We start from the raw sequence: 57671 nt of genomic DNA on the forward strand, positions 1-57671 counted from the left end.
CGGCAACCCGGCAACCCGGCAACCCGGCAACCCGGCAACCCGGCAACCCGGCAACCCGGCAACGAACGATTACTCGGCGGCCGTCTCAGCGCAAGCCCGCGAACAGGTCGTCCTCCAAGCCGGGGCCGGTCTCGACCGGGCCGTTTGTGCGGGCCCGGTGGTAGTCCTCCCAGGGCCAGGCCTTCCGCTCGATCTCGCGCGAGTGCGCGAAGAACGGGTGCGCCGGATCCATCTGCGTGGCGTGCGCGCGCAACGCCGCGTCCCGGGTCGCGAAGTGTTCTTCGCAGCGGATGCGGGTGGTCACGGTGAGCACATCGGTCGGCGGCAGTTCTTCCAAAACCGGCCCCATCAACGACTCTTCCCCCGCGGCAAGGGTCGCCTCGTGCAAGGCTTCGAACCACGAGCGGCTGAGGGTGGCCAGGTAGTAGAGCTTGCGTGGGCTGCCGTCGTCGGATTCGTCGAATGCCGCGCTCGTCACCTCGTGGGTGCGGATGTGGTCGGGGTGTGGATAACCGCCGGTCTCGTCATAAGTGACCACCACCTGTGGACGAAATTCTCGCATCAGCTCCAGCAGCGGTTTCTTCGCTTCCGCCAAGGGAATCCGCGCGAAGCTTCCGGCCGGGGACGGTTGCGCCAAACCCGAGTCCACGTGACCGAGGAACGTCTGGCGGATGCCGAGAATCCTTGCCGCTTCGGCCATTTCGCGACGGCGGATAGCGGGCAGCTCCCGCCGGACGTCCGCACGGTCCAAAGTTGGGTTCAGCACATCGCCGCGCTCGCCACCAGTACAGGTGGCGACCAGAACGTCAACGCCTTCGGCTGCGTAGCGGGCCAGGGTCGCGGCGCCTTTGCTTGATTCGTCGTCGGGGTGGGCGTGCACGGCCAGGAGGCGGAGCGTCATTTTCGGGTTCCTTTCGGGAAGAAGAGGGCGGGAATGAAGCTCAGCAGGGAAAGGCCCAGTGCCCAGGCGAACGTGGTGCCGAACGCGGCCGCACCCGGCGGCTGCGCGTGCAGGATCGCCACCAGCAACGCCGTGCCCAGCGAGCCGCCGATGCGGTTGACGACGTTGACCGCGCTCGCCGCACGCGGGATCTGGCTGCGTTCCAGCGAGGTGTAGAGCATCGTCATGCCGGGTGTGGTCGTTGCGCCTAGGCCGAACCCGCGGATCAGCAGCGAAACTGTCAACAGGATCGGGCTGGGCGAATCTCCGAGTTGGGTGAAGGCGATCGTGCCGACGAGCGACAGCGCGATGCCGGTGAGCATGACTGTTCGCGGCCCGAAGCGATCCAGCAGCATTCCGCCCGCGAGGAGGACGACGGCGGAGCCCAGGGCCTGTGGAGCGAGCAGGAGCCCGGCGGCGAGTGCGGACGTGTGCTGGATCTGCTGGTAATAAAGCGGAAGCAACAGCATCGAGCTGTACAGCGACGCGCCCAGCAAGAAGGTGCTCGCGCTCGCGACGGTGAAAGCCTTGTGCGCGAACAACTTCAGGTCGAGCAGCGGCGCTTGCGCACGACGGGCGTGCCCGGCGTACGCGAGCAGCAGCACGGCACCGGCGATGGCGAACCCGGTGGAGCCTTCGCCTAATCCGTAGCCGAGTGCGCCGAGTCCTGGCGGGAGAAGCAGGAGGCCGCGGACGTCGAGCGGATCGCGCGTGTCAGCTGGTTCCTCGCGCGGCAGCACCCGTACGGCGAGCAGCAAAGTGGCGACGCCGAACGGCACGATCCCGAAGAACAGCCAGCGCCAGCCGAGGTCCTGGACGAGCGCGCCGCCAAGCATCGGTCCGAGCACCGGCGCGACGGTCGCGGGCAGGGTGACGACGCCGATCATCCGGCCCAGCCGAGGACCGGCCGCCTGCGCGAAAATCGCCTGGCCGACCGGTTGCATGAGCCCGCCGCCGAGTCCGTGCAGCACGCGGAACGCGATCAACGCCGGGGCCGACCAAGCGAACCCGCACAGCAGCGTCCCCGCCGTGAACAGCCCGACGGCCGCGATCCACACCTGACGCCCGCCGAACCGGTCGGAGAGCCAGCCGGACAGCGGGATGGTGAACGACGCGGCCAGCAGGTACGCACTGGCCACCCACTGCACGGTCGGCAGCGAACTGTCCAGGCCCCGCGCCATCACGCCGATCCCGACCGACACGATCGTCGCGTCGAGGATCGACAGCACCGCGCCCAGGATCAGCACCCCGCCGAGCCGGCGAAGCGCGGAATCCGAGACCGGATTCGCTGGCAGCCGCGTGGTCATCAAAGCACCCCCTTCATTAGGTCGGACCTGAGATTAGGTCGAACCTAGTTATTGGGTCAAGCACAAATTTAGGTCGGACCTAGTACACTGGCCGAGGTGAGCCTCAGGGAGCAGAAGAAGCTGGAGACGCGGCAGACCATCTCCGCGGTGGCGACGCGGCTGTTCATCCGGCGCGGATTCGACCAGGTGACGATCGCCGAGGTCGCGGAGGCGGCGCGGGTCGCCAAGATGACCGTGACGAACCACTTCAGCCGGAAGGAAGACCTCGTCTTCGACATCCGGAACGACTTCGTGGACTGGCCGGCGAACCTGGTCCGGGCCGCCCCGGAGACGCCGGCGCTGGTCGCCGTGCGGGACGGGTGTTTCGCGGAACTGGACAAGGCGAGCCCGCTGCTCGGGTTCGCGGACGTGTCCTTCGTACGGATGGTGCGGCAGAGCGAACGCCTCACGTCCGCGCTCCGCGACATGCACGTCGACCGGGAAATCCAGCTTGTCGCGGCGCTGCTGGACCGGCATCCGGACCGGGAAATGCTGTCGCGGGCCGCCGGGGCGCACCTGACGTCAGTCCTGCGGCTGCTTCTCGACGACGTCTGGCACCTGACCTGGCAGGACGTCCAGCGGGAGGCCTTGGTGGAGCAGGTCCGGGATTCCGCGGCGGTCGCGTTCGGCCAGCTGGAACCGGCGCTCGGCGACCTCTAACGCGCGGCACCCACCGGACGCGCGGTCCGCAGCTCCGGCTCCGGCGCGCCCTCGATCTTGAGCACGCGGAAGTCGCGCAGCCGGTCCGGAGCGATCGGCATCAGCAGATGCGAGAAGCGCCGGATCACCAGCGCGGTGACGACCGCGAGCGCGGCCGCGGTCAGGTCGGTGAGCGCGACCAGCAAGACGCTGTCCGCCATCGCCTGCACACCCGGCCGCATCCGCCAGATGATCGTGACGATCAGGAGGACCCAGTTCGCCACCCACGCACCCCACCAGCCGAGCACGAGCCGCGACGGCTTCGGCCGCTGGTCACGGGGACGGCGGAGCACGGCGTGCTCCAGTTCGCTGACCACCGACAACGCGAGCGGCAGGTTCGCGATCGGCACCAGCACGCCCACGAGCACCTGCCAAACCGGCCGCGGCGGCGCTTCCCCGGCCTCGTCGGCGGCGGCCTGCCGGGCGACCAGCAGCCACCAGAGCGACAGCCCCGCGGGCAGCAGCGAAAAGATCGTGGTGAGCAGCCCGGCGAGCATGACGAAAGCGTCGGAGAACCCGACGACGCTCGTGTTCAGCGCGGAATCACGGCTCTCCACAAGGAGCGCGTACCGCCAGATCTCCGCCGCCGCCGCGGCCACGGCGAGGACGGCGAACGTCCAGAGGATCGTGGTGAGGCTTCGCGCGAGCACCGGAATCCGATCGATCGGCCGGATCTCGCCGGACGCGGTGCCGGGCACATTCGTCGGGCGGCGCCAGGTCAGGTTCGGGAAGCCCCAGCGCGGCGGCACCGGATAGGACGGCGGGCCGGAGTAGGGCGTCGCGGGCACCGCGCGACGGCGACGGACGGCACTCGGCGGCGGGGTGGCGACCCAGCGCAGCTTGGCCGCTCGCTTCGGCTGGCTCGGCGGCGCTTGGTGCGTAGCCGGCCGGTGGATTGCGCCTTGCGGAGCGGCGGTGAACGGCCGCGCGTACGCCGGATGCTGTGGGTACGCCTGCGCTGGGTACTGCGGCTGGTACGGATTGGCGTGCTGCTGGCCAGGCTGCGCGGGCCCGGCTTGCGGCGCTGCCCAATGGCCGGGGTACGGCTGCGCACCGGGCTGCGGCGACGGTCCCGGCTGGCCAAAGCCTGTTGGACCGACATTCCCGCCGCCAGGCTGGGTTGGATACGGCGGCTGGCCCGGAGGCTGCTGCGGAGCCCAGCCAGGGCCGCCCGCCCCGGCATGGCCCGCGGCAGCACCGGGAACGGCTCCCGGAGAACCCGTCCCGGACCCGCCTTGACCAGCTCCAGCCCCCTCGCCCTGCCCAGCCTCGCCCGGCCGGGAAGCGTCGTCCCGGCCGAAGCCAGGCACGAACGACGCCGGATCCGCGGATTCCGGCGGCTCGGGACCAGACTGGGCAGGCATCCGTCAGAGAACCTCGGGTTCCGCGCCGGGGTTTTCGCTCACCATGCGACGGCCCTCGCGGGCCCAGGCGCCCATTCCGCCCGCGACGTTGACCGCGTCCCAGCCGCTCGCGTTGAGCCAGGCCGCGGCGCGCGCCGAGCGGCCGCCGGAGCGGCAGATCACGTAGACCGGGCTGTCCTCGGGGAATTCCGCGAGTTCGTCGACCCGCGCGGGCAGTTCGCCGAGCGGGATGTGCACCGCGGCGGGGGCGTGCCCGGCGGCCCATTCGTCGTCCTCGCGAACGTCGAGCAGGGCGACGTCCGCGGGAAGGTCGCGGACTTCAGCGGTCGGAATTTCAGCAGGGCTCACCACAGGTTCCATGCTCCCATGTCAGGACGTTGTACGCGTGTGAGGAACGCTAACCGCTAAGCCTTGCGGTGGCGTCCCCGGCCGGTCCGCAGCTTGTCGTCGGCCTGGCCGAAGCGGGCGACCGCGCGGTCGCGCATCAGGCCGAGCGGGTCGGGGGCGTGCAGGCGCAGCATGATGTCGTTCACCAGTTCCGGGCGGCCGGACCGGGTCAGCCGGCTCACCACGTAGGTCGCCAGGAACGCCGAGGGCACCGAGATCAGCGCGGGCTGCACGGTGTACCACGGCATCTTGTCTCCGGTGTACTCGCAGACGATGTTGTACGCCAGCGCGCCCAGCACCATCCCGCCGCCGACGATCATCCCGGCCAGCGCGCCCGGCCAGCTGAGCTTGCGCCACCAGATGCCGAGCAGCAGCAGCGGGCTGAACGTGGACGCGGCGAGCGCGAACGTCATCCCGATCGACAGCGAAATGTCCTCGGTGCGGAAGATCAGCGTGAGCACCATCGGGCACACCGCGACCAGCAGCGTCGCGACCCGGAAGTCTCGGACGCGGCCGGGCAGCAGGTCTGTCGACACGACCCCGGCCACGCTCACCAGCAGTCCCGAGCAGCTCGACAGGAACGCCGCGAACGCGCCCGCCGCCGTCACCGCGGCGAGGATTTGCCCCGGCCAGCCGGGCAGCACCGCGGTCGGCAGCAGCAGCACGGCCGCGTCGGTGTTTCCGGTGAGCAGCAGTTGCGGCACGTACATCCGCGAGAGCGCGCCCAGCATCGTCGGGAAGAGATAGAACAGCCCGAGCAGCAGCAGGACGTGCACGGTGGTGCGGCGCGCGGCCTTGCCGTCCGGGTTGGTGTAGAAGCGCACCAGCACGTGCGGCAGGCCCATGGTGCCGAGGAACAGCGCGAAAATCAGCGAGTACGTCTGCAGCAGGTCGGTGATGCCGCCCGACGCCGGATGCAGCCACGCGTCATTCGACGTCGGCGCGTCGCTCACGATCGGCACCGGCGTGCCCGCGGCGAATTCCAGCGTCGTTCCCGAGGAAACCTTGTGCGGCACGAGCGGCGACCAGCGCGCCATCCCAGCCGCGGGACCGTCGTCGATGTGGCCGTGTGCGTAGAAGAACGTCTCGGTGGTGACCTTGACGGTCACGTCGGTTTGCACCGTCACCTTGGTGTCCGACGGGAACACCGGTGGCGCGGGCGCACCGAGCGCGCGCACGCCGCCCGGGCCGCCGCCGGCGAAGAAAACCATGCACAGCACGAAAGTCGGCACGGCGATCGCGAACAGCTTGAGCCAGTACTGGAACGCCTGGACCACGGTGATCGCGCGCATCCCGCCGGCCATCACGTTGACCGCGACCAGGACGATGACGAGCAGCGCACCCGCCCACGCCGGCACCGGAACGATCTGCGCGAGCGTCAATCCGGCGGCCTGCAGCTGCGGAACCATGTAAAGGATCCCGATGAACACCGCGCCCGCGGTCGCGAACCGGCGCAGGCCGCGCGAACCGAGCCGGGCCTCCACGAAGTCCGGCAGCGTGTAGGCCCCGGACCGGCGCAGCGGCGCGGCGACGAACAACATCAACGCGAGATACCCGGCGGTGAAGCCGATCGGGTACCAGGTCGCGTCGGCGCCCTGCTTGAGCACCATGCCCGCGACCCCGAGGAACGACGCCGCGGAGAGGTACTCGCCGGAGATCGCCGCGGCGTTGCGGCTGGAGCGCACGGTTCGGCGGGCGACGAGGAAGTCGTGCGTGCTGGTGGCTCCGCGCGACGAACGGAAGCCAAGGTAGTAAGTCGCGAAGGCGACCAGCGCGAGGCCGGTCAACGTCCACGGGGTCAGCTGCACGGCGTGAATCCTCGCACGACCGCGCGCTTCCGGGACGCGCCGCCACCAGGGAGCGCATCCCCCGCGCGGGTCAGTTCTCGATCATGTCGACGAAGTCGCGTTCGTGCCGCTCGGCGAGCCGGTTGTACCAGAGGCCGACGGCGAAGAGGAACGGGAACGGAAGCAGGCCGAGCACGAGCCACGGGATCGGGATGCCGATCACGGTGAACCGCGCGACCGCTGGGAGGAAGTAGAACAACGCGGGCAGCACCCCGAGCACCGCCAGCACGAGCACCGCCAGCAGCACCGACGTGCGCAGCTGCACCTTCACCAGGTCGCGGACCAGCAGTTTTCCCCAGCTGGTCTGTTCCTCCAGTTCGATCCGCGCGCGCATCCGCCCCGACGACTGCCGCGAATCCGCGAGCACCACGCGTTCCCGCTTCGGCCGCACGTGCGCGGGTTCGCTGGAGCGAGGAGCCGGTTCGGGGGCGGGTGGCACCGGTTCGACCACCGCGCGGTCCTCCGGCCGCACGCCCAGCGTCGGGTCCGGTTTGCGGACGCCGTTCGAGAGCCGGTGGTAGGGGTCTTCGGGCGAGGACATCGACGGTTAGCCGCCCCGGCCGGAGCCGACGATGCGGTCCTTCAGCGCCCGGGTGTGCCGCCGGCTGACCGGCAGCACCTTCTCCTCGTTGCCGATCACGACCTGGTAGCCGCCCTGGCCCATCCGCATTTCGGTGATCAGCGGCAGCGCGACCAGGAACGAGCGGTGGATCCGCACGAATCCGGCCTTCTCCCAGCGTTCCTCCAGCTGGGCGAGCGGGATCCGGACGAGGTGGCTGCCCTCGGTGGTGAACAGCCGCGCGTAGTCGCCCTGGGCCTCGACCCAGCGCACCGACGAGCGCGGGATCAGCTTCGTGGTGCCGGCGAGTTCGACCGGGATGACCTCGTCGTCGTTCTTCACCGGCTCGGCGCCGCCCTGGCCGGCCGGCGGTCCGGCGACCGTGGCCAGCTTCTCGCGCACCCGCGAGACCGACCGGTCGAGCCGGTCCTGCTGGAACGGCTTCAGGACGTAGTCGACCGCGCCGAGGTCGAACGCGTTCACCGCTTCCTCGGCGTGCCCGGTGACGAACACCAGTACCGGCGACGGGTTCATCGCCGCGATCACGCGCGACATCTCCATGCCGGACAGGCCGGGCATGTCGATGTCGGCGAACACGGCGTCGACCGTCGGCAGGCCGTTGGCCCGCCGGGCAGCCAGTTCCGGGTCGTCGTGCGAGAACAGCCGCAGCGCGTCGGAGGCGTCCGAGGCCTGGAAAACGCGGTGGATGTGCGGGTTGTTCTGGAGTCCGTGGCTGAGTTCGTCCAGCCCGGCCAGCTCGTCGTCCACGGCGAGGACGATGAGTTTCCGGGTGTCGTCGTGAGCACTCACAGTGAGACGCATCCTGCCGATTGCGAGGTGCATTGTCCAGACCCCATCGGAGAGTGCACCTTGTGAGTGGCGTACCGGAGTCGCCACTCACGATGCCTCAGAGCCCGAAGCGCGCCCAAGCCGCCTTCGTGGTCACCGCGTCCAGCAGCGCGCTCGCCGCCGCGGGCGCCCCGATGCCGAGCCGCGCCAGCAGCGGTTTCTTCGGCTCCGCCACGGAAATCTCGGCGTCCGGATACCGCTTGCGGACGATCTCGCGCAGCGATCCGAGCCCGTCGACGAGCCCCAGTTCGACCGCCTTGTGCCCGAGCCAGACGTCTCCGGTGAACAGATCGGTGGAATCGGTCAGCCGGTCGCCGCGGCGCTCTTTGACCCATTCGACGAACAGTTCGTGCAGCTGGCCGTGCATGTTTTTCAGCCACTCGACGTCCTCGGGCTTCTCCGGGCTGAACGGGTCGAGCCGCGATTTGTTCTCTCCCGCGGTGTGCAGCCTGCGCTCGATGCCGAAGCGTTCGAGAAGGCCGGTGAACCCGAACCCGCCGCTGATGACGCCGATCGAGCCGACCATGGACGTCCGGTGCGCGTAGATCTCGTCGGCCGCGCAGGCCAGCCAGTACCCGCCGGACGCCGCGACGTCCTCGGCGAAGGCCAGCACCGGGACACCCTTCTCGTCGGCCAGCTGCCGGATCCGCTCCGCGACGAGGCCGGACTGTGTCGGCGCGCCGCCGGGCGAGTTGATCTGCAGCGCGACGGCCTTGAGCCGGTCGTGCGCGAACGCCCTGGTGAGCGCGGATTCGACGGCACTGAGGTTGATCGCGCCGCGAGCCAGCGGCGACGGCGTCGGCGTGATCACGCCGTGCAGCTTCACGACGGCGACCACGTCTTTGCGGTCGCCCCGGTCGCCGAGCACGGGAAGGCGGGAAGTCAGCTTGTCGGTCACGCTCATCTGCCCAGGCTAACCAGTTCAGTGCGCGGGCAGCATGCCCGAACGCGAGCCGTGCACCCCGTTGGGTTCCGGTTCGGGTTCGACCGGCGCCGGCGGCTGCTGCGGAACGTCGGCCGAGTAGTCCGGCATGTTCGGCCGCACGCCGAGCTTGAACTTCGGCACCCGCAGCGCGACCTTCATTCCCGCACCCGGCGCGGTTTCGACAGTGAGCGCGTAATCCTCGCCGAACACCTGCCGCATCCGCTGGTTGATGTTGCCGAGCCCGACGTGCGCGCCAGTGCGGTGCGCGTTGCGCAGGTCGGTGAGCTGACGCGGGTCCATGCCGATGCCGTCGTCCTCGACCGTGATCAAGGCTTCGTGCCCGTCGTCGCGCGCGATCACCGTGACGCAGCCGCCGCTCGGCTTGCTGGCGAGACCGTGTTTGACGGCGTTCTCGACGAGCGGCTGAATGATCAGGAACGGCACCACGACACTGAGCACCTCGGGCGCGATCTTCATCCGCACCTCGAGCCGCCCGCCGAACCGAGCGTTTTCGATGGTCAGGTAACGGTCGATGTTGCGCAGTTCTTCGGCGAGCGTGGTGTACATGCCGGACGTGCGGAACGAATAGCGCGTGAAGTCCGCGAAGTCCTGCAGCAGTTCGCGCGCTTCCTCCGGGTCGGTGCGAATGAGCGCGGAGATCGTGTTGAGCGCGTTGTAGACGAAGTGCGGCGAGATCTGCGCGCGCAGCGCCTTGATTTCCGCCTGCTGCAACTGGTTCCGGGATTCTTCGAGCCGCGCGAGTTCGAACTGCGTGCACACGAACTGGCCCACGGCCTCGGCCATCTGCACCAGCTTGCCGCGCGTGCGCCCGACCACGATCAGCGTCGCCTCGGCCTCGCCCTCAACGAGAATCGGCACGATCGCGGCGGTCTTCATCTTGCAAGTGCCCCGGTGATTGCAAGGCATCTTGTTGTGGTCGGCGACGGCGCGGCGATGCTTGCGCAACGCGGTCCCGATGTCGTCGACGACGTCCAGGTAATGATCGGTGGCCTCGCCCGCCCAGGACAACAGCGTGCCTTCACTGTCCGTGATGCCGACGGCGAGACAGTCGAGCACCTCGAGCAGCTCCGCCGTCATCCGGTTGGCGGCCTCCTCGTCGAGCCCCGCCCGCAAGTTGGGCGTGGCCTTGGACATCCGGTGGACGGCCTGGAGCACGGCGTCCTGGATGACCCCCTTGGGCCGGCGCGCCCGGAAGGCGAGGACCAGCACCACGATCACCAGGATGCCGACCAGGGCCCACGGGACGACCAGCGCGTAGGGGAAGTCGGACACGACGTCCATGCTCTGCGCTCGACCGACCGGGTGCAAGGTCTGCTTCCCACTTTCTGTCCATTAGCGACGACCGAGGGTGGGCAAACCCTACCGTCACTCCCGGTGAGCGTGAGAATCTTGCGCCATTCGGGTGGCTGCGGTGGCTGTGGGTCGCCGAAGAGTGGGATGAAGGGACCCTTCATTACTACGGAACGTTATGGGGTGACGGGACCCTTCATTGCTTGCTAGTGCGGATGGTGGTTCTTGCGCCTGCCCCTTGGCAGCGGCACCGAGATTGAGGGACCCTCACGGCCGGAGATTCGCCCAGGTTCCCCTCACGACGAGCCATCGGCCCGAGCCACCGACCCGCCGCAACCGACCGAGCGCGAAGTTCGGCGCGCCGCCGCATCCGATGTGTGGTTCGGTGCATCCCCCGAGCCAACGCGGCAGTCGCTGCCCGCCCGCACCCAACGCGAGATCCGACACCCCACGCATGCTGCGCGGCATTCGGCGCATTCCTCGCATGCAGCGCGGCATTCGACACCCTCACGCACTCAGCGCGAGTTTCGGACGCCTCACGCACTCAGCGCGGAGTTCGACGCGCCCCACACCCAGCGGCGCTCTCTGCACCCCCACGCACTCAACGCGGCGTTCAGTGCATCCCACGTAACCAATGCGGCATCCGGCGCATCCCCGCACCCAACGCGACGTTCGCTGCGTCCCAAGCGGCGTTCGCCGCACCCCACCCACGAAATGCGAGATCCGACGCCCTCTCGCACTCGGCGCGGTATTCGGCACATCCCACGCACCAACGCGACATTCGGCGAGCCCCACACACCCAAAGCCACATCGGAACGCACCCGAAAACCGCAGCCGCCGCACCCAACCATCGAGGAACCCAGCCCCCGCCCTGCACCCCGATACGAAGCCTCCCTGCACAATCAAACTTCGGGGTGCCCCACGCCACCCCTCAAAAGCAATGTCGCCGCCAGGCGACGAGCCGTCCACACAAGGCCCTACTTCAACAACCGAGACATCCGCCGATCAGCCAACGGCTTCCCCCCAGTCTGACAAGTCGCGCAATACTGAAACGACTTGTCCGCAAACGAAATCTCCCGAATAGTGTCCCCGCACACCGGACAAGGCAGCCCAGTCCGAGCATGCACCCGCAGCCCAGACCGCTTCTCCCCCTTCAACCGCGCGGCCTTCTGCCCCACCGAGCGCGCCACCGCGTCCGTCTCCACCTCGTGAATCGCCTCGGCCAAAATCTCTAACGCCCCGTCGTCCAGCTTCCCGACGGTCGCATAAGGCGACAACTTGGCCCGATGCATGATCTCGTCGGAATAAGCGTTCCCGATCCCCGCGATCACCGACTGATCAGTCAACGCCCATTTCAACCGCGTCCCCTTGCCCTGGAACAATTCCCGCAACTGGGACGCGTCGATCGCCAGCGCGTCCGGCCCCAGCCGGGCCACACTCGCCACTTCGGAGGGATCCGCGACGATCCACACCGCGAGTCCCTTTTTCGTCCCCGCCTCGGTCAGGTCGAAACCAGGACCGGAAGCCGACTCCAGATGCACCCGCAGCGAGATCGGCCCCTTCCCCGGCTTCAACGGAGCCGGGGACAACGCGTCCGACCACCGCAGCCACCCGGCGCGCGCTAGATGGACCACCAGGTGCAGGTCACCGAGCACGACATCCAGATGCTTGCCGTGCCGGGTCGCGTCGGTGATCTCACGGCCATGCAGCTCGGTATACGCCGGCACCGCGGTCTTCAGCACGCTCAGCGACGCGACATCCAGCCGGAAAACGGTGCTCCCCACGGCGTGTTCGCGCAGGTGGTGGGCCAGTGCTTCGACCTCGGGCAACTCGGGCATGGCACCAGTCTCGCGCGCCGGCCCGGTTCCGGCCAGGCCTATTCGACCGGGTGCAGCGGACCGTCGAAGTCCGGCAGCGAGTGCCGCTGAATCGTCTTGGAGATCCGCTTCACCTCGCCGGACACGGTGAACATGCCGCGGATCGTGCCGACCCAGCGCTCCGACGGCCGGTCGCCCGCGACGTCGCCCTCGGTCTCGGCGACCACCGTCCACGGGCGGCGCAAGATCCACCGCAGCGGGAAGAACAGCACCACCAGCAACAACGCCAGCAGCACCCACGCGGGCACCTTGACCACGTCCGGGGTCCACACCACCAGCGCGATCACCAGCAGACCCATGACCACGATCATCGCGATGCCAGGTCCGTAACTGCCTGCGACGTCGTGTTCGAAATCGTCAGCGGTGGCGGGAGCCCGCCACTCCATCTGGGCACGGACCACCCAATGGCGACCGTCTTCGCCGCGCACCAGCCGGTTCATCCTGTTGCCTCCCGGGCGACGTCGAACTCGGTCAACGTTACCGTGACCGCACCGTCGCGCGCGAGGTGCTCACTGAGAGTTACTGGCGGTTTGCCGGGTTTTGGCTGTTCGGGAGCTTGGGTCCGCTGAGGAATCGGCCGAACCGGTGACATCTTGCCCGGACGTGGAGTCCGTCCTGGCCGACTTCGCGGGCTCGGCGGACCGAGAAGACCTGGCCGGCTCAGCGTCCTCGGCCGACCGGGCCGACTTCGAAGACTTCGGGCAGCCGGAAGACCACGGCGCGAACGGGCCGCCGTGCCGCGGTCCGGCGGACGTCGTCGTGATCGACGGCGGCAGGTACGAATCCGGCGACGGCACGTACGACGAGGTCGGCGGAACATAACTCGGGCTCGGGTCGTCCGTCGTGCTCAGCACGCCCGGGCTCGACGAGTCCGTGGACGGGTCCAGATCCGACCGCGACTCAGTGCTCGACGACCGGCTCGTCATCGGCGCACCCGAATGGCTCCCGTCCTGCCCCGGAAGATCATCCCGCGGCGTCGAACCAGTCGAACCGGCCGGATCCGACGCCGACGAAGCGGGCTGCTCCCCGGAAACCGGCTGTTGCACCGCCGGCATCCGCGGCACCTCGGCCACGCCCAAATGCGGCGAAGAAACACCCGGATGGACCGCCACGTGCGCCGGCCGCGCGGTGCCGTACATCTTCCCGGAAATCACCCTCGGCCCCTGCGGCATCGGAGGCGGAGGCTGCTCCGGCGGCTGCAACGCCAATTCCGGCGCGCCGCCGCCCAACCCGACGTACTGCACCGGATGCGACCCGAACACCAGCGGACCAGCGGTCAAGCTCACCGCACCCGCCGCCGCGGTCGACGCCAACGCCAGCCCGACCTTCACCTTCGAGCCGAACAAGACGCTCTTCACCGTCGCGACCGCACCCGAGGCCTTCCCGACCCCGGCCAACGCCGGAACCGCCAGCACCAGCACCTCGGCATGCGCCCGCAACGACGAACACACATCCCGCAGCTCGTCCTGCGTCGCCCGGCACGACGGACACCCCAGCAAATGCGCCTTGATCCGCTCCGCCTCCGCGCCGGTGACACTGCCCGCGGTGAACCCGCCCAGCTTCTCCACCACCGCCCGGCACGTCTCCGGACCCCGGTTCACCGACAAATGCGCCTGCAAATACGCCGCCCGCAACCCCTGGCGCGCCCGCCGCGCCAACGCCGCCGTCGCGTTCGCCGACAACCCGAAATGCGGAGCCACCATCGCCGGCTGCTCGCCCTCGACCTCGGTCTGCCACAACACCGTCCGCCAGCGCTCCGGCAAACTCGTGAACGCCGTCGTGATCAACGTGTGCTCAGCCGTCCGAGCCGGCGTATCCACCCCAGCGCCCGCCCGGAACGACAACTCGTCATCAGTCACCGGAACATCGCGGCGAGCCCCATGCCACTCCCACGACACCCGGCGCGCGACCGTCAGCAAATAAGCCCGGATGTAATCCCGCGGACCCGCACCGCGGCGCAACGCCTGCAGCACCCGGAAGAAAGTCTCCGCGGTGATGTCCTCGGCTTCAGAGCGATCCGCCGCCAAACTCTGCGCCAATCTGCGCACCGCCGCGGCATGCAGCTCGAACAACTCCCCGAACGCGGCATCCTCGCCGTCGCGCAGCCGCTTCAAAAGTGCCTGCTCGTCGGATTCCGAGGCCGCTGGCGGCGGCGCCGTGCCCAGCTCGGTCATCCGGCAAGGCACCTCCTCCCCCGAAGGACTCACCACTGAAGTCGATTGGGGACACCATACGGAGCAGAGCGCCCGTCGTCACCCCTTGTGCGCTCAACGTGACGCGCAAGCACCACATCTCAGCAGGTCCACGCCAATAACGGGGCCCCCGAAAGTGTCACCGGAGCGAAGGTATAGAGTGTCTTCAACACCGAGCACCAAGCGGTTAACGCGGATGTAGCGCAGCTGGTAGCGCATCACCTTGCCAAGGTGAGGGTCGCGGGTTCGAATCCCGTCATCCGCTCAGTCCCGGGGCCCGTGTATCCACACAAGGCGTGGATGCACGGGCCTTCGCCATATCACCCGGGGGCCGAGCCCCCCGGACCCCCACGGTGCGATCGGCTGCGGTTGGGTGGGGGGTGGCGTTGTGGCTTGCGGAGCAGGCGGGTTTGTAGCTTGCGGAGCAAGCGGAGAAGTTGCGGAGCAAAGCGGAGAAGCTGCGGAGCAAAGCGGAGAAGCTGCGCAGCTGGGTTATAGCTCGTAGGTGTCTAGGGCGGTGGGGGCTACTGGGGACAGGTGCGGGTCTTTGTGTTCCGTTACCTGGCCTCTTGCCATTCGGTACACCTGGAAGGCGTTGTCGTGTTCTGGGTGTTGGTCGTCCCAGATGTGGAGCAGGCCGTAGGAGCCGGGGGCCAGTTCTCCTACTCGGGCGAAGGTTTCCAGAAGTCGCGGTGTGATGGTGCCGCCGTGTTTGTCCAGACCACCCAGGTGGAGCATGGGCAGGCCCGCGCTCCAGCGGAGGTCCACCAAATCCAGCAACGACGTGTTCTTCAGCGAGCGGTGGACTCGCTCCACCAGACGCTCCAGCAGAGCTGCGTCGTCGTCGCCGGTCGTCGTGGCGGCGATGGTCACCCAGCCGTGGTATTCGAACACGTGCGAGACGGTAGCAGCGGCCGAGCTCAGCGAGTCAGCGCAGAGGGCTGGCCATCCCGGCGCAACTTGTTCGTGAGGATGCCGTCGGCGTGCTTTTCGACCGCGGGCAGCAGTTTCTCGCCGAAGACGCACAGCGTGCGCTCCCACGGGTGGCCGAGCGTGCCGTAGCTGAAATCCTCCGCCAGGAACAAGTGATAGTCGCCGCGCGGGAAGACCGAGACCGGCCAAGGCGCGTCCTGCCGCATGCGGTGCGGCCAGAACTTGAACGACTGATGCTGCCAATGCAGCACCCACAGCCACTCGTCCTCGGCGGTCGTCTCCTGCAAAGCCGCCAGCACCGCGCGCGCCACGTCATGCTCTTCCACCGCGTACGGGCCCAGCCGGAACTCAGCCGAAGCCCGGTCGTACTCGCCAGTGGACAAATCCCAGGCAGCCGACGGGCTCGGCTCCCGGAAACCGGGCCAATCGTGCGCGAAGGTGCTCGGCCAGAACCTGAGCTTGTCGTGCACCCAATACCAAGCGGGTTCGTCGGCCACTCGCGAGAGCGGCTCCCAGGCTGCAGCAGCGTTCACTTGTCGACCTCGAAGTCATCGACCGGGCTCGAAACTGCCGAAAGCTTCGTGTCCGGGGCCGGGATTGTCCAGTCCACTGGAGCCGAGCGCCAAGCTGTCACTCGACCGGGTGGCCCGCGGACCGGGAACCAGCGCCCGGTCCGCAGGGTTCCTTACCCGAGACCCCCGCCGGTCATGCACGGAGCCGTTATGCGGCGCGCCACAGAGTGACGAACGCCGACGCCTCGCTGAACGCCCACGGCCGCAGCCGCTCCCGGTCCCGCGCCGACAAGGTGAACTCCTTCGCCCGGCGCACGTCCACGACCAGCGCCTCCCCACCCGGCAGCACATCCGGCATGCCCTCGGTGAGCAGCCACAACGCGAGCTGCGCGGCATCCCGGGCGAGCGGCTCCTCCTTGAAGTACAGCCAGGTCGCGAACCGGCAGCCGTTCGACTTCCGCAAACCCAGCTGCGGGCTGACGCCGATCTCCAGCTCGCCGAGCGAGAACCTCGCCCGCCCGACCTCGATCAGCTTCGGATCGCGCCTGCCGAGATAACGCAGCCAGCCCTCGGCGATCGCCGCGTAGTGCGGCCGCGTGCGCTCGTCGGCGTTGTCGACCAGCGCCCGCATGGCCACCTCGTCCTGCCGCGCCGCCCGCCCGGCGCGGATCGCGTTCGCCGCGCGCCGGTAGTAGTTGAACGCCGCCCGGGCCGGGTCCTCGTACAACCGGCGCTGCCTGCGGACGAACGACGAACGCGACGGGCCCGTGCTGGCGCTGTACCCGACGAACGTGGGCAGCGTGACGTATGCCGGCTTGGGACTGGTCATTGGGCGGCCGCCTTCCGGTGGATGGTTTCCCCAGTACCCGGCCAATTTTAGAACATATGTACGACAGTTTTTGCCGCTTAACGGGTGACCGGCGGCCAGGGACCGGCGAGCACCGCACGGGCCTGCTGCAGCACCTGTTGCTCGCAGTAGCTGACCGGCGTGACGTCGGTCGGGATCCAGGTCGCGAGCATCCGCAGCCACTGGCGCAGCTCGACGAGCGCGGCCGGGTGGCCGAGCCGTCCGTCGAGGGCTTTGACGCTCTTCGCCGCTTCGGCGAGCGGGACGTCGCCGCGCACCATCTCGCCGAGGTGTTCGCCAAGCAGCTGCCATTGGGCCGCGGTCGCGTCGGCCGGGAGTTCGATGCCCAGCTCCTCGACCACGTGCGAGAAAGCGTCGGAAACGGCCTGGTGGTTCCGGTGGTCGAGCGCGGCCAATTCGGGAAGGGAAGGTGCTTCGAGGCCCTCGCCGACGGCCCGCACCCCGGCCTCGACGAGTTCGGCGGCGGGGATGTCGAGACCGGCGAGCCGATCCACGGCAAGGGCGGCGAGCGCACCGCGCGCGGAGGACATGTTTCCCATCGTACGGAGACGCGGCGATTGCCCGTCCGATGTGAAGCGGCGCCTGATCTTGCGCACCTGAACCCCACGGAACCGGGGCGCGTGGAACACTGTCGCCCGAACCGGTGACAGGGGGTTGCGTGATGAGCTGGCAGGAAGAGCTCCGGCGCTTGGACGCGGAGTTGGCCGCCGGCCGCCTCGGACACGCCGAACACCGCCGCCAGCGCGACGAACTGCTCGCCGAGGCGTCGGGCGGCGGGGCGGCTTCGCCCGTGGCGTCGCCGTTGCGGCAGGACGCGCCCTCGACCAGCGGGTCGCCCGCCTGGAGCAGCCCGGCACCGCAGGCGACGCCTGCCGGGCCGGCGAGCGCTTCCGCCTCCGCGCCGGGAGCCGCGGAATCGAGCACCGGGCAAGGCCCCTCCGGCGGCGCGACCTCGGAGCCGCCCGCCATCAGCCCGGCCACCTCGGCTGCTAGCGACACCACGTCAACCGCTGCCTCGGCGGCTTCCGCCAACTCCGCAACATCAGCTGCCAATCCGGCTGCCTCCGCGCCCGACGCCGCGACCTCAGCCACCAGCCCAGCGGCGTCCACACCCAGCACCACGACGTCAGCCACCAACCCGGCAACCGCCACCGGCGCCGCGACATCACCCGCCAGCCCAGCGGCCTCCACACCCAACACCGCGTCTTCAGCCACCAGCCCGGCGGCCTCCACACCCAGCACCACGACGTCAACCACTGGCCCGGCGACGTCAGCCACCAGTGCCGCAACGTCAGCCGCTGGCCCAGCCGCCAGCCCGCCGACCTCCTCCATGCCCAACCCGGCAGCGCAGCCCTTCCCCGCGTCGCCGAGCCAGGCCACGCCGCCCGCACCGCATCAGCCACAGCCGCAGCTGCCCGCGCAGCCCGGCACTTGGCCGGGTGTCGCTCCGGTGCAGTGGCACACCCCGGGCCAGCAACCGAGCCAGCGGCAGCAGCCGAACCAGCCGGTTGCCGGATGGGCCAGCACCAACCCGGCGATGCCCGCGCCGGAGCCGCCCGCGGTCGAAGCGTTCCTGAACTCCGCGGCGGCTGCCCCGTCGGCCGAGAAGCCCGCTTTCTCGCACACGCCGGGCACCCCGTTCTCCACCGACCGGCCGACCACCGCGCCGAGCCCCGCCGACGACCGGCCGACTGCCGTCTTCGGGGCGATCCCGGCGAACGGCAACCAGCCGGAACCGCGCCGGCTCTGGGAGGACGACACGAAGCCGCGCCGGTCGAGGCCGACCTGGCTGTTCCTGTCGCTGGCGGTGCTCGTGGTGCTGGCGCTGGTCGTCGGCGGCATCTGGTTCCTCGGCACCAAGAACGACTCGAACGACACCGCCGCGCCGCCGCCCGCGGCCTCGTCCGCGCCCAACACCCAGCCCGCCTCCCTCGAGGACAAGCTGCCCACGCTGCCCGGCACGCCGAGTCCGGAGAACTCGACCATGGCACTGGACAAGGCGGTTCAGGCGAAGGCCGTCTCGGACGCCGACGCGAACCTGATGCGCGCGGCGGGCGCGGACCAGCTCGTCTACCACTCCTATGCCGGCACCGACGGGGGCACGACGCTCATCGCCGTCCCGACGCCGTCCAAGGCGCAGGCGGGACAGCTCGTCCAGGGACTGCGCCAGAACCTCGTGACCGGCGGGTTCGACAGCAGCCCGCTCGGCCCGGCGGCCACCGATCTGCTCTACACCGGAAGCAGCCCGGCCGGACGCGTGCTGGCGTTCTGGTACACCTCCGGCGGCGTGTCGGTCGGCATCGGCGTGTCGGGCCCGGTCGGCCAGGATCCGGCGGCGCTGCGGTCCCGGATGGAAGAGATCCGCGCGAAGGTCGCGGCCGCGCTGCCCGCCAGCTGAACGCACCCCGGCGGACAAGGCGACCCGCCAGGTCACGCGGGGTCGCACCCGTGCACAATGTCCACGTCGTCACACACAATCGGGTAGCGACGACGCATTGACCGTCGCCATGCCGACAGATAAGGGGGGCCCTGGTGTCCTGGCAGGAGGAGCTGCGCCGGCTGGACGAGGAGCTCGCGTCAGGGCGGCTGTCCGCGGACGACTACCGCATCCGGCGCGATCAGGTGCTGTCCTCGGCCGTGGGCCAGCAGGACCAGCCCGCCCCGCCGCCGCCGAGCCAGAGCGCGGACTCGACCCAGGTGATCGCCCCGGTCAGCCCGCCCGGCGGCGTCCCGCAGCAGCAGCCGCAGGCCCCGCAGCAGCCGCCCGCCGACGGCGGCGAGCGCACCCAGGTCGTGCAGTCGTGGCAGACCCAGCAGCCGCCCGCGGACGCCGGTCCCGAGCGCACCCAGGTCGTGCAGCCGCAGCAGCACCAGCCGCAGGCGCACTACTCGCCGCCCGGCGGCTTCCCGCAGGGCACGCCGGCTTCGCCGCCCGGCGGCTTCCCGCAGGGCACGCCGGCTTCGCCGCCCGGGGGCTTCCCGCAGCAGCAGCCGTGGAACGCCGCCGAAAGCGACCAGACCCCGCCGTGGGGCGGCGGCGATCTTCCGCCGCTCGGCCCGTCCGGGGGCGACTCCGAATGGGTCCGCCAGGGCCCGGAGTACTTCAGCGACAAGCCGAAGAAGAACAACGGCAAGAAGATCGGGGCCATTGTCGGCGCGGTCATCGTGCTGGCCGGAATCGCGTTCGGCGCGTACTGGCTGTGGGGCCGCGACAGCGGAGGCGGCGGCACCGACCAGACCACCGCGCAGCACCAGCCGGGTCCCTCGTCCGCGCCGAAGCCGCCGGACCCGCTCGGCGTCGCGAGTATGCCGGGCAAGGCCGAGACGCACGACGACATCACGTCGTTCTCGCAGGTCGACACCCTGAAGTACCTCAACCCGCAGGAACTGAGCGCCTACCAGGCGGCGGGCGCGTCGAAGGTCAAGTTCGTCGTGTACCACCTCGAAGACGGCAACGTGATCACGCTGTTCCTCGCGCAGGCCAGCAGCCCGACCGCGGCGAAGACCGCGGCCGAGAAGCTGATGGAGGTCCAGGTCACGAACGGGGCCAAGCGCGACAGCACCGCGCCGAACGGGGTCTTCGCCACCGCGATCGACCCGAAGGACGGCCAGTCGGCCCAGTCGCGCGGGCACTACGCGCACGGGAACGTGATCGTCCGCGTCGAGGTGTCCGGCAAGGTCGCCGACCAGACGAAGACCGACTTCACCACCGCGCTGAACCAGCAGCTCACGGTGCTGACCGCCGATGCCTGAGCCCGGCACCACCGCCTGCACGATCGTCGCCCGCAACTACGTGCCGGCCGCGCGCGTGCTGGCCCGGTCCTACCTCGAGCACCATCCGGGCGGCCGCTTCGTCATCGCGGTCATCGACGCCCCGCGCGACCAGTCGGAACGGGCCGGCGACGGACTCACCGTCGTCGGCCCGGCCGCGTTCGGCATCGACGAGGACGACTACCTGCGGATGGCGACCGCCTACTCGGTCACCGAACTCGCCACGTCGGTCAAGCCGTATCTGCTGCGCGAGCTGCTGAAAGAGTCCGAGGCCGCGATCTACCTCGACCCGGACATCGAGCTGTTCGCGCCGATCCCCGAGGTCGCCGAGCTGGCCCGCGAGCACGACATCGTGCTCGCCCCGCATTTCCTGACCCCGTTGCCGCAGGACGGCATGGAGCCGGACGACGCGGTGATCATGGGCACCGGGATGTTCAACCTCGGCTTCATCGGCGTCGGCCGCGGCGCCGGGCCGTTCCTCGACTTCTGGGCGGGCCGGCTGCGCCACGACGCGATCGTCGCGCCCGAGCAGCAGCTGTTCACCGACCAGCGCTGGGTCGACCAGGTGCCGTCGTTGTTCCGGCACTACGTGGTCACCGATCCCGGCTTCGACGTCGCGTACTGGAACCTCCACGAGCGGCCAATCGGGCGCGACGAGGACGGCACCCTGACCGCGGGCGGCGCGAAGCTGCGGTTCTTCCACTTCAGCGGCTACCGGCCGGAGAAGCCGTGGCTGCTCAGCTTCCACTGCGCGCGCAAGCCGCGCGTGCTGCTGTCGCACAACGACGACCTTCGCGCCATCTGTGATTCGTACGGAACGAAGCTACGCGAGGCGGGGTACGCCGAGTCGCTCGACTCGATTCCGTACGGCTTCAAGGACTTCCGGGACGGCACGCCGGTGCCGAAGCTCGCGCGGCGCGTTTTCCGCGAGGGCTGGATCAAGGCGGAGCGCAAGAAGAAGCCCGCGCCGCCGCACGCGTACGGCGAGGACGGCGGGCAAGCGCTGCGCGAATGGCTCGCCACCCCGGAAGACCAGGGCCAGGCCGCGGCCGGGCTGAACCGGCTGACGCACGCGATCTGGGCGTCGCGGATCGACCTGCAGATGGCGTTCCCGCATCCCTACGGCGACGACGCCGACGGCTTCCGGCACTGGTGCGCCGGATCCGGCGTCTCCGAGGCCGGGCTGCCGGAGTGGGCGCTGCCGGCGGAACCGGTCGCGACGCGTCCGCCGCACGACGAGTTCGGCGTGAACCTGCTCGGCTACCTGACCGCGGAGCTGGGGCTCGGCGAGATGGGCCGGATCGTGCTCGAGGCGATCGAGACCGGCGGCGTGCCGGTGGCCACGGTGCTGGAGGAGAAGGCGGTCTCGAACCGCACCGGCATCGAACGGCCGGCGACGGTCGGCGACCCGCGGTTCCCGGTGAGCGTGTTCGCGGTGAACGCGGACCAGACGCGCACGATCCTGACGAACCACCCCGAGGTCGGCGCCGGGCGCTACCGGATCGGGCTGTGGGCGTGGGAACTCGAGGATTTCCCCGAGTGGCAGCACGAAGCGTTCGGGATGCTCGACGAGATCTGGACGGTCAGCGACTTCTGCCGCCGGGCGTTCGCCGCGCATTCGCCGATCCCGGTCAAGACGATCCCGGTGCCGGTGCGCGATCCGGGCGAGCCCTCGCCGCCCGCGCGCGAAAAGGGCGAGCCGGTGCGGTTCCTTTTCGCGTTCGACTTCAACAGCGTCGCGGAGCGCAAAAACCCGTGGGGCGCGGTCGTCGCGTTCCAGCGGGCGTTCCCGGGCCGGGAGGACGTCCGGCTCACCGTCAAGGCGATCAACGCGAAACTGCACCCGCAGGCCGCTGAACGGCTGCGTGCGGTCGTTCGCGGGGACGACCGGATCGAACTGATCGAGCGCTACCTCAGCGTCGCCGAACTGCACGAGCTGTACGAGACCAGCACCGCGTACGTATCGCTGCACCGCAGCGAGGGCTTCGGGCTCACCGTCGCCGAGGCGATGGCGCGCGCGATGCCGGTGATCTCGACGGATTACTCCAGCACCACGGAATTCCTCGACGCGTCCACGGGCTGGCCGATCCCGTACCGCCTGGTGCCGGTCGGCGAGGGCAACTACCCGTACCATGCCGACGCGGTCTGGGCGGATCCCGATCTGGACGCCGCCGCGGCCGCGATGGTGCAGATCGCCGACGACCCGGAGGAGGCGGCCGCGCGCGGCAAGCGCGCGCGGGAGGTCATCCTGCGCGAGCGGTCGATGGCGACCGCGGCCGAGTGGATGCGGCGCGAACTGGAGCAGGCGCACCAGACCTGGCAGGAGCGGCAGCGCGCCGCGGCCCCGCCGCCTGAGCACCCGTTGAGCCCGTTGCGGCAGGCGACCGAAGCGTTGCGCTGGCGGCCGGAGGCGGACGCGCCGTCGCGGCTTCCGCTCGCGCCCGCGCTGCGCAAGGCCGTGCTGCGCGCGATCGACCACTACGACGTGCACCAGCGCCACGTGATGGGTGCGCTGCTCGCCGCCACCGAGGACAGCAACCGGCGGTTGCTGGACCGGATCGAAGCTCTGGAACGCAACATCGACGAGTCGCGTCGGGCCGCGCTGTCCACGCGCACGCTCGGCGAACGGCTCGAAGCTTTGCGCGGCACGGTCAACGAGCTGCGCCGGCAGGCCCCGGAAACGGATCTCGCGCTGCGCAATCTCGAAGCGGACGTGGCGAAGCTGGCCGAGGGTTACGACGGAGTCGGCGCGGAGGTCGAAGCCGCGGCCGGCACCGTGCACAAGATGTTCGCGCGCCGCGACGAGCGCCTCGACGCCGACGAGAAGGCCATCCAGCGAGTGACTCTCGACGTCAGCGCGATGCGGGACGCGGCGCGGCTGCGGCATGCTCCGGTGCCACGCGGAGCGGACGTCGTCCAGTGCGACGTCGGCGCACTGCTGATGCCGGTCGACGAGGTCATGCTCCCGTGGATTCTGTTCCACCGGTCCTGGGAGGACAGCGAAGCCGAGCTGATGGCGTCGCTGGCGAACGGCGCGTTCCTCGACGTCGGCGCGCACGTCGGCTACCACACGCTGCGACTACTGCGGTCGACGCCGGAAGTCACCCGGGTGATCGCGGTGGAGGCCGACCCGGTCAACGCCGCGTACCTGCGCCGCAACGTCGAGGTCAACCTGCCCGCCGCGGCGGGTGAGCTGGTCACCGTGGTCGAGTCGGCCGCGTGGGACGAGCCGGGCACCGTGCACCTGGCCCAAGCGACCCCGGGCAACAGCGGCGACAACCGCGTCACCACGGACGGCTCCGGCGCCGAGGTCCCGGCGGTGCGGCTGGATTCCGTGCCCGAGGTGACCGAACAGCGGATCGGGCTGGTGAAGGTCGATCTGCAGGGCCGCGACCACCGCGCGCTGGCGGGACTGGCCGAGGTGCTGCGCCGCGACCGGCCGCACGTCGTCTGCGAGTTCGACCCGGGCGCGATCACCGAACTGGGCGACGACCCGGCCGCCGTGCTCGCCGGGTACCGCTCGCTCGGCTACACGCCGAAGGTGGTCACCGACGACGGTCCGGCCGACCAGGTGCTCGAAGACTCGGCGATCATCGCCGCGGCGAAGGCGGACGAGAAGGAATTCGTCACGCTGTGGCTGGCCCCCTGAGCTGATCGCGCACGTGGCGGCTCAGGGCGCCACGTGCGCGATGGTCAGCAGGAACGCGCCGTACCAGGCGCTTCCGACGGTGATCGCCGGCAGCAGCACCGCCAGTACCCGGTTCGGCAGCTTCGCCAGCAGCAGCGCGACCGGGACGGTCAGCACGAACGCCGGCAGCAGGAAACGCGCGCGGGACTGGAAGAAGTTCGACGAGCACAGCGCGATCACCACGGTGAGCGTGCCGTAGATCTGCCACGGCAACGGCAGCCTCGTCGCCCAGGTCCAGAACTGCAGCACCACCGCGGCGAGCACGACGAGCGCGGTCACGGTGATCCAGCTGGCGCGGTCCGAGGTGAGGCCTTCGCGAACCTGGATCCAGGTGAAGACGCCGAAATCGAAGTGCATCTGCCAGGCGTTTTGCAGCCAGAACCACCCGTCCGGGCGGCCGGTCCGGAGCCAGACGTAGCCGAGGTAGCCCAGCAGGCCAAGCGGCGCGAGCAGCCCGCCGACCCATGGCCGCCAGCCGTCGCGGCGCTGGAAGACCGCGATGAGCGCGGCGATGCCGACCGCGGCGATCAGCGCGCCGGAACTCGCCCTGGTCAGCCCGGCCAGCACCGCGAGCCCGCCCGCGGCCAGCCATTCGCGCCGCGCGAGCAGCACGAACGTCCAGGACACGAGCGCCATCAGCAGCGCTTCCGAATACACCAGATGCAGCGCCGTCGAACCCGGCCCGATCGACCACAGCACGGCGACCAGCAGGCCCACGCGCGGTCCGGCCAGGTCGCGGCCCAGCACGAACAGCCCCCACGCCGCCGCACAGCCGGCCAGCAGCGAGATCGTCATCCCGGCCACCAGCGGCGGGATGCCGACCAGCGTCAGCAACGCCACTGTCGCCGGATACAGCGGAAAGAACACCAGGCTGTTCTCGACCGGCGCCCCGTTCGTGCCGAGCGCTATCGGCTGGTCGTAGCCGTGCTGCGCGACCGAGAGAAACCAGTTCGCGTCGAAATTGCCGATGAACCGGCCGGGCGACACGTCGGCCTTCCAGCTCATCATCCACAGCACGCCGAACGCGACGGCCTGGAACAGCAGGTAGAGGCTGATCGCCGGGCCGGCTTGGCGGAACGCGGCGCGCAGGGTCGGCGAACGCTCGACGGCTCCGTCGAGACTGGGCTGCGGCACGCTCCCCGAACTCCTGAACTAACTCGCGCGAAAACGGACGAATTCCTGCCTGATCGTACCTGGCGACCGCATAATCCGAGGCCAGAACGGGTTTTGTGACTAATCCCCTGCTTACCGCCAATTGCGGGGAGTACGTCCGGGCCGGGGTACGAGGCGGTAACCTGCACGAGGTTGTCGGTAGCGGAAGACGGGGGTGAGCACGCTGGCCGAGCCGAATTCCGCTGCCCTGGCCGAGCCGTCGTCCGCGCCGGCGAAGAAGACCCGGATCGTCTTCATCGACATCGGCCGCGGCCTCGGCGCACTGCTGGTCTTCTACAGCCACATCGCCCATCCGTGGGTCATCGCGAAGAACGACAAAGCCCCGTACGTCGACTTCATCGAGGCGCTCACGAGCGACCCGATGCACATGTCGAAGCAGGGCATCGGCCAGATCGCGGTGCCGTTCTTCTTCCTGGTCAGCGGTTTCGTCGTGACGCCGATCGCGCTGCGCCAGGGTACCGGGCGCTTCGCGCTGAACCGGTTCATCCGGGTGTACGCGCCGATGCTGTTCGTGGTGCTGCTCACCGCGTTCCTGCTGCTGGTGAACCTGCACCCGCCGTCGACCGGGCAGCCGCAGACCCTGAACCCGCTCACCGTCCTCACCAACACCACGCTCGCCAACTACCTGATCTATCCGCAGGTCGTGCTGGTGCCGGTGGCCTGGACGATGATCGTCGAGGTCATCTTCTACCTGCTGCTGATGGCGGTGCTGCCGCTGCTGCGCCGGTGGGTGTGGCTCGCGATCGCGGTCGAGCTGACGTTCATTTTCGTGGTGATGATGAGCCGCTCTCAGCTCGGACCGTCGTGGTCGCTGTTCGCGGTGAACGTCTCGTACCTGCCCGCGATGCTGATCGGCCAGGTCATCTGGGCGACGACCAACAAGCAGATCCCGCTCTGGACCGGTGCGCTCTACGGCGGCTGCGCGTGGTCGCTGTACGTGCTGGCGGACGTGATCAACGTCGGCCGCGTGGACAGCTCGTACAACCTCGCGCTGGCGTTCGCCGTCGCCTGCTTCCTGATGGGCATGTTCGCCGAGGACCGGCTGAAGCAGCGCAAGATCTGGACCATGCTGTCCGAGCGCAGCTACTCGATCTACCTGCTGCACATGCTGGTCACGTTCGTGCTGCTGCAGCTGCTGCGCCCGGCGGTGCCGCTGCCGATCGCGCTGCTGATCGTGATCCCGGCGGTGTTCGGCGTGGTCGAGTTCAGCTACCGGTTCGTGGAGCGGCCGAGCCACTCGCTGGCGCGGCGGTTGTCGCACCGGCCGAAGCCGCCTCCGCCCGCGCCGGAACCGCCCCAGCCTCCGGTGGAGCCGCCGGTCGAAGCCACTCAGTTCGTGGACGCCGAGGTGACCACCGAGCTTCCGCGGATTCCCGTCGAACCGCGGCCGCCGCGGCGTCCGGCGCCTCGGCCGCGGCCGGTGCAGAACGGGCGGATGGGGGCCCCGCCGCCGACCGACCCGCCACGCGGGGCGATGCCTCGCGCGAACGGCGGCGCGCACCGGGCACGTCCCGTCGTCGAATCGGGCGTCGACCGCACCGCCGAACCGCAGGCGCGCCGCGCGATGCCGCCGCGCCGGCGTCCGTCAGCTCCGCCGGAGCTGCGCTACCAGCCGGACCAGGAAAACCAGGCCCAGCGCGGCGACCAGGACGATTTCCCACGCCACCGGAAATCCTTCCGCCACACCCCTCGCTGAGGAGTGATGCTCTTCCGGTAAGGCGCGCGAGGGTGGGAGGCCGTTCACCGACACGGCGTAACTCACACTCCCGGCTTAGCTCATTCGTGCGAGCCGCGCCGCGGGGTGACGAGACCGGACTCGTAGGCGAGCACCACCAGCTGGGCCCGGTCGCGCGCACCGATCTTGGTCATGATGCGGCTGACGTGCGTCCGTGCGGTCGCCGTGGAGATCACCAGGTGGGCGGCGATTTCGTCGTTCGACAACCCGCCCGCGACCAGCGCCAGCACCTCGCGTTCGCGTTCGGTCACCTCCCGCACGGCCGAGGTGTCGATCCGCCGGTGCTCCGGCCGTCCGACGATCTCGGCGATCAGCCGGCGCGTGACGGTCGGGGCGAGCAGCGCCTCCCCCGCCGCGACGACGCGCAGCGCGTGCAGGAGTTCGACCGGTTCGGTGTCCTTCAGCAGGAAGCCGCTGGCCCCGGCGCGGAGGGCCTCGTAGACGTATTCGTCGACGTCGAACGTGGTCAGGACCAGGACTTTCACCCCGCCGAGTTCCGGGTGCGAGGTGATCCGGCGGGTAGCTTCGAGGCCGTCGGTGCCGGGCATCCGGATGTCCATCACGACGATGTCGGGCCGGTGCTCGATCGCTTGCGCGACCGCTTGCTCGCCGTCGCTGGCCTCGCCGGCCACCTCGAAGCCGTCCTCGGTGTCCAGCAGCAGCCGAAATCCGGCGCGGACCAGGGCCTGGTCGTCGGCCAGTACGACGCGGATGGTCATTTCTCCCCCTCCACGGGCAGTTCCGCCCGCACCTGGAAACCCTCTCCGGTGGCACTCGCCTCGACGCTGCCGCCAAGCGCCGTCGCGCGTTCCCGCATGCCGCGCAGCCCGTGGCCGGGCGTCGGCTGGGCGGTGCCGCGGCCGTCGTCGCGCACGACCAGGACCAGCGTGCCCGGTTTCCGCTCGAAGCGGACCTCGACGCGCTGGGCCCCGTCGGCATGCCGGACGACGTTGGTGAGCGACTCCTGCAGGATCCGGTACGCCGCGCCGTCGACTGGCGCGGGCAGGTCGCCGGCTTCGCCGTGCACCTCGACTTCCAGCCCGGCGGCACGCGCGTGGTCGAGCAGTTCGTCGACCTGCGCGAGGCTCGGCGCGGGCGCGCGGTTCTCGCCGGAACGCAGCACGGCGAGGGTCGCGCGCAGGTCGTTGAGCGCGGACGCGCTGGCCGCTTTGATGTTGAGCAGTGCCTCTTTCGCCTGCTCCGGCCGCCGATCCGCGACGTGTGCCGCGACGCCCGCCTGGACGTTGATCATCGCGAGGCTGTGCGCGACGACGTCGTGCACCTCGCGGGCGATGCGGAGCCGCTCTTGTTCGGCCATCCGGTGCCGATGCTCGTCGGCCTGCTCGCGCCGGGCGGCGACGGCCGCGAACTGGAACCGGACCGCGGTCGCGATGCCGATCACGGCGGACATCCAGACCACGGCGAACAGCGCCCACGCGCTGACCGCAAACGTTTGCGCCTGGACGACGTGCACCAGGTACGCCGCCACGAGGACCGCTCCACCGGTGCTCCCGGCGACCACCGGACCCTGCCGCCGCGTAAGCACGAAGAGCGCGATGGTGGGGACGACGATCACCGGACCGCCGGGCTCTGGCGACAGGTAGTACGCGTACGCCGAGGCCGCGGTGAGCACGAACAGCGGCAGTGGATACCGGTGGACGAGCAGCAGGGTGAGCACGGTCGCGGCCAGCCACGCCGCACCGAGCGGGCTCAGCGGGTGCGAGGCGTGCTGCCAGCGCCCGGACGCACTGGAGCCGCCGAGCACGAAGGCAAGCACCACGAAGGTCCGGAACACCCGCCCGAACCACGGGTTCTGCGCCCGCCACCAGTAGTGCATGCAGCGAAAGCTACCGGGGAAGGCCGGTGGGCGCGTCCGTCGTGAGGCGCGGGCTCTCGCTACGCGCGGCGCGGTATGTCGATCGTCGGCCACCCTCCGGCGGACGCGTGCTCCACGTGCGCTACCGCGTCTTCGGCACGAACTCCCGCAGCTTCGACCGCGTCTCGTCGTTCGCCGGGGTGTAGACCGACATCCGGATCTCCGAACGGCGGCCGGCGTAGAGGTAGGTGAAGTCGAACGTGAGCAGGCCCGCCTCCGGGTGCAGGTAGCGCTTGCTCTTGGCCTGCTCGGTGTTCACGTCGTGGCGCTCCCACAGCTCGGCGAAGCACGGCGATTCCGCCTTGAGCCGTTTGACCAGCGACTTCCAGCCGGGTTCGCCCATGTGCTCGGCCATCGCGGCGCGGAAGGACGAGACCATCCGCGGCACGTTCTGCTCCCAGTCGACCATCCGCTCCCGCCACTCGGGATTGAGCAGGCACTGGACGAGCGTGTTGCGTTCCTCGTACGGGATCTTGTCGACGCCGCCCATCAGCCAGTCGTAACCGGCGTTGTGGCCGAGCACGTCGAAGCGCGCGTTGCGGACCGCGACCGGGAACGGCTCCAGCTGGACCATCATGTCCTGCATCGACGGCGTGATCGCGGAGCAGTTCTTCTTCTCGGTCACCGGTTCCGGCGCGCCGGCGAGGGTGAACAGGTGCACGTGTTCGTGCGGGTCGAGCCGCAGCGTGCGGGAGATCGCGCTGAGCACCTGCTCGGACGCGTTGATGTCGCGGCCCTGTTCGAGCCACGTGTACCAGGTGACCCCCACCCCGGCGAGCTGCGCGACCTCCTCGCGGCGCAGCCCCGGCGTGCGCCTGCGGCCGCCGAGCGGCAGGCCGACCTGCTCGGGCGTGATGCGCCCGCGCCGGTTGCGCAGGAACTCTCCCAGTTCGGTCCGGCGGAGGCGGTCTTCGATGCCACTGGTCACGAATACCAGGTAAGCACAGCGGCGACCCTGTTACCAGGTAGTCCCAGTACCAGGATAAAAGCACACCTGGTACCAGGGTCTGGCGCGGCGGAACGTAGTACTCATGACGACTACCACCACCGCCCCGGCATCGGCCACCGTCGCCGCCGGGACGCCGGAGAGGACGGGCCTCTCGTCCGCCGGCTTGATCACCGTGCTGCTGGGGGCAGCGCTGCCGATCATCGACTTCTTCATCGTCAACGTCGCCCTGCCCACGATCGATGCCGACCTGCACGCATCCACCGCGACCCTCGAACTCGTCGTCGCGGGCTACGGCATCGCGTACGCGGTGCTGCTCGTGCTCGGCGGACGGCTTGGCGACACTTTCGGCCGCCGCAAGCTCTTCCTGCTCGGCCTGACTTTGTTCACGCTCACCTCGCTGGCCTGCGGAGTCGCCCCGGACGCCGCCACGCTGGTCCTCGCCCGCGTCGCCCAGGGCGCGGCCTCGGCGATGCTGCTGCCGCAATTCCTGTCGATCATCCAGGCCGGCACCACCGGCGAACGCCGTTCCCGCGCGATCGGTCTCTTCGGCGCTACCGGCGGCATCGCCACCGTGGTCGGCCAGCTGCTCGGCGGCGCGCTGGTGGCCGCCAACCTGTGGGACCTCAGCTGGCGACCGATCTTCCTGGTCAACGTGCCGATCGGGATCATCGGGCTGCTGCTCGCTCGCCGAACCGTGCCGGACAGCCGGGCGAGCAACCCGCTCGGCGTCGACCGCTGGGGCACCGTGCTGCTGGCCGTCTCCCTGCTGTCGCTGCTGATCCCGATCATGGAAGGCCGCGCGCTCGGCTGGCCGTGGTGGAGCATCGCGCTGCTGGTGCTCTTCCCGTTCGCGGCGTACGGCTTCGCCCGCGTCGAGCGGAAGCTGGAAGCCGCCGGCGGCACTCCGCTGCTGCCGCCCGCCCTGCTGCGCACCGCGAGCGTGCGGCACGGCCTGACCGTCGCGGTGCCGTTCTTCTGCACCTTCGGCTCGTTCATGTTCGTCTACGCGGTGACGCTGCAGAACGGCCTGCACCTCGGCCCGCTCGGCGCTGGGCTGGCGTTGACCCCGATGGCCGTCGCGTACTTCACGACCTCGCTGGTCAGCAGCCACCTCGTCGCCCGGTTCGGCCGCAAGATCGTGCCGATCGGCGGGCTGATCCTCACCGTCGGGCTGCTCGCGCTCGCCGGAACCGCCCTGCTGGACTGGCCGGACCTGTCGATCTGGCGGCTCGCCCCGGCGATGGTGCTGATCGGCGTCGGCAACGGGCTCGCGATGAGCACGCTGTTCCGGGTGGTGCTTTCGCGAGTGCCCGCGGACTTGGCCGGGGTCGGCGGCGGCGTGCTGACCACGACCCAGCAGACGTCGCTGGCCTTGGGCGTCGCAGTGCTGGGCAGCCTGTTCGCCAGCCTGAGCGTCCCGGGCCTGCTCGGTTACCAGGGCGCGTTCGTGCTGGTCATCGGCATTCTGGCGGCGCTGGCGCTGCTGGTCAGCGGACTGGCGCGAAAACTGCCCGATCCGCGCTGAGAAATTCGCCCGACGGAAAACCCCGCTCCCGGACGACGATGGTGATGTGACGGAACCTCGGGTGCAGCCAGACCCGGCCTTCGCGCTGCTCGGCCTCTACGAGACGGCCCTGCCGGAGGTCTATGGCTACCTGCTCGCGAGGTGCGGCGACCGCGTGCTGGCGGAGGAACTGACTTCGGAGACGTTCCTCGGCGCGGTCGCCGCTTGCCGCAAGGAGCACGCGCCGCCGGTGAGCACGCCCTGGCTGATCGGGGTGGCCCGGCACAAACTGGCCGACCACTGGCGGCGCGCCGAACGGGAACAGCGCGGGCTGCGGCTCGTGCACGACGCCGAAGGAGACGTCGAAGATCCCTGGGACGAACAGCTCGACGCCCTGCGCGCGCGGCAGGTGCTCGAATCGCTGTCGGTCTCGCATCGGGCAGTGCTCACCTTGCGGTACGTCGACGGCCTTCCCGTGCGCGAAGTCGCCGCGCATCTCGGCCGGACCATCCACGCGACGGAGGCGTTGCTGACGCGGGCCAAGACCGCGTTTCGCCGCAGCTACCAGGAGAAGGAGGGTCGCGATGCCTGAACCGTTCGACGCGCTCGCCCTGCCCTCGACTCCGGCCGACCCCGATCCGGCCTTCGCCGAGCAGCTGCGCGACGACCTCCGCCGCCTGATCCTGAACGGAGCGGAGATGACCACCACCGAGACCACGCCCCAGCAGGCCCAAGTGGGAGCACTCACGCCGTACATCGTGGTGACCGACGCACGGGCCGCGCTCGACTTCTACGTCGAGGTCTTCGGGGCGCGACGCCGGTCCGAACCGATCGTGATGGACGACGGCCGGATCGGGCACGCCGAACTGGACATCGGCGGCAGCGTGCTGATGCTGGCCGAGCAGTTCCCGGAAATCGGCAATGTCGTCGCCCCGGAAGGCGGGGCGACGGTGCGGGTCGAGGTGCCCGATCCGCGGAGCGCGGTGCAGCGGGCAGTGGAACTGGGCGCGGAACTGCTGCGTCCCGTCGAGGACCGCGGCTACGGAGCGCACGGCGCGATCAAGGATCCGTACGGCCAGCGCTGGCTGGTCGCGCAGGCCGCGCCGCGGGCCAAGGCACCGGACGAGCGCACGTACCGGCACGGCGAGGCCGGGTACTTCACCTTCCAGGTCCCCGACGACGGCCGGGCCAAGGCGTTCTACGGCGCGGTGCTCGGCTGGCAGTTCAGCCAGGGCAGCCTGCCGACCGCGTGGCGCATCGAAGGCGACGGCCTGCCCGGCGGGCTGTGGGGCGGGGCGGAACTGCAGACCGGATGGAAGCTGATGTTCGCCGTCGACGACCTCGAAGCCGCGCTCGCCCGGGTGCGCGACCAGGGCGGCCGGGCAGGCGAGGTGGAGCACCAGCCGTACGGCCGAACGGCCGATTGTGCCGACGACCAGGGGATCGAGTTCTGGCTGTGGGAACAACCACGCACGTGACCTCGGCCAAAACCCGGGCGGCAAACCGGCCCGCGGGGCGCACACTCGAAAGATGGCCGCGCACTGGACCCCTCGAGACGAAGCCGAACTGACTGCCGGCTGGCAGCTGTGGCTCGCGCTGCGCTCGTCCGCCTGGCCGGGACCGGACTGGGACGGAACGCCCGCCGACGCCGTCCGCGGACTGGATCGGTGCTTCGCCGCCTGCGACGAAATCCTCGCCGCGCACGACGAGCCGGACTCCGCGGTCGCCGGGCTGGTGCGGTCGATGCTCCTGGCCGCCAACTGGACCCTCGGACTGTGGCGCGACGACACGGACCCGCTCGATTCCGAACGCGCCGCGATGCTGCACGCCGACCTGGCCGCGTTCTCCGACCACGCGGAGAGCGTGCGGAGCCTGCTGGCCGCGGGCGGCGGGTGGGCCTCGCTTCCGCGGTGACCCGCCCGCCGTCCGTCTACAAAGGACTCACCAGTGCGCGGGCCGCTTCCGGTCCGGCTCGTACGGCTGCGTGATGACCTCGATCCCGTTTCCGCCCGGGTCGAGGAAATACACACCGCGGCCGCCGTGGTGATGGTTGATCTCGCCGGGTCCCTGCCCGCCCGGCCCGGCGTGGTAGGCGACCCCGGTTTCCTTCAGCCGCAGGAAAAACGCGTCGAAGTCGTCCTCGGGGATGAGGAAACAGTAGTGCTGCAGCTTGCGGTCGGCGTCCGGGATCGTCGCGAAGTCGAGCCGTACGCCGTTGCTGGTTTCGACGGGAAGGAACGGGCCCCATTCCTCGCCGATCTCGAAACCCAGCAGATGCGCGAAGAATTCGGCGGACTCCCGGTTGTCCCGGGACGGGACCATGAGGTGATTCAGTTCAACGGAAACGGACACGAAGCAATGCCTCCAGAAGGCATCCCAGCACCTCCATGCCTCACCCAGCCGGTGACCGACACGCGATGCCGCGCACGAGCGTAGCGCAGCCGAAGCGGATCTCCCATCAGGAAACCGGAACTCGCCGCCGGGCCGCGCGCGGACGGCCGACGCCCTGCCAGGACAGCCCGGCGTCGAGAATCATGCCGGGGTCGAGGAGGTTGCGGGTGTCGACGACGTCGTCGCCTTCCATCGCGTCCGCGATCGCCACCCAGTCGAGATTGCGGAACTCGGCCCATTCGGTAAGCACCACAACGACATCCGCGTCCTTGGCCACCTGGTACGGATCGTCCACGACGGTCATCCCCGCGATGCCGCCGGACACCGCCGGGTCGTACGCGGTGATCTCCGCGCCGAGCGCGCCCAGCACCGAAGACACCGCCAGCGCGGGAGAATCGCGCAGATCGTTCGTGCCCGCCTTGAACGCCAAGCCCAGCACGCCGATCCGCGCACCGGCCAGCGTTCCGCCGCAGGCGCCGGCGATCTTCGCCACGATGCGGTCGCGCTGGGCGATGTTCTCGTCGATCGCCGAGGTCAGCATCCGGAAGTCGTAGTCCACCGATTCCGCGACCTTGACCAGCGCGCTGGTGTCCTTGGGCAGGCACGAACCGCCCCAGCCCGGGCCGGGTTTGAGGAACGTGCGTCCGATCCGCCGGTCGTAGCCCATGCCTTCGGTGACCAGGTCGATGTCCGCGCCGAGCCGTTCGCACAGTTCGGCGATCGAGTTCACATAGGACAGTTTGAGCGCGAGGAAGCAGTTCGCCGCGTACTTGACCAGTTCCGCGCTCGCCGCGTCGGCGACCACGACCGGGGCGGCGAGATCGCCGTACAGCTGCCCGACCCACGCGGCCGCGGGCCGCGAATCGGACCCGACCACGATCCGGTCCGGGTTCAGGAAGTCTTGCACCGCAGTGCCTTCGCGCAGGAACTCCGGGTTGGAGACCACCGGCACGTCATCGCGGCCGACCATCGCCTGGATCCGTTTCGCGGTGCCGACCGGCACCGTCGACTTCGTGATCAGCGCGCAGCCCGGCGGGAGCACGTCGCCGATCTCCTCGGTCACCGCCTCCACCGCGCGCAAATCCGCGGACCCGCCCGCGCCCATCGGCGTCGGCACGCAGAGGAACACGCCTTCCGCGTCGCGAACGGCTTCCCGCGCGCCGACGACGAACGACAGCCGTCCGTTCGCCAGTCCGCGGGAGACCAATTCGGCCAGTCCTGGCTCGAGGATGTCCACGCGCCCGGCCGACAGCCGGTTCACTTTCGCCACGTCCACGTCCACGCAGGTGACGCGGTGCCCGAGGCTCGCGAGACAAGCCCCCGTGGTCAATCCGACGTATCCCGTCCCTACCACCACGATCCGAGCTGAGCTCATGACGCTGAAGGTGACAGCCGGAGTTGACCTCAGCGCTAACGGAAGCGGTCGGGGCCGAATACTCCTCGCGACGAGAAGCGGGTGAGGCGGCACACTCCGGCACAGGTGCGAACGAGCGTTAACCTGGGCGCGGAGGTGCACCGCGGCACCGAGAGCAGGAGGAAGGCTGAAAATGCAGATCACCGACACCGCAGCGCTCGTCACGGGTGGCGCGTCCGGACTCGGCGGCGCGACCGCCAAGGCACTGGCCGCGAAAGGCGCGCGAGTGTTCGCCCTCGACCTCGCGCCCTCGATCGAGAAGGCCGAGCAGGTCGACGGCGTCACCTACGTCGAGGCCGACGTGACCGACCCGGACCAGGTGCAGGCCGCCGTCGACACCGCGGCCGGCTCGGGCGTACCGCTGCGCACGGTGGTCAACTGCGCGGGCATCGGTCCGTCCGCGCGCATCCTGTCGCGCAAGGGCCGGCACGACCTCGGCCTGTACGCGAAGGTCGTCCAGATCAACCTGATCGGCACGTTCAACGTGCTCACCGTCGCTTCCGAGGCGATCGCGAAGACCGAGCCGCTGGCCGACGACGCCCGCGGCGTCATCATCAACACCGCGTCCGTCGCCGCTTTCGACGGCCAGATCGGGCAGGTGGCGTACGCGTCGTCCAAGGGCGGCGTGGTCGGGATGACCCTGCCCGCCGCGCGCGACCTCGCCTCGCACGGCATCCGCGTGCTGACGATCGCCCCCGGCATCGTCGACACCCCGATGCTCGCCACCGTCAGCGACGAGTTCCGCGCCGGGCTCGCCGCCGGGGTGCCGTTCCCGAAGCGGCTGGCGCGGCCTGACGAGTACGCGCAGCTCGCCCTGTCGCTGATCGACCACGACTACCTCAACGGCGAGGTCATCCGCATGGACGGCTCGCTGCGGATGGCCCCGCGCTGACCTGCCGGCGAGTGGCTGTGCCGACCCCTCAGCGGCACAGCCACTCGCCAGAGTCACTCCTTGCGCATCCGCACCTCGAGGCCGATCCCGTCCGGGGTCACCGCACAGGTGCGGAACTTGCTCTCCGCGACAGTGGCTTCGAACTGCTCCGGCGTGTACGCCCGCCGCCGCAGGCCGCGGAGCGTGCGGACGGTGGTGAACGCGGCCACCGGACCGAGGTTCATCCGCGCGACCTCGGCGTCCAGCTCCGCGTCCGTGGTGCTCTTGCTCAAGTCCTGCACGAGCGCGACGCCGCCCGGCCGCAGCACCCGGTGCATCTCGTCGAGCGCGTCCACCGGGTCGGCGAAGTTCTTGAACGCCGCCTGGCACACCAGGAAGTCGAACGAGCCGTCCGCGAACGGCATCGCCGCCACGTCGCCGCGGCGGAAGTCCACCGAGACGCCCTGTTCCCGCGCGTAGTCCCGAGCCAGCTGGACGAACGTCCGGCTGACGTCGAGCCCGGTCACCGTGCACCGCCCGGTGCGGGCCAGCTCCACCGCGAAGTACCCCGGCCCGGGCGCGACCTCGAGCACGTCGCAACCTTCGGCCAGCTCCGAAGCCAGCATCTCGGCGGATTCGCGATACTGCACGAGCTGCGGTTCGGTGCCCCGTCCCCGCGCGTACGCCCGGGCGACCGGCCCCTCCATTTCCGGCAGCAGTTTCGTGCGATGGCGTTTGACCTGGGTGTTCCCCATCTGTTTCTCCCTGTTCGGTCGGTACCGAACCGGTGCCGCGGCGGGGATGGCCCGTATCCTGGTCAGCGCAGCCTGAGGACGGGTCTCCGCACTCGCGGTTTCCGGTTCGACGGTTCCCGGTCCCGGCGGCGGTGTGCCAGCACCTCCTCCGGGACCTTCTTTATTCGCCTTCGCCCTGGACGAAGGCGGCCATGTCGGGCAGCTCCCCGGTCTCCCGGTAGCGCCGCCACTCCTCGACCCCCGGTATCGCACCGGTGGCCAGCTCCTCGCGCAGCCCGCGGACCCATTCCGCCTCGGCGCGCCACATCGCCAGCTGGTATTCCGCTTCGAGGAGAACCAGCCGCGGCAATTCCGCCCGCATCTTCGCCAGCTCCTCGACGCGCTCGCCGATCATCTGCTCCAGCTCGCCGACCCGGTGCTTCAGCTCCTGGTCGACGACCTCCGGGGTGAGCGCGAGCATCACCGACAACCCGGTGTGAAACCGCGTCGGCTCCGGGTCCGGGACGCCGAGCAGTTCGGCGATCCAGTCCTCCATCTCGGCCTGGCCCGCCTCGGTGATCCGATACACGGTCCGCTCCGGCCGGGCCCCCTCCCGCACGTTCTCGACCGCCTCGAGGAAGCCGTGCTTTTCGAGGTTGCCGACGACGGTGTAGAGCGAGCCCCACTTGATCTTCAGGTCGCCTTCTTTGCCGCGTTCCCGCAGGAGCGTGGCGACTTCGTACGGATGCATCGGCCGCTCGAGCACCGTGGCCAACACGGCGAGGCCCAGCAAGTTGGACACCTTCCGCCGTTTCAAGCCCGACCTCCTCGTAGGCGATTACTCGCAGACGAGTATATGCCGAAACGGGAGGGACGGCAACGAGCAAACGCTCGGACCACGCACGAAGACAACCACCCACACCCCCGCCACCCCGATACGAAGCCAAAAACAATCCGGCTGAGGGGTGGTGGCCCACCTCAGGCCACCGACGCGGTCAGCAGCAAACCTCAGATGTCCAGCATGTACGGGACCTCGTCCTGAGCCCGCGAACTCATCCATTCCCGCAGGGCCTTGGTCGCCAGCACGTCGTCCTCGTTGTACCGCAGCAACCGTTCCCGTTGTTCGTCGTCGGGGACCTCGCCGTCCATACCGACCGCGTCCCGGTACCACCGCATCGACGCCTCGCCGCCGGCCTCCGGATCCCGCCAGGCGAACCCGGCCACCGGCGCGATCACCTTCAGTCCCTTGCCCCGCGAGCACAGGAACTGGTCCGTGACGCTGCGGAAGAGGTCCACCCACTCATCAGAGTCCACAAAGGACTGCACAGTTCGCTTGTCCGGCACCCCGGGGTGCTCGCCGAACCGCTCGACCGAGCCGAACAGCCACCGGTTCTCCGCGAGCGCGTTGTAGCAATACGCCCGGAAAGTCAGTCCAGCGGCGAGGGTCCGCTCCCGCACCTCCGTGAACCACGTCCAGAATTCGGCGAACGACCGCGCCTCGTCCACCGTCGGCAACGGCTCCCAGGTCGCGAACGCGCGATAGCCCCGCGGCACCCCGATGTCCACTCCGGACAGCAGCGTGCCCCACAGATAAGCCCCGGAATCTCCGAAACTTTCCATGTCCACGTCGACCTCGACGTCCGCGCGCGGCACCTCGACCTCCGGCGTGCGGCGCACCACCGTGAGATCAGCCAGCCAGGCCCGGGCGAGCATGATCGCGTCCGAGAACGTGCCGCCGGTCCAGTTCATCGGCGGCGGCTCGGCGGCCGGGTCCAGCGCGGCCAGCTTGTCTACTGTGGACACTCCGACGCGACGCAGTTCTCCCGCGTCCTCGCCGCGCACCACCAGGCTCACGTCGCGCGTCTCGGTGAGCACGACCTCGCAGGTGGGCCAGAACGGACACCGCCGGCACTCCAGCACCCGCGAGGGCGCGGCCAGCGCTTCGGCGCCGGTGGCGGCCGCGGTCGCCACCGCGAGCCGGTCCGCGAAGCGCGCGTCGTATTCGTCCAGCGCGCTGCGCCCGCCCGGCCAGGTGCCCGCGGTGAGGTCGTGCCAGACGACGACGTCAGCGTCGAGACCGATCACGCCGCCGACCGCGCGGCCGCTGGCCGCCAGCCCGTGCGTCTCCAGCATTCGCCGCAGGTGCGCGAGCCGCAGCTGGTCTCGCGGCTGCGAGCGCACCTTGCGCAGCTCGTCCGGCGAGCGGCGGGCCGGGTCGAGCTCCGTCATCGCGGTGGTGGGCGCGCCCTGGCCGCGGTCGGTGATCCGGTGCCGCACCACCAGCACCGGCACGTAGCCGTCGCCCACCCGCACGAGCAGGTCGATGCCGCCGCGCCGATGCCCGACCGGGTCGGCGGGCAGCAGCGCGCCCCAGATGTACCGCGTGCCCTCGGCGAACGCCTGCTCGGTGAGCCGCACCCGCTCGCCCGCCGGGGCGGTGCGCGGCACCCGCGCCCAGGTGGCGTCCGGCCCCGAGGCCGCGACCAGCTGTTCGAGGATTTCTTCGCGGTGCGCAGTCGCGTCGTCGATGCGCTGTTGCGCGGTCGGATCCGGCGGCGGCAGCGGCACGTCGCGCATCGCCGGGTCGTGTTCCAGGTGCACCCGGCGGCGGCAACGACTCACTGCTCCCGCGTCGAGCAACACCTCGTCTCCCATAGCGATCACAATAGATCGTGGGTACGACATTCCCCGCGCGAGCCGACATGCCCGTCAGGTCGGGGACCAGTAAGTTCATGCGGAGAAGGCGTGGGAGGTAACGGCCATGGCGCGCAAGGCCAAGCAGGACAAGGCCAAGGACGAGGGTGAAGCCCGGATCACCCCGAAGAAGGCGAAGAACGCGGTCGCGGTGGCCAAGGTGCTCGGACCGGCGGTGCTGCCGGTGCTCGCGCCGTACGCGGTCCGCGCGGCGGGCGCGGCGCGGGAGGCGTACGACCGCTACCAGGCCCGCAAGCTGGGCGTGGCCGTCGATCAGCTCGGCGAGTACACCGGCCGCGGCGCGGCGCTGCACGCCCGGATCGCGGGTCTCGTGCAGGGGCTCGGCGAGCTGAAGAAGTCGGCGAAGGCGACCGACGCGGACCAGAAGTTCGCCGCCGAAACGCAGTCGACGCTGGAACAGCTGTCGGCCACGGTGCGGGCCGCCGAGCGCATGCCCGCGGCTCGGCGCAAGGCCGCGCACCGCGCGGTCACCGGCGAGCTCGAACGGCTGGAAGACCAGCTGCTGCACCGCTTGGGCGTCTGAACACGGCAAAGGGCCCCTTGAGCGAACTCAAGGGGCCCTTTCCGCTGTCCGCCCGGGCTACTTGATGAAGCCCTTCCGCAGCATCCAGTCGTGCGCGACGGTGCCCGCGTCCTTGCCGTCGACGTCGACCTGCTTGCACAGCTCGACCATCTGCTTGTTGTCGAGCGCCGCCCCCACCGCCTCCAGCGGCCCGCGGATGTCCGGGTGCTGGTTGAGGAAGTCCGTGCGCAGCGTCGGCGCGGCGTTGTACTGCGGGAACGCCTTCTTGTCGTCCTCGAGCACGCGCAGGTTCAGCCCGGAGATCCGGCCGTCGGTGGTGAACACCTCGCCGATCGGGCAGGTGCCGTTGGCCACCGCCGAGTAAATCGTGCCGATCCCGAAGTTCTCGATCTTCGGGTTCTTGAACCCGTACGCCTTGACCGCCGCCGGGAACCCGTCCTGGCGGCTGGTGAACTCCGTCTCCAGGCAGAACCGGTTCTGGTCCGGATGCGAGGTGAGGAATTTCGCCAGGTCCGAGGTGGTCTTCAGGTTGTTCTTCGCCGCGTACGCCTCGGTGGTGGCGAACGCGTACTGGTCGTTCAGCGGCGAGTAGTTCAGCCAGGTGACGCCGTACTTCTCCGCGTCCGCCTTCTTCGTGGCCTCGTACTGCGCCTTCTCCCCGCCCGGAACCGGCAGTTCGTTGCCCTGGTAGTTGATCCAGCCGGTGCCGGTGTACTCCCAGGTCACGTCGGTCTGCCCGTTGAGCAGCGCCTGCCGCGACGAGTTCGACCCCTTGATGTCGGTGAGGTCGATGACGTCCGCGCCCGCCGCGCTCAGCGCCATTTCGGCCATGTAGCCGAGGATGATGTTCTCGGTGAAGTCCTTCGACCCGACGACCACCCGCACGCCCTGCAGCGACGGGATCGGCCGGATCGAACCCGGTTCGATCTTGAACGGGATCGAGGTGTTGACGTCGAGCCCGCACGCCGAGAGCGTCCCGGCGAGCAGGGCGGCGCCGACCAGCGCTCCCGCCTTTTTCAGGACGTTCATCAGCGCAGTCCCTTCGGTCCGAAGTACTGCTCGGCGACCGCGCCCAGCCAGTCCACCAGCAGCGCCAGCGCGACGGCCAGCACCGAGCCGGTGATCAGCACCTTGGTGAGGTTGAGCTTGTAGCCGGTGTCGATGAGCAGGCCGAACCCGCCGGCGTTGACGAACATGCCGAACGTCGCGGTGCCGACCGCCAGCACGAGCGACGTGCGCAGACCGGCCAGGATCAGCGGGACGGCGAGCGGGAATTCCACCCGCCACAGCACCTTCTGCGCGGACATCCCGATGCCGCGGCCGGCGTCGATGAGCGACGGGTCCACCTGCTGAATGCCGACCATCGTGTTGCGCAGCACCGGAAGCAGCGAATAGAACGCCAGCGGCAGCGCGGCGACCCAGAGACCGCCGACCGCGCCGGTGAAGATGAACCACAGCACCAGCACGCCCAGCGCGGGCGCGGCCTGTCCGATGTTGGCGATGGCCAGGAAGATCGGCGCGAGCCACTTCGCCCACGGCCGGGTCACGACGATGCCGAGCGGCACCGCCACCAGCACCACGATCGCGGTGACCACGACGGTCATCGCCACGTGGTCGCGCAGCGCGGTCAGCAGCGACGTCGCGTTGAGCGTTTCCTTCTCGGTCGCGGTGAGCCCGCTGGCGAACACCCAGACGAGCGTGGCGGCGACGATCAGCACGACCACGGCGGGCTGGGCGAACAGCCGGACGCGTTCCGCGCGGCGGGAACCCGACTCGGTGCTGAATCCGGTATCGACGGCAGCGGTCATGCGGTGGCCCCGTCCTCTTCGACGTGGTCGTCCGCGTGCTCGTCGCGCAGCTGCTGGATGGTCGCGATGACCGTGTCCAGCTTGATCGTGCCCGCGTACTCGCCCCGCGGGCCGGTGACCGGCACCGAACCGCCTTCGGCGAGCATCGCCTCGAGCGCGTCCTGCAGCGTCGACTGGAGGCTCACGATGTCGCGCAGCGGCTTGCCGACCGCACCCAGCGAGGTGGCGTTGGTCAGCTCGCGCACGTGCACCCAGCGGATCGGCCGGCGCCGCTGGTCCAGCACCAGCGCGAACGGCTTGCGCGATTTGCTGAGCTTCTCCCGCACGTCCGCGGGCGCTTCTTCGATCGTCGTGGTGAGCGCGTCCTGCTGCAGTTCGACGTCGCGCACGCGCAGCAGGGTCAGCTGCTTGAGCGAAGCACCGGCGCCCACGAAACCGGCGACGGTGTCGTCCGCCGGGTTCGCCAGGATCGACTCCGGGGTGTCGTACTGCAGGATCTTCGACTGGTTTCCGAGCACCGCGATCCGGTCGCCGAGCTTGACCGCCTCGTCGAAGTCGTGCGTGACGAAGACGATCGTCTTCTTCAGGTCGGTCTGCAGCCGCAGCAGTTCGTCCTGCAGGTTGCCGCGGGTGATCGGGTCGACCGCGCCGAACGGCTCGTCCATCAGCAGCACCGGCGGGTCGGCGGCGAGCGCGCGGGCCACTCCGACGCGCTGCTGCTGCCCGCCGGACAGCTGGCGCGGGTAGCGGTCGCGGAAATCGGCCGGGTCGAGCCCGACCAGGTCCATCATCTCCTCGACGCGCGCGGAGACCTTCTTCTTGTCCCAGCCGAGCAGTCCGGGCACGACGGCGATGTTCTGCGCGACGGTGAAGTGCGGGAACAGCCCGGCCTGCTGGATCGCGTAGCCGATCTGCCTGCGCAGGGTGTCCACGTCGAGCTTCAGCGCGTCCTGCCCGCCGATGGTGATCCGGCCGGACGTCGGCTCGATCAGCCGGTTGATCATCCGCATCGTGGTGGTCTTGCCGCAGCCGGACGGGCCGACGAACACCACGATCTTGCCCGCGGGCACGACCATCGAGAAGTCGTCGACCGCCGGGGCCCGGGTGCCGGAGTAGCGCTTGGTGACGTGGTCGAGTTCGATCTCGACGCCGGAGACGTTTTCTTCGGTCGCAGTGTGCTCAGCCACGGACACCCCTAGAAACGGTGAATCGCTTGATCAGGACATAGATGCCGTCGAGCACCAGCGCGAGGATGACCACGCCGACGGTGCCGGTGAGGGCCTGGTTGAGGGAGTTCGTGCTCCCGGCGTTGGTGAGGCCGGAGAAGACCTCCGAGCCGAGGCCGGGCCCCTTGGCGTAAGCCGCGATCACCGCGATGCCCATCAGCATCTGCGTCGCGACCCGCATGCCGGTGAGGATCGCCGGCCAGGCCAGCCGCAGTTCGACCCGGGTGAGCACGGAGATCCGGCTCATCCCGATGCCGCGGGCGGCGTCAGTGATCGCCGGGTCGACCGCGTCGAGGCCGACGATCGTGTTGCGGACGATCGGCAGCAGGCCGTAGAGCACGAGCGCGATCACCGCGGTGGTCGAGCCGAGGCCGGACAGCGGGATCAGCAGACCCAGCAGGGCGAACGACGGGACGGTGAGGATCGTGCTGGCCAGTGCCGTGGCGACGGCGGAGCCGATGGGGCTGCGATAGACGGCGATGCCGATCAGCACGCCAAGGATCGCGGCGAGGATCGTGCACTGCACGACCATGCTGGTGTGCAGCCACGCCTGGAGCAGCAGCCTTCCCCACCGGTCCGAGATGTACTCGAAGAGGTTCATCCGTATTCGTTCTCCCGCCAGCTTGCGAGCCCCGGACGTCACCCGTTCGGAGTAGCCCATCAGTCGGCAGGGTGACTACCCGGAACGGATACAGTCGAAACCCCCACTTCTCGGTTGTGATTACCCACCGTTTCGCATCCGCCCGGGGTCGGCAACCGAAGCGAGGGGCCCCACCGGACGGTTTTTACCGGATCGAGACCCGTCCACCTGGACGTTTTCCGCAGGTGCTCACCATTCGAGACGCTTCAGTCACCCACCGGAGTGCCGTTAAGCTGCCCGAATGAGCACCCCAGCCCGGCACCGCGGCGCACTCGCCGCTGTCCGTGGCGGACTGCTCGCGCTGAGTTCGGCGTCACTCGCGGTCACCGCGCACGCGGTCGCCGACGGCGGCCTGCCCGATCCGGCGCTCACCCTCCTGCTGACCGGCCTGCTCGGCTGGACCGCCACCGCGCTCGCCGGCCGGGCGCGCGGACCGCTCGGCACGATCGCCGTGCTCGGCGGCGGGCAGCTCGTCATGCACCTGGTGCTGACGACGCTCGGCGGGCACGACCCGAGCGGGGTGCCCGCCGCCCCGGACGGCTGGGCGATGACCGCGGCGCACGCCGTCGCGACCCTGCTCACCGCGCTGGTGCTGGCGCGGGCGGACGCGATGCTGCTCGCGGTGCTGCACGTGGTGCGGGTGATTCTTCCGCTGCTGATCCGGCCGTTGCCGGTGCCAGCGGCGGCGGGCGGAGTCGCGAGACCACGGCCCGAGCGGGCGGTACCGGTGCTGTGCGTTGAACTGCGGCGGGTGCGTGGGCGGCGTGGGCCGCCGGAGCGCTCCTGAACTTCTCGTGAGTGCTGACGCCGGTTCTAACCGGCTTTGCCACTCACCACCCCTTCCCCCTTTTCCGGCGCAGGCCTTGCCCTACGTCGGCTCACCCCTGTTCAGGAGCAGTTGTGTCCCACCATGTCTTCCGTCGTGCCGGCGTGCTCGCCGCGACCGTCGCCGCCACCGGCCTGCTCGGCGCCGGCATCGCGTCCGCGCACGTGACCGCCAACGTCTACGGCAGCCAGCCGGCCAAGGGCGGCTACGGAGCGATCTTCTTCCGCGTTCCCAACGAGGACGCGAAACTCGGCACGATCAAGGTCGAGGTCGACCTCAAACCGGACTACGGCATCGGCAGCGTGAGCACCAAGCCGATCCCGGGATGGACCGCCGAGGTCACCAAGTCGCCGCTGAGCCAGCCGGTGACCACCGCGTCCGGCACCAAGATCACCGAGGCCGTGACCAAGGTCGTCTGGACGGCCGAGCCCGGCACGAAGATCGTCAACGGGCAGTTCCAGGAGTTCGAGATCAGCGCCGGGCCGCTGCCCTCGAACGTCGACCAGCTCGAGTTCCCGGCGATCCAGACCTACGAGGGTGGCAAAGTGGTGGACTGGAACCAGCCCACCCCGCCCAGCGGCGAGGAGCCGGAGCACCCGGCGCCGACCGTCAAGCTCGCTGCCGCCGAAGCCTCGGAGCACGGCGGCCACGCGCAGACCACGGCGGCCGGAGAGAACGCCGAGGCCGCGTCGTCCGCGGACAACACGGCGCGCTGGCTCGGCGGGGCCGGCCTCGTGGTCGGCGCGCTGGGGCTCGGCGTCGGGGCGGGCGCGGTGCTGCGTTCCCGACGTCCTGCCGCCGGAAAGACCGAGGAAACGAAGTAATGCGTAAAGCGCTACTTGCGCTGGCGATTTCCGGGGTGGCCCTGCTAGGCACGGCCACCCCGGCGCTGGCGCACAACGTGCTGATCAACTCCGATCCGGCCAATGGCGCTTCGCTCGCCAAGGGACCGGCGAAGGTCACGCTCACGTTCGACCAGTACGTGCAGAACGCCGACGTCAACCAGATCGCGGTGACCGGCCCGGACGGCAGCCAGTGGGCCGAGGGTCCGGTGACGGTGGAGAACAACGTGATCAGCGCGCCGCTGCGGCCGCTCGGCCCGGCCGGCAAGTACACCGTCGGCTACCGGATCCTCTCCGCCGACGGGCACCCGGTGTCCGGCGAGATCCCGTTCACCCTCACCACCGCGGGCACCGGCACCCCGGCCAAGGGTGACGCGGCCAAGGCGGCCGGCGCTCCCGCCCAGTCCGCTCCGGCGGAGTCGTCGTCGAGCGGCGTGCCGATCTGGGTGTGGATCGCCGGTGCGGTGGTGCTGCTCGCGATCGGCCTGACCGTCGCGCTGCGCAGCGGCCGCGACCCCGGACCGGACAAGGCGGACCAGTGACGCGAGCCGAGACCACCTCCGCCGTCCGCTGGGCCACGCTCGCCTGCGTGGTCGTTGCCGGACTGCTGGGCGCGCTGATCGGCATCGCGCTCACCGCGTCCTCGCCCATTCCGGGCGTGGTGGAACCCAGCGAGGTGGTCTCGGCGGCCATCCCGATCGTGCGGGTGCTGCTGGATCTGGCAGCGGTCGCGACGATCGGGCTGGCCCTACTGTCCGTGCTGGTCGGGTACGACCGGCCGAAGCTCACCGAACCGGTGCTGCGCCGGGCTCGGCCCGCCGCGGTCGCCGCCGCGCTGATCTGGGCGGCGACCGCGGTGGTCGCGCTGATCCTGCAGACCGCGGAGTACAAGCCGGGCAAGCGGATGCTGACCGCGGGAGACATCGGCAGCTACATCGCCGAGGTCGGCGCGGGCAAGGCGCTGGTGATCGTTGCGGTGCTCGCGCTGCTGCACGCCGCGCTCGGGTTCATCGCGCTGCGCAAGGGCGAGAAGGTGCCCGCCGAAGTACGGGTGGGCCTGGGCATGTTCGCGCTGCTCCCGTTGCCGGTCACCGGCCACGCGTCGAACTGGGCCTATCACGACTACACGATGATCTCGATGGAGCTGCACGTGATGAGCGCGGTCGCCTGGTGCGGCGGCCTCGGCGCGATGATCGTGCTGCTCACCGCCAACCGGACGCTGCTCGCGCACGCGCTGCCGCGGTTTTCGAAACTGGCGACGCTCTGCCTGATCCTGTCCGCGGTGACCGGCCTGTTCAACGGCATCGTGGAGATCCTCGCCAACCCGACGATCGGCTTCTGGGCGGGCGTGTTCACCACGCCGTACGGGCAGCTGATGATGCTGAAAGTGCTCTGCACCGGCACGATCGCGTTGCTCGCCGCCAACTTGCGGTGGCGGCTGATGCCGCGCATCGTGCGACACCAGCGGACGGCGCTCGCTTCGTGGGCAACGCTGGAGCTGACCGTGATGGGGCTCGCTTTCGGCTTCGCCGTCGTGCTCACCCGGGCTCCGGTCGCGGTGTCCTGAGCGGCCGAGGTGACGGCGGGTAGCCGCAACTTGCACATTGGGACTAGCAGTACGCTATCTGGGGCGATCTGCCGGACCGAATTATCGCTGCGCAGCGATACCTCGTCAGCCATCGACGGAATGCGGCGAACGGTCATCTGCAGTCGGCGAATGCACGTGCAGAATGCCGTTCACCGGTATCGCGTCCACGCGGTGGCCGTCCGGCCGGCGCGCAGGTCCGCCAGCCGACGGCGGAGTTCAGCCCGCACCGGCGGATGACTGCGCAGAATCGGCAGCACACTCGTCGTCAGCTTCAGCTCCCGCACCTCCCGGAGCACCGAGAACCCCGGCCAGGACGTCACGTCGAAGCCATACGCCGACGCGAACTCCGCATATCGGGCCGGCGGATCCCCGAACCGTTCGCGGCCGACGGCGAGCGGCGTCAGGTCCCACTCCGGCGGGCCGACGCACGAGGAATCGAAATCGCACAGCACCGGGCCGTCCGGGCCGGGCAGCACGTTCCCCGGATGCGCGTCGCCGTGCACGAATCCCCTGGTCAGCGGGAAATCCGGGGTGTCGAGCCGGTCCTGCACCTCGGCGCAGCGCTCCAGCAGGAACCGCCGGTCGGTGGCGGCGAGCTCCTCGGCGTCGGCGACCCGCGCCTCGATCGACCGCAGCGGCTCCCATTCCGGCAGGCCGTCGGGCGGGGGCAGCGCGTGCACCTTCCGCAGCAGTCCGGCCAGGTCCGCGGGCGTCGGCGGCGGGCCGGCGAACGGCACCAGATCCCACACGGTGACCAGGTGTCCGTGCACGTCAAGCGGTTGCTCGACCCCGGACAACAGCCGGACCGCGGGCACGCCGTGCCGGGCGAAATGCTCGGCCACGCGCACGACCGTGCCGACCCGATGGCGCAATCTGGTGGAGCCGACGATCCGGACGACGACCGGCGCGCTGTTCAGCGCGAACACCGCGTTGTTGGTGAACCGCAGCAGCCGCGCACCAGCCGGATCGAGGCCGAGCCGCGCGCAGACCGCCGCCAGCACCCGGCGCAGTTTCGCAGGGGTGAACCTGCCTTCGGGCAAGGCGAATCCGGTCGGTTCAGGCCGCGTAGAAGATCTTGAGCCGGTCGGCCAGGTCGCGGGCGTCGGGGTTGTTGCTCCGCCGCTCGGCCTCCGCGAGCAGGGGCCGCATCCGGTCCTTGACCCGCGCGGACTTGATGCTCTCCGCGCATTCGATGGCCTTGCCGCCGACCTTGACGCCGTGGTCGATATCGCCCTCGAGCAGGTGATTCGTGGCGAGCGCGCTGAGCATGAACGCCTTGCTGCGCGCCATGTCGTCGGTGTAGGTGTCGACCGCGCGGCTCAGCGCCGGGATCGCGTACTTCGTGTGCTCGGGGTTCTTCATCGCCAGCACGGTGTGCACGGTGCCGGTCATCGCGTAGACGTCGGTCTCGTTGAAGAACTTGACCCACGATTCGGCCTTGGCCAGGTCGGCGCGGGCGAATTCGTCCTTGCACCGGCCGAGCAGCTTCACCGACTGCTCCTCGTTGCCCATCATCGCGTAGGCCCACGCCTCGTTGGCGCAGAGCACCGCGACGGCCAGCTCGGAACCGGATTCCTGCGCGGCGATCTGGCCGAGCTGGAACAGCTTGAGCGCGTCGTTCGCGGCGTCCTGGTGCAGGTAGACGCGGCCCATCCGGTACAGCACGTTCGCCACCAGATGGTGGTCGCCGCCCTGTTTGGCCAGGTCGAGCGCCTGCGCGAAATGCCCGCGGGCGGAGTCCATCAGACCGGTGTCGAACGACGTCCATCCGGCGAGGCTGTGCAGGTCGGCGATCGCGGTGTACAGCCGGTTCTTCACCTGCTCGGCGGCGCTGGAGTCGAGCATCTGCTGTCCCCAGGACAGCTGCGCGACCACGGCGTCGCGGCAGAACCCGCCGCCGTACTGGTAATCGAGCGCGCGCAACGCTCTGGTCGCCGCCTCCACCTGGCGCACGTCGGTCGTCCCGATGCGCCCCGGGGCGGGAGTGCGCGCGGGCGCCTCCGACCACGTGCCGGATTCCGGACCGAACACCGCCGCACCCATCGTGACCTGGGCGGCGTGCGCGAGGAACCTCCGTCGCTTCACGGACTCGTCCTCCTCAGCCTGCCGGCCGTCGGACGCGCCGACGACCCGTATCGCCGTGGTCTCGTCGTAGGCGAGACCCATGTATCCACGGGGGACACCCAGGCCGTCGGCGATTCTCGTGAGCACGTCGTAGGCCATGACCTGGCGACCCTTGAGGATCTCCGACACCTCGGACTGCGACTGGCCGGTCATCGCGGCGATCTGGCGCTGCGATACCCCGTGTTTGCGCAACAGCCGGTACACGGCACTGACCTCGCGGGCGGCGAGCGCCTCCCGCATCTCGGGCTGTTCCCAGGCATCGGCCGGAACCGGACTGCCTGACCGGGCGTCTGCGTGCGAGACTCCGGAACCACTGCCAGCACTGGCATCCATTGCCATTGCGCCCCCTCACCGTCTCCTGGGCGTCTGATCAGCACCCTAAGCACCCGCGAGAACCTTGTGAAACGGGCGGACAGCGGGGTTGATCGGCAGGGCCGAACTCCGCTGACCGCTTACCGTGGAACGCGGTCCGGTCACCGCTATGACGCGGTTTCGACCTTCTCTCGCCCCCGGTTTCACTTCACTGTAGTTGCCAGATCTCCGTCAGCGCCCGGTCACCCGCGGCGATCACGGAGAGCGATGGACCCGACGACACAGATCTGCCGGCGCGGATGCATCCCGCAAGGTGCACCCGCCCGGGACGAGAAAGCGTGGAGGGACAGTGGAGTTCGTGGAATCGCTCGGTGGAGGACAAACCGGGACCGCGGTGCGGCCCGTTCGGCCCGCCCCGGGAATCACCACGGCACGTCCGGTGCCGCCTACCGTCGCTTCCGCTGTCGCCGCTTCGGTGTCCGCCGACCCGCGTACCGCGGGCGTGCGGCATTTCGAGGGCGGCCAGGTCGTGTGGCGCGTGCAGTGCGGCGATCTCATCAGCCGCGAGCGCGCCGTCACGGTGTTCGTCGAGGACGACGAGGTCGTCGTGGTGTCCCCGCCCGGGGAGACCGCCCGTCTCACGTCCGGTCAGCTCGGCCAGCTCCGGGCCGCGCTCAACGAAGCCGCCACTATGGCGGAAAGGTGACGGTGAGTTTCTCCATGGATCAGGTTCTCGGGCAGGTTCTCCGCAACGCCGTATGGGAGCGCCTCGACATGCTGTCCGACCTGGCGGAACGCGCCGATGCCCCGTCGCTGGTCTCGGTCGCCCGCTCCGAACTGCCGCGGCTGGCCGAGGGCTGGCGCGCGATGCTGCAGGCGCACGAGCCCGACGAGCGCGGCGACTGCCCCACCTGTTCGACGCGCTGGCACCGCTGCAAGGCCCCGTGCTCGGTGTGGCAGGTAGCGCACGAGCACCTGGTCGCCGGCGGCTTGGCCCCGCAGACGCTGGCGGGCGGCGCCGGGCACCGGCCGGCCCGCCGCCGCGCCGCGGTCCCGGCTGTTCCCGGGCAGAACCGGCGAGCCGAATCCCCCGCCGAGACCACCGGCAGGCACGCACTGGTGAAGCCGCGCCCGGTCAGCGCCTGATCTTTCGGGTGGGGTGCTTCCGGGCGGAGCACCTCACCCGGATTCGACTGGCGAGCGCGCGACCTCCGGAATCCCCAACCGGCCAGGTCGTCCGGCATCCTCGCCCGGCCGAGGGCTGGTCCGTCCGTCCCCCCGAGCGCGACGGGCCACCCTCGGCCACCCCCTAGACTTAACGCGATTAATCGAAAAATGTCCGGCAGAACACCTAGCGGACGCAGTAATCGGACGCTAGGTTGAAGATCATCGCACCGGCCCCAGCGCCGGTCGCGACCCGAGAACTCCGCGGGCCGGTGCCGTTGCACTCCCCTCCCCCGACCGGCACCGGCCCGCGGTCCCACTTCCCAGACCCGCCCCTGGCCGCCGGATTCCGGCGTCTGCGGGCGGGTTTTGGCGTTGGGCCGAGGTTCCGCCCCGCCCGTACGCGCGGGCACCAGCGGCGTAATTCCGCGCAACGCCACGGCAACCGCTGGCGACCGGTCGGTAACCTGCTTCGGGGGCCGTGCGTTCGAATTCGGCTGCGCGCCCAAGAGATGGTGTTGAGCGTGGAGAAAGGCCGGCATGTCGAACCCGTTGGTGGCCGAAAAGCAGGACTCGACGTCGGCCATCTCCGGCATCACGATCCTCGAGGCCGGAAAGGGCCTCAAGGACGGCATCGAGTCCGGCGACTGGGCGGCGACCGTGATGGGCGCGGTCGGCGTCGGCATGGAAGCGCTCGCCGCGGTGATGGACCCGTTCGGCGCGATCCTCGCCGCGGGCGTCGGCTGGCTGCTCGAACACGTCGGCCCGCTCAAGGAAGCGCTGGACAAACTGGCCGGGGACCCGGACCAGATCCACGCGTACTCCGAGACCTGGAAGAACATCTCCAAAGAGGTCGGCTCCGTCGCACAGGACCTGGCCGCACAGGTCAAAAAGGACATTGAGTCCTGGGAGGGCGACAGCGCCGACGCCTACCGCAAACAGGCCGAAGAGGTCGCGAAGACCCTCGAAGGCGCGGCGCAGGCCTGCGAGGGAGCGGGCAGCGGGGTGAAGACCGCCGGCGAGGTCGTCGGCGCGGTGCGGATGCTCGTGCGCGACACCATCGCCCAGGTCGTGGCGCACCTGATCTCGTGGGCGCTGCAGGTGCTCTTCACCCTCGGCATCGGGATGGCGTGGGTGGTGCCGCAGGTGGTCAACCTGGTGGCCAAGACCGCCAAGCAGATCGCCGAGCTGGTCAAGAACCTCACCAAGGCGCTCAAGGAACTCGGCAAGCTGCTCACGAAGGCGCGCGGCCTGTTCGACGATGTCGCCAAGTCGATGAAGAGCATCAAGCCGGGCGGCAAAGAGGCCCCGCACCCGCCGAAGGACATCAAGGCTTCCGACGGCGGCTCGACCAAACCCTCCGGAGCGAAGGACACCCCGGACGAAAAGGGCGGCGGGGGCGAGAAACCGCCTCCGGGCAAGGACGAGTCCACCAGCACCTCCGGTGCGCACGACGGACCGGGGGAAAACAAGGGCGGCGGGAACCACGAGCCGCCCCCGCGCGAACCCGCCAAGGACGAGGGCAACGGCGGATCCGGCGGCGAGGCGGGCACCACCGGCCGCGGCGGGAACGAGCGCTCCGACCCGGCGAAGGACAAGACCGAGGCGTCGAACGCGAAGAAGGAAAGCGACCCCGAACCGGAGTGCAAGACCGACCCGGTGGTCATCTCCAGCGGTGAGGTGCTCGTCGAGGATTACGACCTCGACCTGCCGGAACTGCTGGTGCGGCGGACGCATCGCTCGTCCTACCGCTCCGGGCGCTGGTTCGGCCCGACCTGGGCGTCCACTGTGGACCAGCGGCTGGAGTTCGGCGAGGAATACCTCCGGTACTACGGACCGGAAGGTGTCATCCTCTATTACCCGCTGCCCGCCGGGGACGAGCCGGTGTTGCCGATCGAGGGCGCGCGCTGGCCGCTGCGCAAACACGGCGACGGCAGTTTTACCATCGAGCAGGTGCGCCCGGACCGGACCATGCGGTTTTCCGGCGAGGGCAAGGCGTTGCCGCTGCGTTCGATCGAGGACGCCGACGGCTCGTGGACCGAACTGTCCTATACGGACAACGGCGTTCCCGCGCTGCTCACGCATTCCAGCGGGCTCCAGGTCGGCTTCCGCGGCGACGAGCACCGGATCACCGAATTGCGGATGATCGGCACTGGCTCGGCTCCGGACGTCGTCGTGCGCGGCTATCGCTACAACTACCAGGGCCACCTTTCGGAGGTCGTCAATTCCTCGGGAACGGCGAAGCGCTACACCTACGACCTCGACGGCAGGGTCACGAGCTGGGAGGACCGCAACGGCGTCGTCTACCGCTACGTCTACGACGCCGAAGGCCGCTGCGTACGCACCGAAGGCGCGCAAGGCTTCTACAGCGGTGCCTTCGAGTACCTCCCCGCAGCGCGGATCACCCGGTTCACCGACTCGCTCGGCCACGTCTCGGAGTACGAGTACAACGAGGAAGGCCGTCCGGTCCGGGAGACCGACCCGCTGGGCAACGTGACGCTCTCCGAATGGGACCGCTACGGCAATCTGCTCCGCCGGGTCGATCCGCTCGGCCGGGTCACCGAGTACACCTACGACGAGGACGGCACCCCGCTCACCATTGCCCGTCCCGACGGCAGCCTCGCCGAACTGGAGCACGACGGCACCGAACTCGTCTCGATCACGGTGCGCGGCAACGGCCGGACCTGGCAGCGCCGGTACGACCAGCCCGCCGGACCGGAATTGCCCGGCATCCCGGCCGAATTCGAGGCCGAAGCCTCCGGCGACGAGCTGGACCAGTTCGGCCGGCCGCGTTCGGCGCCCGAGGTCGGCGGCGGTCGGACACAGCTCGGCTGGACGGTCGACGGCAAACCCGCCTCGCGGATCGGCGTGCGCCGCGAGCGCGCGATGTGGCGATACGACCGCGAGGGCAACGAGATCGAGCACGTCGACGAACTCGGCCGGGTGACCCGGCGCGAGTACGGCCCGTTCGACGTGGTCACCGCGGTCGTGGACCCGTCCGGCGCGCGCACCAGCTACACCTACGACACCGAGCTGCGGCTTACATCGGCCACCGATCCGCTGAACCGCACCTGGACCTACACCTACGACCCGCTCGGCCGACTGATCGCGCAGACCGACTTCGACGGCCGGACCCGGACCTACGCCTACGACGCGGCCGGGCAGCCGATCCGGGTGACCGAGCCGGACGGTTCGGTCACCGAGAACACCTACGATCTGCTCGGCAACCGGGTCGAGATCCGCGGTCCGCACCGCACCGTGCGCTACGCCTACGACCCGGTCGGCAACGTCGTGCGGGTGGAGTCCGCGGATTCGGTGGTGGAGTTCGACCGCGATCTGTACGGCCGGGTCGTCCGCGAGGCGATCGACGGCGTCGAGGTGCACTTCTCCTACGACGAGCAGAGCCGGACCATCCGCCGCCGCACCCCGTCCGGCGCGGAGAGCGTCTGGACCTTCGACGAGGAAGACCGGCCGATTTCGCTCACCACGGCGGGCCACCGCGTGAGGTACCGGCTGGACGACGACGGCCGCGTGCTCGCCCGCGACACCGACGGCATCAGCACCCTGCAGCAGGCGTTCGGCCCGCGCGGGCTGGTCACCGCGCAGCAGGTTTCCCGTGGAACAACGCCGGTGCGGCGACGCGGTCTCGAGTACTACGCGGACGGCAGCCTCGCCGCGGTGCAGGACAGCCTGTCCGGCAAGACCGTCTTCACGCGCGATCCGGCCGGACGGGTGGTCGCGGTGTCGTCCCCGGCGGGCCGGGAGGAACTGCACTACAACCCGGCCGGTGAACTGACCGCCTGGTCGGGCAGCCCGGGCCTGTCGTCCGACTACGACTCCCTCGGCCGCCGGATCAGGCACCGCGAGGTGCATCCGGGCGGCGTGCGGGTGTGGGAGTACGCCTGGACCGGCGATCTGCTGACCGGCCTGCGCACGCCGGACGGCGTCCAATGGCGTTACCGGTACGACCCGCTCGGCCGCCGGATCGCGAAGGAACGCCTGCTGGCCGACGGCTCGGTCGCGGAATCGACCCGGTTCGTGTGGGACGGCTTCGTGCTCATCGAACAGGAGCACACCGACCCGGCCGGAGTGCGCCGGACGACCACCTGGGAACGCCGGCCGGGCACCGACGAACCGGTCACCCAGCTCGAACGCGGCCCCGGCGGCGACCGGTTCGAGTCCGTGGTCACCGACGCGATCGGCACGCCGACCGACCTGATCGACGAGCACGGCGGACTCGCCTGGAGCGCGCGCCGCTCGCTGTGGGGCCGGGTCCAGCCCGGCGGCATCCCGCTGCAGTTCCCCGGCCAGTACGCCGACGCCGAGTCCGGCTTGCACTACAACGTGTTCCGCTACTACGACCCGGCCGCCGCGCGCTACCTCAGCCAGGACCCGCTCGGCCTGGAAGGCGGGCCGAACCCGGTCGCCTACGTGCCCGACCCGTTCGCCGCCTACGACCCGCTCGGTCTCGAGGGCTGTGGCAAAGGGAAGGGCAAAGGCAAGGCCGTCGATCCGCCGCCGGCGGACTCCACGGCCAAGCACAATGCCGACAACGGCGGCGGGAGCACCAAATCCGCCTCGACCGACAAGGGCGGCAACAAGCGCAAGCGCGACGACAACGACGACGGCACCAGCACCAGCTCGGACAATTCGAACAAGAAAACGAAGACGGACGACAAGGAAAAGGGCCCCTGGGCGCGCCCGGGCAAATTCCAGAAGCGCGCCCAGGATGTCATCGACGCGCAGAAGAAGGATCCGAAGAGCCCGTTCTACAACACCGGGGACAAGGTCCACGCACGGCACATCATTTCGTTCCAGACCATGCGGGACAACATGAAGAAGTGGGTGGAGCACCAACCAGTCAAGGATCAGGCCGCGCTGACGAAGAAGTACACCACCGAGCTGCGGAAGATGAACAGCAACCCGAACAACCTTCCGCTCGGCCCCGGCAAGCCGAACACCTCGATCGGCAGCGTGGTGGACAAGTTCCCGCACGTACAGGACCGCATCAAGAACGGCGAGACGCCGGTGGAGGCCTTCGATAATTCATCGGGCTACCTCAAGGACATCAAAGGGGAATACGCGGACGGCGCGATCAAGGCCACCGACCACATGAAAAAGCCCGAGCAGGACGCGTTTATGGACAACGTGAAGGGCAGCTCGGACTTCGACTGGCCCGGCGGCACGAAGGAAGAGTTCAAGAACTGGAGCGAAATGCGCGACCGGTTCCTCGACCTCGGCAAAGATCCCGGCAAGTACAGCGCCGCGGATGTGGACAAGCTCATCAAGGACTTCGACGACCTCAAACCGCCCACGATCAAGGACGACGAGAACGGCAATCGCATCATGGGCCATCCGTACCCGGACCAGTTCGACAACGCGCCCAAGGGCGACCCGTTCAGCCGAAACGAAAAGGGGGAGGCCATCCCGCCTGCCGACCTGCCGCCGTTGACCGACAAGAAGTAGGGCTCGGACGTCAGGCGGTTTCCTCCGCGTCGCGGGCGGCGAACACCTCGCGCGCGACGAAGGTGGCGTTCAGCGCGCGCGGGAATCCCGCGTAGACCGCCGAGTGCAGGAGTGCCTCGGTGATTTCTTCGCGGCTGAGCCCGACGTTCAGCGCCGCGCCGAGGTGCACCTTGAGCTGCGGTTCGCAGCCGCCCAGCGCGGTCAGTACGCCGAGGGTGACCAGTTGGCGGCTGCGCGGGTCGAGCCCGGGCCGGTCGTACATGTCGCCGAAGGCGAACGCGGCCACGTGGTGCCCGAACGCGGGGTTGATGTCGGCGAGGGAGTCGATAACGGCTTCGCCTTGGTGGCCGTCGATGCGGGACAGCACCTCGAGCCCGTGCTTGCGGCGGGCGAGGTTTTCCGGGCTGTCGATGTCGTGCTGGGTCACGGGAGGGGGCCTTCCTGGTAAGTAGCGATCTTGTATTCGGTGGCGGCGAGGGAAAGCTGCAGCTGGGCGATCTGCGCGCGCAGCGTGTCGCGGTGCTCGAGGAGCATTTCGCGTCGTTCGGGCACGGTGTCCTCGCCGGAATCGACCAGCTCGAGGTAGCGGCGCAGGTCGCTGATGGACATGCCGGACACGCGCATCCGCGCCAGGAACACCAGCCGGCGGACCGCCGCGGCGTCGTAAACCCGGTGCCCGGCGCTGTCCCGGCCGACCTGGACCAGTCCGATCCGCTCGTAATACCGCAGCGTGTGCGGGTTGAGCCCGAGGTGCCGCGCGGTGGTGGCGATGTCCCACTCGTCCGCGTCGTCGTCCCGGGCCAGTTCCCGCAGCGCTTCGACCGACACCGTGCCCGGCGGGTCGACCGCCAGCCGCAGCGCTTCGATCAGCGCGTCTTCCTTCTCCATGCCCCAGACGCTAGGCCTGTGAGCGCGCTCAAACGCAAGCGCTAACCCACCGAACGCACCCGGGTCACCAGAATCCCGGCGATCACCGTGGCCGCCGCGGACGCCGCGAACAGCCCCGGATACCCGCCCAGCCACTGCAGGATCAACGTCGTGAGCAGCGGCGCGACCACCTGCGGCAGCGAGTTCGCGATGTTGACCACGCCGAGGTCCTTGGCCCGGTTCTGCGCCGCGGGCAGCACCTGCGTCAGCATCGCCAGCGCGACCGCCATGTACGTCCCGAACCCGATTCCCAGCAGCGGCGAGGCCGCCAGCGCCACCGGCCAGCTCTGCCAGATCACCAGCAGCATCGCGGCCAGCGCCATGATCGCCGCCGACCCGAGGACGTACGGCTTGCGCTTGCCGGACTTGTCCGAGAAATGCCCGGCCAGCACCGCGCCGACCACCAGCGCCAGGCCGTACAGCCCCATCATGATCAGCAGCCCGCTGTCCGGATCCGGGTAATGCACCGCGTCCTTGAGGAAGAACAGCAGGTAGAGCGTGCCGAACGCGTTCCCGAGGTTGATCATGAAGTGGCAGCCCCAGGCCCACGCGAAGTCCGGGTGCCGGCGCGGCGAGACCCACAGGTCGGCGAGGATTTCGCGGATCCGGCCGCTCGGCCGGAACTCCACCGGCAGCCGGGCGTCCGGGGTGCGCAGCACGAACGCCGCCGCCCCGGCGAGCACGATCGCGGCGCAGACCGCGTAGCCGAGCGGCAGCCCGGCGAGGTCGAGCATCACCACGACCACCACCGCGCCGAGCACGGTGCCGAGCATCTGCGCGATGCCGACGAGACCG

The 57671-nt window shown here is 69.8% G+C and carries 52 protein-coding genes and 1 tRNA gene (1 of these 53 running past the window's edge); 19 read left to right on the forward strand and 34 right to left on the reverse strand.

What is annotated here, in order from left to right; all coding sequences use genetic code 11:
• Positions 1–85: 85 nt before the first annotated feature.
• Positions 86–901: a mycothiol conjugate amidase Mca gene (mca, locus tag L942_RS25140; protein WP_037365001.1), complete on the reverse strand. Its 816-nt coding sequence runs from the start codon at positions 899–901 to the stop codon at positions 86–88.
• Entirely contained in the window at positions 898–2247 is a 1350-nt protein-coding gene (locus L942_RS25145; protein WP_051166229.1) for a DHA2 family efflux MFS transporter permease subunit, read from the reverse strand. Before L942_RS25145 ends, mca begins: the two co-directional genes overlap by 4 nt.
• Positions 2248–2343: 96 nt before the next feature.
• Here L942_RS25145 and L942_RS25150 point away from each other — a divergent pair, with 96 nt between their 5' ends.
• On the forward strand, positions 2344–2946 hold the full coding sequence (locus L942_RS25150) for a TetR/AcrR family transcriptional regulator (RefSeq protein ID WP_051166230.1): 603 nt from the start codon (positions 2344–2346) through the stop codon (positions 2944–2946).
• Here L942_RS25150 and L942_RS25155 read toward each other — a convergent pair.
• The 10 genes from L942_RS25155 to L942_RS25200 form a co-directional block, all read right to left on the reverse strand.
• Positions 2943–3881 carry a DUF4328 domain-containing protein gene (locus L942_RS25155; RefSeq protein WP_081655227.1) on the reverse strand — a complete coding sequence of 313 codons (939 nt, stop codon included), beginning with the start codon at positions 3879–3881 and terminating at the stop codon, positions 2943–2945. The two genes, L942_RS25150 and L942_RS25155, sit on opposite strands and share 4 nt — an antisense overlap.
• A 471-nt stretch (positions 3882–4352) precedes the next feature.
• Entirely contained in the window at positions 4353–4709 is a 357-nt protein-coding gene (locus tag L942_RS25160; RefSeq protein ID WP_037365006.1) for a rhodanese-like domain-containing protein, read from the reverse strand.
• A 44-nt stretch (positions 4710–4753) separates the two neighbouring features.
• Entirely contained in the window at positions 4754–6544 is a 1791-nt protein-coding gene (locus tag L942_RS25165) for a sodium/solute symporter (protein ID WP_037365007.1), read from the reverse strand.
• A 70-nt stretch (positions 6545–6614) separates the two neighbouring features.
• On the reverse strand, positions 6615–7124 hold the full coding sequence (locus L942_RS25170) for a hypothetical protein (protein ID WP_037365008.1): 510 nt from the start codon (positions 7122–7124) through the stop codon (positions 6615–6617).
• Between the two features lie 6 nt (positions 7125–7130).
• Positions 7131–7964, reverse strand: a complete 834-nt coding sequence (locus L942_RS25175) for a LytR/AlgR family response regulator transcription factor (RefSeq protein WP_037365078.1) — start codon at positions 7962–7964, stop codon at positions 7131–7133.
• Between the two features lie 85 nt (positions 7965–8049).
• Complete coding sequence (locus tag L942_RS25180; RefSeq protein WP_037365009.1) at positions 8050–8895, reverse strand: S49 family peptidase; 846 nt, start codon at positions 8893–8895, stop codon at positions 8050–8052.
• 18 nt (positions 8896–8913) lie between these two features.
• Positions 8914–10218, reverse strand: a complete 1305-nt coding sequence (locus L942_RS25185) for a sensor histidine kinase (protein ID WP_037365010.1) — start codon at positions 10216–10218, stop codon at positions 8914–8916.
• Positions 10219–11204: 986 nt separating this feature from the next.
• A complete protein-coding gene (locus tag L942_RS25190) occupies positions 11205–12065 on the reverse strand; it encodes an Fpg/Nei family DNA glycosylase (RefSeq protein WP_037365011.1) in 861 nt (286 codons plus the stop codon).
• A gap of 38 nt (positions 12066–12103) precedes the next feature.
• Positions 12104–12544, reverse strand: a complete 441-nt coding sequence (locus L942_RS25195) for a DUF983 domain-containing protein (protein ID WP_037365012.1) — start codon at positions 12542–12544, stop codon at positions 12104–12106.
• A 69-nt stretch (positions 12545–12613) separates the two neighbouring features.
• Positions 12614–14278 carry a sigma-70 family RNA polymerase sigma factor gene (locus L942_RS25200; RefSeq protein WP_037365013.1) on the reverse strand — a complete coding sequence of 555 codons (1665 nt, stop codon included), beginning with the start codon at positions 14276–14278 and terminating at the stop codon, positions 12614–12616.
• A gap of 210 nt (positions 14279–14488) precedes the next feature.
• Here L942_RS25200 and L942_RS25205 point away from each other — a divergent pair.
• Positions 14489–14561: transfer RNA gene (locus L942_RS25205), tRNA-Gly, on the forward strand.
• A 227-nt stretch (positions 14562–14788) separates the two neighbouring features.
• Here the strand turns inward: L942_RS25205 and L942_RS25210 are convergent.
• The 4 genes from L942_RS25210 to L942_RS25225 all read right to left on the reverse strand — a co-directional run bounded on the left by L942_RS25210 (position 14789) and on the right by L942_RS25225 (position 17139).
• Complete coding sequence (locus L942_RS25210; protein ID WP_037365014.1) at positions 14789–15190, reverse strand: Imm7 family immunity protein; 402 nt, start codon at positions 15188–15190, stop codon at positions 14789–14791.
• A 26-nt stretch (positions 15191–15216) separates the two neighbouring features.
• Positions 15217–15726 carry a DUF2716 domain-containing protein gene (locus tag L942_RS25215; protein ID WP_081655223.1) on the reverse strand — a complete coding sequence of 170 codons (510 nt, stop codon included), beginning with the start codon at positions 15724–15726 and terminating at the stop codon, positions 15217–15219.
• 223 nt (positions 15727–15949) lie between these two features.
• Positions 15950–16570, reverse strand: coding sequence for a hypothetical protein (locus L942_RS25220; protein ID WP_037365016.1), 621 nt, complete (start codon positions 16568–16570; stop codon positions 15950–15952).
• Between the two features lie 77 nt (positions 16571–16647).
• Positions 16648–17139: a hypothetical protein gene (locus L942_RS25225; protein ID WP_051166231.1), complete on the reverse strand. Its 492-nt coding sequence runs from the start codon at positions 17137–17139 to the stop codon at positions 16648–16650.
• 800 nt (positions 17140–17939) lie between these two features.
• Between L942_RS25225 and L942_RS42165 the strand changes: the two genes are divergently transcribed.
• The 3 genes from L942_RS42165 (at position 17940) to L942_RS25240 (ending at position 24029) form a co-directional block, all read left to right on the forward strand.
• Complete coding sequence (locus L942_RS42165) at positions 17940–19007, forward strand: hypothetical protein (protein ID WP_158684538.1); 1068 nt, start codon at positions 17940–17942, stop codon at positions 19005–19007.
• Positions 19008–19141: 134 nt separating this feature from the next.
• On the forward strand, positions 19142–20362 hold the full coding sequence (locus tag L942_RS25235) for a hypothetical protein (protein WP_037365019.1): 1221 nt from the start codon (positions 19142–19144) through the stop codon (positions 20360–20362).
• Positions 20355–24029 (forward strand): FkbM family methyltransferase, encoded by a 3675-nt coding sequence (locus L942_RS25240; protein ID WP_037365021.1) that lies wholly within the window; start codon positions 20355–20357, stop codon positions 24027–24029. The genes L942_RS25235 and L942_RS25240 overlap by 8 nt, the downstream gene beginning before the upstream one ends.
• A gap of 21 nt (positions 24030–24050) precedes the next feature.
• Here the strand turns inward: L942_RS25240 and L942_RS25245 are convergent, their stop codons facing one another.
• Positions 24051–25202: a hypothetical protein gene (locus L942_RS25245; protein WP_051166233.1), complete on the reverse strand. Its 1152-nt coding sequence runs from the start codon at positions 25200–25202 to the stop codon at positions 24051–24053.
• A gap of 193 nt (positions 25203–25395) precedes the next feature.
• Between L942_RS25245 and L942_RS25250 the strand changes: the two genes are divergently transcribed.
• Positions 25396–26937, forward strand: a complete 1542-nt coding sequence (locus L942_RS25250; protein ID WP_037365022.1) for an acyltransferase family protein — start codon at positions 25396–25398, stop codon at positions 26935–26937.
• An 80-nt stretch (positions 26938–27017) separates the two neighbouring features.
• Here L942_RS25250 and L942_RS25255 read toward each other — a convergent pair whose 3' ends face one another.
• From L942_RS25255 to L942_RS25265, 3 genes are all read right to left on the reverse strand, one after another.
• Positions 27018–27695: a response regulator transcription factor gene (locus tag L942_RS25255; RefSeq protein ID WP_037365024.1), complete on the reverse strand. Its 678-nt coding sequence runs from the start codon at positions 27693–27695 to the stop codon at positions 27018–27020.
• Positions 27692–28813, reverse strand: a complete 1122-nt coding sequence (locus L942_RS25260) for a sensor histidine kinase (RefSeq protein WP_200862913.1) — start codon at positions 28811–28813, stop codon at positions 27692–27694. Before L942_RS25260 ends, L942_RS25255 begins: the two co-directional genes overlap by 4 nt.
• Positions 28814–28934: 121 nt before the next feature.
• Positions 28935–29780, reverse strand: coding sequence for a helix-turn-helix transcriptional regulator (locus L942_RS25265; RefSeq protein WP_037365026.1), 846 nt, complete (start codon positions 29778–29780; stop codon positions 28935–28937).
• 103 nt (positions 29781–29883) lie between these two features.
• On the opposite strand from L942_RS25265, the gene L942_RS25270 reads away from it, so the two are divergent.
• From L942_RS25270 to L942_RS25285, 4 genes are read left to right on the forward strand one after another with little or no spacing between them, the layout of a single operon-like run.
• The gene (locus L942_RS25270; RefSeq protein ID WP_037365028.1) at positions 29884–31326 is read left to right on the forward strand and encodes an MFS transporter; all 1443 of its coding nucleotides are present in this window, start codon (positions 29884–29886) and stop codon (positions 31324–31326) included.
• A gap of 46 nt (positions 31327–31372) precedes the next feature.
• The gene (locus tag L942_RS25275) at positions 31373–31897 is read left to right on the forward strand and encodes an RNA polymerase sigma factor (RefSeq protein WP_037365030.1); all 525 of its coding nucleotides are present in this window, start codon (positions 31373–31375) and stop codon (positions 31895–31897) included.
• Positions 31890–32783: a VOC family protein gene (locus L942_RS25280; RefSeq protein WP_037365032.1), complete on the forward strand. Its 894-nt coding sequence runs from the start codon at positions 31890–31892 to the stop codon at positions 32781–32783. Before L942_RS25275 ends, L942_RS25280 begins: the two co-directional genes overlap by 8 nt.
• A 52-nt stretch (positions 32784–32835) precedes the next feature.
• Positions 32836–33219 carry a hypothetical protein gene (locus tag L942_RS25285; RefSeq protein ID WP_037365033.1) on the forward strand — a complete coding sequence of 128 codons (384 nt, stop codon included), beginning with the start codon at positions 32836–32838 and terminating at the stop codon, positions 33217–33219.
• A gap of 27 nt (positions 33220–33246) precedes the next feature.
• Here the strand turns inward: L942_RS25285 and L942_RS25290 are convergent, their stop codons facing one another.
• Both L942_RS25290 and L942_RS25295 read right to left on the reverse strand, forming a co-directional pair.
• On the reverse strand, positions 33247–33657 hold the full coding sequence (locus L942_RS25290; RefSeq protein ID WP_235079396.1) for a VOC family protein: 411 nt from the start codon (positions 33655–33657) through the stop codon (positions 33247–33249).
• A 106-nt stretch (positions 33658–33763) separates the two neighbouring features.
• Complete coding sequence (locus L942_RS25295) at positions 33764–35071, reverse strand: UDP-glucose dehydrogenase family protein (RefSeq protein ID WP_081655224.1); 1308 nt, start codon at positions 35069–35071, stop codon at positions 33764–33766.
• A 172-nt stretch (positions 35072–35243) separates the two neighbouring features.
• On the opposite strand from L942_RS25295, the gene L942_RS25300 reads away from it, so the two are divergent.
• Positions 35244–36002: an SDR family NAD(P)-dependent oxidoreductase gene (locus tag L942_RS25300; RefSeq protein WP_037365038.1), complete on the forward strand. Its 759-nt coding sequence runs from the start codon at positions 35244–35246 to the stop codon at positions 36000–36002.
• A gap of 53 nt (positions 36003–36055) precedes the next feature.
• On the opposite strand, the gene L942_RS25305 is transcribed toward L942_RS25300, so the two are convergent.
• The 3 genes from L942_RS25305 to L942_RS25315 all read right to left on the reverse strand — a co-directional run bounded on the left by L942_RS25305 (position 36056) and on the right by L942_RS25315 (position 39370).
• Positions 36056–36736 (reverse strand): class I SAM-dependent methyltransferase, encoded by a 681-nt coding sequence (locus L942_RS25305; RefSeq protein WP_037365039.1) that lies wholly within the window; start codon positions 36734–36736, stop codon positions 36056–36058.
• Between the two features lie 160 nt (positions 36737–36896).
• Complete coding sequence (locus L942_RS25310) at positions 36897–37532, reverse strand: PadR family transcriptional regulator (RefSeq protein WP_037365041.1); 636 nt, start codon at positions 37530–37532, stop codon at positions 36897–36899.
• A 191-nt stretch (positions 37533–37723) separates the two neighbouring features.
• Positions 37724–39370, reverse strand: coding sequence for a TM0106 family RecB-like putative nuclease (locus tag L942_RS25315; RefSeq protein WP_037365043.1), 1647 nt, complete (start codon positions 39368–39370; stop codon positions 37724–37726).
• A gap of 106 nt (positions 39371–39476) precedes the next feature.
• On the opposite strand from L942_RS25315, the gene L942_RS25320 reads away from it, so the two are divergent.
• Positions 39477–39953 (forward strand): DUF6474 family protein, encoded by a 477-nt coding sequence (locus L942_RS25320; RefSeq protein ID WP_037365044.1) that lies wholly within the window; start codon positions 39477–39479, stop codon positions 39951–39953.
• Between the two features lie 57 nt (positions 39954–40010).
• Here L942_RS25320 and L942_RS25325 read toward each other — a convergent pair whose 3' ends face one another.
• The 4 genes from L942_RS25325 to L942_RS25340 are packed head-to-tail and all read right to left on the reverse strand — an operon-like array spanning position 40011 to position 43588.
• Positions 40011–40982, reverse strand: a complete 972-nt coding sequence (locus tag L942_RS25325; protein ID WP_051166234.1) for a glycine betaine ABC transporter substrate-binding protein — start codon at positions 40980–40982, stop codon at positions 40011–40013.
• Positions 40982–41761 (reverse strand): ABC transporter permease, encoded by a 780-nt coding sequence (locus tag L942_RS25330; RefSeq protein WP_037365046.1) that lies wholly within the window; start codon positions 41759–41761, stop codon positions 40982–40984. Before L942_RS25330 ends, L942_RS25325 begins: the two co-directional genes overlap by 1 nt.
• The gene (locus L942_RS25335; protein ID WP_051166235.1) at positions 41758–42954 is read right to left on the reverse strand and encodes an ABC transporter ATP-binding protein; all 1197 of its coding nucleotides are present in this window, start codon (positions 42952–42954) and stop codon (positions 41758–41760) included. The genes L942_RS25330 and L942_RS25335 overlap by 4 nt, the downstream gene beginning before the upstream one ends.
• Complete coding sequence (locus tag L942_RS25340; protein ID WP_037365048.1) at positions 42941–43588, reverse strand: ABC transporter permease; 648 nt, start codon at positions 43586–43588, stop codon at positions 42941–42943. The genes L942_RS25335 and L942_RS25340 overlap by 14 nt, the downstream gene beginning before the upstream one ends.
• 280 nt (positions 43589–43868) lie before the next feature.
• Here L942_RS25340 and L942_RS25345 point away from each other — a divergent pair, with 280 nt between their 5' ends.
• From L942_RS25345 to L942_RS25360, 4 genes are all read left to right on the forward strand, one after another.
• Complete coding sequence (locus L942_RS25345; protein WP_106965016.1) at positions 43869–44414, forward strand: hypothetical protein; 546 nt, start codon at positions 43869–43871, stop codon at positions 44412–44414.
• Between the two features lie 113 nt (positions 44415–44527).
• Entirely contained in the window at positions 44528–45277 is a 750-nt protein-coding gene (locus L942_RS25350) for a YcnI family copper-binding membrane protein (RefSeq protein WP_037365050.1), read from the forward strand.
• Positions 45277–45837 carry a copper resistance CopC family protein gene (locus tag L942_RS25355; RefSeq protein ID WP_037365051.1) on the forward strand — a complete coding sequence of 187 codons (561 nt, stop codon included), beginning with the start codon at positions 45277–45279 and terminating at the stop codon, positions 45835–45837. Before L942_RS25350 ends, L942_RS25355 begins: the two co-directional genes overlap by 1 nt.
• A complete protein-coding gene (locus L942_RS25360) occupies positions 45834–46862 on the forward strand; it encodes a copper resistance D family protein (RefSeq protein WP_037365053.1) in 1029 nt (342 codons plus the stop codon). Before L942_RS25355 ends, L942_RS25360 begins: the two co-directional genes overlap by 4 nt.
• 170 nt (positions 46863–47032) lie before the next feature.
• On the opposite strand, the gene L942_RS25365 is transcribed toward L942_RS25360, so the two are convergent.
• Together L942_RS25365 and L942_RS25370 are read right to left on the reverse strand one after the other, a co-directional pair.
• Positions 47033–47923 (reverse strand): phosphotransferase family protein, encoded by an 891-nt coding sequence (locus L942_RS25365; protein ID WP_037365054.1) that lies wholly within the window; start codon positions 47921–47923, stop codon positions 47033–47035.
• Positions 47924–47939: 16 nt separating this feature from the next.
• The gene (locus tag L942_RS25370) at positions 47940–49247 is read right to left on the reverse strand and encodes a helix-turn-helix transcriptional regulator (RefSeq protein WP_037365056.1); all 1308 of its coding nucleotides are present in this window, start codon (positions 49245–49247) and stop codon (positions 47940–47942) included.
• A 421-nt stretch (positions 49248–49668) separates the two neighbouring features.
• On the opposite strand from L942_RS25370, the gene L942_RS25375 reads away from it, so the two are divergent.
• The 3 genes from L942_RS25375 to L942_RS25385 all read left to right on the forward strand — a co-directional run bounded on the left by L942_RS25375 (position 49669) and on the right by L942_RS25385 (position 55949).
• Entirely contained in the window at positions 49669–50025 is a 357-nt protein-coding gene (locus L942_RS25375; RefSeq protein ID WP_037365057.1) for a hypothetical protein, read from the forward strand.
• A gap of 14 nt (positions 50026–50039) precedes the next feature.
• The gene (locus L942_RS25380; RefSeq protein WP_037365093.1) at positions 50040–50465 is read left to right on the forward strand and encodes a hypothetical protein; all 426 of its coding nucleotides are present in this window, start codon (positions 50040–50042) and stop codon (positions 50463–50465) included.
• A 558-nt stretch (positions 50466–51023) separates the two neighbouring features.
• Positions 51024–55949 carry an RHS repeat-associated core domain-containing protein gene (locus L942_RS25385; RefSeq protein WP_081655226.1) on the forward strand — a complete coding sequence of 1642 codons (4926 nt, stop codon included), beginning with the start codon at positions 51024–51026 and terminating at the stop codon, positions 55947–55949.
• 10 nt (positions 55950–55959) lie between these two features.
• On the opposite strand, the gene L942_RS25390 is transcribed toward L942_RS25385, so the two are convergent.
• The 3 genes in view from L942_RS25390 to L942_RS25400 are tightly spaced (at most 41 nt apart) and all read right to left on the reverse strand, a layout consistent with a single transcriptional unit that may run on beyond the window.
• Entirely contained in the window at positions 55960–56376 is a 417-nt protein-coding gene (locus L942_RS25390) for a carboxymuconolactone decarboxylase family protein (RefSeq protein ID WP_037365058.1), read from the reverse strand.
• Positions 56373–56837, reverse strand: a complete 465-nt coding sequence (locus L942_RS25395; RefSeq protein ID WP_037365059.1) for a MerR family transcriptional regulator — start codon at positions 56835–56837, stop codon at positions 56373–56375. The genes L942_RS25390 and L942_RS25395 overlap by 4 nt, the downstream gene beginning before the upstream one ends.
• Positions 56838–56878: 41 nt before the next feature.
• Positions 56879–57671: the 3' portion of an MFS transporter gene (locus tag L942_RS25400; protein ID WP_037365060.1), read on the reverse strand. 467 nt of this gene lie beyond the right edge of the window; the window shows 793 of its 1260 coding nt (coding positions 468–1260); its start codon lies off the right edge, out of view; it ends in the stop codon at positions 56879–56881.

This window comes from Amycolatopsis orientalis DSM 43388, from assembly GCF_000411975.1.
Classification (GTDB): Bacteria; Actinomycetota; Actinomycetes; order Mycobacteriales; family Pseudonocardiaceae; genus Amycolatopsis; species Amycolatopsis orientalis_D.

Coding starts and splice junctions, on each gene's coding strand:
- L942_RS25285 (WP_037365033.1), top strand. CDS start 32,836: ATGGCCGCGCACTGGACCCCTCGAGACGAAGCCGAACTGACTGCCGGC.
- L942_RS25185 (WP_037365010.1), bottom strand. CDS start 10,218: ATGGACGTCGTGTCCGACTTCCCCTACGCGCTGGTCGTCCCGTGGGCC.
- L942_RS25145 (WP_051166229.1), bottom strand. CDS start 2,247: ATGACCACGCGGCTGCCAGCGAATCCGGTCTCGGATTCCGCGCTTCGC.
- L942_RS25240 (WP_037365021.1), top strand. CDS start 20,355: ATGCCTGAGCCCGGCACCACCGCCTGCACGATCGTCGCCCGCAACTAC.
- L942_RS25385 (WP_081655226.1), top strand. CDS start 51,024: ATGTCGAACCCGTTGGTGGCCGAAAAGCAGGACTCGACGTCGGCCATC.
- L942_RS25325 (WP_051166234.1), bottom strand. CDS start 40,982: ATGAACGTCCTGAAAAAGGCGGGAGCGCTGGTCGGCGCCGCCCTGCTC.
- L942_RS25320 (WP_037365044.1), top strand. CDS start 39,477: ATGGCGCGCAAGGCCAAGCAGGACAAGGCCAAGGACGAGGGTGAAGCC.
- L942_RS25220 (WP_037365016.1), bottom strand. CDS start 16,570: ATGACCAGTCCCAAGCCGGCATACGTCACGCTGCCCACGTTCGTCGGG.
- L942_RS25225 (WP_051166231.1), bottom strand. CDS start 17,139: ATGTCCTCCGCGCGCGGTGCGCTCGCCGCCCTTGCCGTGGATCGGCTC.
- L942_RS25270 (WP_037365028.1), top strand. CDS start 29,884: ATGACGACTACCACCACCGCCCCGGCATCGGCCACCGTCGCCGCCGGG.
- L942_RS25280 (WP_037365032.1), top strand. CDS start 31,890: ATGCCTGAACCGTTCGACGCGCTCGCCCTGCCCTCGACTCCGGCCGAC.
- L942_RS25170 (WP_037365008.1), bottom strand. CDS start 7,124: ATGTCCTCGCCCGAAGACCCCTACCACCGGCTCTCGAACGGCGTCCGC.
- L942_RS25255 (WP_037365024.1), bottom strand. CDS start 27,695: ATGACCATCCGCGTCGTACTGGCCGACGACCAGGCCCTGGTCCGCGCC.
- L942_RS25195 (WP_037365012.1), bottom strand. CDS start 12,544: ATGAACCGGCTGGTGCGCGGCGAAGACGGTCGCCATTGGGTGGTCCGT.
- L942_RS25190 (WP_037365011.1), bottom strand. CDS start 12,065: ATGCCCGAGTTGCCCGAGGTCGAAGCACTGGCCCACCACCTGCGCGAA.
- L942_RS25315 (WP_037365043.1), bottom strand. CDS start 39,370: ATGGGAGACGAGGTGTTGCTCGACGCGGGAGCAGTGAGTCGTTGCCGC.
- mca (WP_037365001.1), bottom strand. CDS start 901: ATGACGCTCCGCCTCCTGGCCGTGCACGCCCACCCCGACGACGAATCA.
- L942_RS25380 (WP_037365093.1), top strand. CDS start 50,040: ATGGATCAGGTTCTCGGGCAGGTTCTCCGCAACGCCGTATGGGAGCGC.
- L942_RS25260 (WP_200862913.1), bottom strand. CDS start 28,813: ATGCACTACTGGTGGCGGGCGCAGAACCCGTGGTTCGGGCGGGTGTTC.
- L942_RS25340 (WP_037365048.1), bottom strand. CDS start 43,588: ATGAACCTCTTCGAGTACATCTCGGACCGGTGGGGAAGGCTGCTGCTC.
- L942_RS25345 (WP_106965016.1), top strand. CDS start 43,869: ATGAGCACCCCAGCCCGGCACCGCGGCGCACTCGCCGCTGTCCGTGGC.
- L942_RS42165 (WP_158684538.1), top strand. CDS start 17,940: ATGCCCAACCCGGCAGCGCAGCCCTTCCCCGCGTCGCCGAGCCAGGCC.
- L942_RS25200 (WP_037365013.1), bottom strand. CDS start 14,278: ATGACCGAGCTGGGCACGGCGCCGCCGCCAGCGGCCTCGGAATCCGAC.
- L942_RS25370 (WP_037365056.1), bottom strand. CDS start 49,247: ATGCGGGAGGCGCTCGCCGCCCGCGAGGTCAGTGCCGTGTACCGGCTG.
- L942_RS25300 (WP_037365038.1), top strand. CDS start 35,244: ATGCAGATCACCGACACCGCAGCGCTCGTCACGGGTGGCGCGTCCGGA.
- L942_RS25395 (WP_037365059.1), bottom strand. CDS start 56,837: ATGGAGAAGGAAGACGCGCTGATCGAAGCGCTGCGGCTGGCGGTCGAC.
- L942_RS25180 (WP_037365009.1), bottom strand. CDS start 8,895: ATGAGCGTGACCGACAAGCTGACTTCCCGCCTTCCCGTGCTCGGCGAC.
- L942_RS25175 (WP_037365078.1), bottom strand. CDS start 7,964: ATGCGTCTCACTGTGAGTGCTCACGACGACACCCGGAAACTCATCGTC.
- L942_RS25305 (WP_037365039.1), bottom strand. CDS start 36,736: ATGGGGAACACCCAGGTCAAACGCCATCGCACGAAACTGCTGCCGGAA.
- L942_RS25330 (WP_037365046.1), bottom strand. CDS start 41,761: ATGACCGCTGCCGTCGATACCGGATTCAGCACCGAGTCGGGTTCCCGC.
- L942_RS25160 (WP_037365006.1), bottom strand. CDS start 4,709: ATGGAACCTGTGGTGAGCCCTGCTGAAATTCCGACCGCTGAAGTCCGC.
- L942_RS25295 (WP_081655224.1), bottom strand. CDS start 35,071: ATGAGCTCAGCTCGGATCGTGGTGGTAGGGACGGGATACGTCGGATTG.
- L942_RS25355 (WP_037365051.1), top strand. CDS start 45,277: ATGCGTAAAGCGCTACTTGCGCTGGCGATTTCCGGGGTGGCCCTGCTA.